The sequence below is a fragment of the Listeria immobilis genome (genome assembly GCF_014322765.1).
Lineage (GTDB): Bacteria > Bacillota > Bacilli > Lactobacillales > Listeriaceae > Listeria > Listeria immobilis.
This window is the reverse complement of sequence record NZ_JAASTZ010000017.1, coordinates 1-55967: the sequence shown is the minus strand read 5'-3', so window position 1 is coordinate 55967 and position 55967 is coordinate 1. Positions and strand designations below refer to the sequence as shown.

Genomic DNA, 55967 nt, shown 5'->3' with positions numbered 1-55967 from the left:
GGGATTTTCCATTCCAGGATAATGTAGAAAGAAAGGAATACGGTAATCATCAGCTGGATCGGCTTTTAGCTCAGTGGAACGATTAACGTATTTTTTTTGCTCTTCAGGAAGTTGATCGGTTTTGATAATATGATGATCTCCATAAAAAACAACAACTGAATCGTCCCAAATGCCACTATCTTTCAATTTCTGAATAAAAGCACCAAGTTGTTTGTCTGCATAATGCACTGCTTCAAAATAATTACCAAGCTCCGTATCTTTTAAATCGCTAGGTAAATCAATTTCCTGCTTGTCTGCCGGAATTTCAAATGGCATATGACTACTTACACTTACTAATTGGGCATAAAATTTTTGGTTGTCTTTATACTGCTTTTCTAAAATAGGAAAGGCTTTATTATAAAGCACTTCATCACTTGGCGAAAAGCCAATAACGTCTTCATCCCCAAAGAATTTTCTATCGTAAAATTTATCAAAACCTACAGCTGGATAAAATTCATCACGATTATAGAAACTAGCATCATTTGTATGGAATGTCTCCGTTGCATAATCATTTTTGCCTAACAAACGAGGCATTGATGGTATTACTCTGTCGCCGTATGTTTGTGTATTAGTGTAATATCCGCTTGGGAATGTGGACGTATAAACAGACCATTCGGCATCTGCTGTATTTGATTTTGAAACTGTTTGGAAAAATTTATTGGAATACATGGTTTCCTTTTCTAAGCTATCTAATGTTGGTGTGATGGATTGACCATTGATTTCGATATTTGTTAAATTACGTTGAAGAGATTCTAGTTGGACAATAATGAGATTTTTATCTTTAGCTACACCGAAATAATCGGGGTTTTCTACTAGTTTAACACCTTTAATATCGCGAACATTTTGTGCTGTAATATCAGCTGCTTTTACATGATCAGAACCAGTAAGAGCAGTACTAATATTAAAAGTAAAAATCCCCATTCGTTTAGCTCGTTTGGAGTCGCTAATGATATTTTGTTGCATCATATAATAAGTAAACCCACTAAGAATCAGTAAAATACTAATAAATGATACGCCATATACACGGCTAGTTATTCGGAATGAAGGGAAGGTATGGCCTTTTTTAATACTTAAATAAAGGATTATTGGAAGTAAGACAATATCAAGAATATACAACCAGTCTGTTCCACTTAAAAGGCTTGTAGCGCTTGTTTTTACTACGCCAACTTCACCAATAAGGGAGAAACTGTGATAAGTTGGGATTTCATTATAAAAACGAGCATATAAAACGCAAACGAGCATTAAAATCCCGACAAATAATGACATTCCTGCATACCAATAAATGTGCGAGCGAATCGGAGCAAATAAATGTATCAGACCAAGAAGTACTACAATGAAAAGTAAGTCTATCCCAAGTGCCAAAAAATTTGGGTCTTTAAAAATTTGAAAATAGGCAAAGGTAAACTTACCAACAATTAATAAAAAATAAAATAAAATCACATGAATTCCTCTTTCTAGCATGCTTTGTGGTAAATACGCACAAATCCATTCTTTCTAATTTTAGCTTATGCAAGCGCACAGTGCAAATCATGAAAGAGTATTTAGATATATTTAGGTATTAGGTTCTATTTTATTACAGAATCTTTATTTTTTGTATCTTTCTTCACAAAACTATTGACCTTTAAAGCGTAAAAGTATACTATGTGGAAAGACTGTAAAAAGGTAGGAGAAATTATGAATTACTTATTTAGAAAAAAACCCTTAAATGATTTACTGCATAATAAAAGTGATAGTAAACATTTAAAGCAAACACTTGGACCATTTGATTTAACATTGCTCGGAGTTGGAGCGATTGTTGGGACAGGTATATTTATTTTACCAGGGACAGTAGCTGCAAAAAGTGCGGGCCCTGCAATTATCTTTTCATTTATCATTGCTGCAATTGTTTGTGCGATTGCTGCGATGTGTTATTCGGAATTTGCATCTAGTGTACCTGTTGCTGGTAGTGCTTATACGTATGGTTATGTAGTTTTTGGTGAATTGATTGGCTGGTTACTGGGGTGGGCGCTAATACTAGAATATGGACTTGCTGTAGCTTCTGTTGCAAGTGGTTGGTCCTCTTATTTAAACGCACTACTTTCAGGGTTCCATCTTTCAATTCCAAAAATAGTTTCAGGACCATTTAATCCAGCAGCAGGAACATTTATTAATTTACCTGCAATTATTATTGTAATGGTTATTGGTTTTTTACTAACATTAGGCATAAAAGAGTCAACCCGAGTTAATACAATTATGGTGGCAATTAAAGTTGGCGTAATTTTATTATTTTTAGTTGTAGGTGTATTTTATGTTAAGCCAGATAATTGGCAGCCATTTATGCCGTTTGGAATGAGCGGTGTAATGAATGGAGCGGCATTAGTGTTTTTTGCCTATTTAGGTTTTGATGCCGTATCGTCAGCTGCCGAGGAAGTGAAAAATCCGCAACGAACGATGCCAATTGGAATTATTGGTTCCTTATTGATTTGTACCATTTTATATATTGCTGTATCTGCGGTTTTAACAGGAATAGTTCCTTATACAGAATTAAATGTAACCGATCCAGTAGCCTATGCTTTACAAGTAATTCATCAAGATTGGGTGGCGGGAATTGTCTCGCTTGGAGCAGTTGTTGGTATGATTACAGTAATTTTGGTGATGAGTTATGGAGCAACAAGATTAATCTTTGCAATGGGACGTGACGGTTTACTCCCCAAAGTATTAGCTGAAATTAATGAAAAACATCAAACTCCAGTTAAAAATACCTGGATATTCGCAGTAATTGTAGCGATTATTAGCGGATTAGTGCCGCTTGATAAATTAGCAGAACTCGTAAATATCGGAACATTGCTTGCTTTTATGATGGTATCAATTGGAATTATCTTCTTACGTAAAAATAAATCAATTCAGCAAAGTGGGTTTAAAGTACCGTTTTATCCTGTATTACCAATTGTATCCTTCTTACTATGTGCATTTTTAATTAGTCGTTTATCCGTGCATACTTGGATTCTTTGTAGTATCTGGTTTGTTATTGGCGTAGTTGTCTATTTTAGTTATGGTAGAAAACATAGTGAATTATCAGGAAAGTAACTTACTTACTTTTCGTAAGTCGTTTTATTGGAAATGGAATGTTTCTTGTGTTGTAATGGAGATATTACAATAAAAGGAGCGTTTTATATGGAGAAAATAAATGAGATGATGCGGCTTGGTGAAGTAGTATTGAATGTAGGTCATTTAGAGGAGATGAAGGGTTTTTATCAGGAAGTTATTGGTTTAAAAGTGCTTGAACAGAATGAACGAGTAGTTCGGCTTGGTGTAAGTGGAACAAATGAGGCACTACTTGTTTTACACAAAATAGATAATGCAGTAGTTCCAGAAGTTCCTCGGATTGGTTTATATCACACAGCATTTCTTTTACCAACTAGAGAAAGCTTGGCAAATGTATTGGCACATTTAATTAAATCAGGCTATCCAATTGATGGGGCTGGAGATCATGCTTTCAGTGAGGCGCTCTATTTACATGATATTGAAGGAAATGGCATTGAAATTTATGCTGATCGAAATAAGCAGGATTGGATGCGTGATGCACAAGGTAATTTGCCAATGGTAACGGAGGAAGTAGATGTCGATGGTTTACTACAGATAGTTTCTGAAAAAAGATTTACTGGGATGCCAGCGGGTACTAAAATTGGTCATGTACATTTACAAGTTGCTAATGTTGATGAGGCGGAAAAATTTTATCGCAGTGCACTTGGAATGAACTTAACAACAGCCATTCCATCAGCTCGTTTTTTTGCGGCAGGGGATTATCATCATCATATTGGAACTAATATGTGGGCTGGTCAAAATATACAAAGTTTGCAAAACCAAGAAGTTGGGCTTGCTTGGTTTACGATAGTAACATCAAATAAAGAAGCCATTACCAAGCAATTAGAAGGGCAAGGGTATCAAGTAAGCCGTTTTGAACATACTATCTCTGTTATAGATTCAAATGGGATTATGATTCATTTTAAATAAAAAAGAACTGTTTAAGCGAAATGTGCGCTTAAACAGTTTTTTGATGCGATAATAAGGGAAAGGTACAGTTAGTTATTATTTTTAATGTCTTCGTTGCATCGTTTTTTTAAGAAGCCAGTTGCTTGACTGGAAAATTGTTTGGAGAGTTAGGAAGATACCAATCCCAAGATTTAAGTAAGAAAGAGCTAGAGCGGCATTGTCTGGAAATGCGCTTTGTACAGCAATAAAAGTTATAAAGAAACCGCTGTTTGCACAAAATGCTATCCAAAACCAAGATAAACCACTAAGTTTACTTACTACAAAAGAAAGACCAGACACAATTGCAGCTAAAGCAAGTCCTGTTATTATCATCGACATAAATTCCATTTTTATCGCCCCTTTGTCATAAATGAATTATTATTAATAATAATGTAACACAAATGAAACATATCGTAAAGAAAGGAGACTTATAGATGATTGAATTTTTTAAAACAACGAATGAAAAAATGGAACAACTTTCCGCTATAGAAGAAGGCTGCTGGATTAAAGTAACAAATCCGTCCGAAGATGAGATTGGGCGTTTAAGTAAAGAAATGGACGTTCCGAAGCCATACATATTAGATGCACTTGATTCAGAAGAGCGCTCTAGAATAGAATTAAAACGAGCCGAACAAGATATAAGACATTCATTAGTAATTGTGGATTGCCCTTATGAATCGGAGGATGAGTTGGGCTATGCGATGTATGAAACACTCCCAATTGGTATTGTTTTAACAACAAATCATCTTGTCACCATTTCCTTACGAGACTTACCAATTTTGCAGGATATCCGTTCAATGAAGTTGGAGCTTTATGATACAACCAACCATAAGCAATTTTTGTTAAAATTATTATATGCTGTATCCTATTATTACCTCAAATATTTAAATCAAATCATTAAACAAACAAATAATTTAGAACTACAGATTAAAAAATCAATGAAAAACGAACAGTTATATGCATTTATGGCCGTTCAAAAAAGTTTGGTTTTTTTTGCAACAGCACTGCAATCCAATAAAGCAATCCTAGATAAAATGGAAGATGTAGAACATTTTATGCAACAAGAGGAGAATCATGATTTACTAAGAGATGTCATTATCGAAAATAAACAAGCAATTGCAATGACAGATACATATACTCAAATTATTAGCGGAATGTCAGACGTGTTTTCCTCGGTGATTTCTAATAATCTAAATATTGTTATGAAATTTTTAACTTCTTTTACGATTATTTTATCGCTACCTACCATTGTGGCAAGCATTTACGGGATGAATATTAAATTGCCTTTTATGAATAATGAACATGCTTTTGCATTGATATTACTATTTACGTTATTTATTATGACGGGAGTAACAGTAATTTTTTGGCGAAGAAAATACTTTTAAACATAGAAAACGGGGGAACAACTATGGAAAAACAAACATATGAAAGACTTGCATATTATACTATCAAAGAAAAAATTCTCAGTGGGAAGCTACATGTCGGACAACATATTTCAGAAGCAGGTATTGCAAAAGAACTATCTATTAGTCGGACACCTGTTAGAAAAGCAATTGCTATTTTGGTTTCAGAAGAGTTGATAGAGTATGAGCTTAATCGTGGTGCGATTGTAATTGAAAGTAGCATGAGCGCTGGTCGATTTATTGAATTACTAGAAATGGGAGAAATTCTTATCATTCAAACAATCGAAAAGTGTAAAAATAAAAACTTGACCTATAAACCGGAAAAAGGCGACGCAATACTAAATGAAATGAGACAAATTGGTAAAGAAGATGATGACGATATGTATTTAACATTACTCAGCAAATGGTTACTCCAATTTGTGTCACAATTAGCAAATATTTATGCAGAAGACATGGTTCGAAAAATGAAACGCGATTTTTTTAATAAAGCGCAAAAAGATATTAAGATGATTCCTGTCCTTTTAGAAAAAGAGACGCTAGAGTGCATTGATCAATTGTCCAATTTTATGGTGGCAAAAGAGCACGAAAAAGCAATAGAAGTAGTGAATAAACTAATGAATTTATATATTATTCGTACTTTTAGATAGATTTTATAAATAAATAGGGGGGCTTTTGATGCGGAAAGTATATGAAATTTTTATTTTAGACTGGCGCCGCTTATTTAAAGCGCCTTTAGCATTGTTATTAGTAATTGCATTGATTATTTTGCCGTCATTATATGCATGGTTTAATATTGAAGCACTGTGGGATCCTTATTCTAATACTTCTGGAATAAAGGTAGCAGTTTCAATTGATGATGAGGGGGCAGAAGTAGATGTCCCAGGTCAAAAGCCAGAACAAATTAATGTCGGAAATCAACTGAAAGAAACACTTGAAAAAAATAATAAATTAGGTTGGACCTTTGTAAGTGAAAAGGAAGCAGAAAAAGGTGTAAAAAGCGGGAAGTACTATGCGGCAATACATATTCCAAAAGATTTTTCTGCTGATATGGTCTCAGTTGTAAGTGATAATGTTAAAAAGCCGACAATTGATTACTCTGTTAATGAAAAAATTAATGCCATCGCACCAAAAATGACAGAAAGTGGAGCGACGACCATTGTAAACCAAATTAGTTCAGAATTTGTTGGAACTGTTAGTAAAGCTGTTTTAGAAGAGTTTAATCAAGCCGGAATTGACCTCGAAAATGAGTTGCCGACAATTCGACATTTAAAAACAAAAGTATTTCAAGTACAAGATGCTTTGCCAGAAATAAAAAAAATGGGAGCAGAAGCAGTCAAAATCGAAGCCAAACTTCCAGAATTAAAAGCCAAAGCGAATCAGGTTGTAGAGTTAAATAAAAAAATTCCAGAACTTAATCAAGCAACTGAAAATGTATTATTAGTCGAGCAACAATTGCCGAAAATCGATCAACTCGGAGCGGATATTTTAGTTCTTCAGCAGAAAATCCCGGAAATAAAACAAATCGCATCCTCCGTAAAAGAGGTAGATGAAAACTTTGGAACAATTAAAAAATCAGTGAACGATGCGGTAGATGAGTCAGGAAAAGCACTTGATGTAATTAACGGAGCAATGGAAGCTATACCTACTGTCCAAAATATTGCTCAAAATAGTAATGGATACGTAAACAAAGTATCCGATTTTGCTAATGAAATCAATCATTCATTTGATACTTTAGCGCCTGCAATAAAGCAAAATCTAACTTTAATGAAGCAAATGGCAGATAATGTTTATCAAATAACGGAAGCAATCGAAAATGGCTCTATTAGTGCAGATCAAGCAATGACAGAATTAAATAAAATGGAACAAGATATAGTTTCATTACAACAAATGATTACCCAACAAACAGCAACATTAGAAAGTTTAAATGAAACTTTGCCGAATAAACCATTTACCGATTTGATTACAAACCTTAAAACCATTAACTCCGATTTAACTACACAAAAAGAAACGATTACAAAAGTTCGCACACAGCTCGAAAATGGCGAACAACCATCTAAGGAACTATTGAACACACTGAATACACAAGCGAAAACTGTTAGCGAGAAATTGCAACAAATTTTAAATAGCTATGATGCAGAAATTGTTCCAAGAGTTAAAACCGGTCTCAATCAAATTCAAGGTAACTTAGCAGATAGTCAAAAATTGCTTCAAAACCTACAAGCGAAAATTCCAGAAATTAGCCAGGTATTACAAGACTCTAAAAAAACACTTCAAACTGGTCAAACTTATTTAAAAGAATTCCAGTCACGCCTACCAGAAATTCAAAAAACGCTAGATGAAACAACGGAAGTGATTGATACTAAACTTAATACAATAATTGCAGGCATTAACGAAGCAGCTACTTTTTATCAAAATGATTATCCAAATGTAAAAGCAAATATTAAAAAAGCGGCTGATTTTATTCGAAATGATTTGCCAGGATTGGAAAAAGAAATCGACCAAGCTTCCAATCTTATTCAAGAAAAAATGCCGGAATTTGAAAAAGCGATTACGATTGCAGCTAATTTATCCCGTGAAGAATTACCAGAATTTGAAACCGCGATTAACAAAGCTGCAAATAAGATAACCGATTTTGATAAAAATTATGATTTGCAAAATATTATTAAAATGCTCCGAAATGATGCGGATCAGGATAGTTCTTTCATAGCCAATCCTGTTAATTTAAAGGAAACTAGTTACTATCCAATTCCTAATTATGGTTCGGCGAGCTCTCCTTTTTATACTGCACTTTGTTTATGGGTTGGAGCTTTGCTACTTATCTCCTTGCTTCGAGTTGATGTAGAAGTACCAGCAGGGATATTTAGTCATTATCATCGTTATTTTGGTCGATTGCTTACTTTCCTATCAATTGGACTTATGCAAGCATTAATCGTTACGTTAGGTAATATTTTCTTACTTGATGTTTCTATTGCTGAACCATTGCTACATGTACTCTTTAGCATGTTCATTAGTGTTGTCTTTATGACGATTGTTTATACGTTAGTGTCGTTATTCAATAATGTCGGAAAAGGAATTGCGATTATTCTCTTAGTTTTACAAATATCGGGAGCAGGCGGGAACTTTCCGATTCAAGTTTCACCACCATTTTTCCAAGCGATTTATCCTTATTTACCATTTACTTATGCGGTAAGTTTAATTCGAGAAAGTGTGGGTGGGCTTTATATGCCAACTGTTTGGATAGATATGGCTGTTCTTAGCGGTTTTGCCATCTTATTCATCGGATTTGGTGTATTGCTGAAAAAACCACTCGATAAAATTATTCCAAAACTATCCAAAAAGGCAAAACAAAGCAAGTTAATTCATTAAAAATAGTTTTATGATATAATTACGAGCAACGAGGGGGCCTACAAATGGTAGCAAACAAATATAAAACACTCGAAAAGATGGTTTATGACCGACTTTTAATAAAAATTAAAAATGGAGAATTGACTCCTAATCAACATTTGGCAGAAGAAAAGCTGGCTGCTGAATTTGGTGTAAGTCGCTCTCCGTTTCGAAAAACGATTGCAACACTTGCTGCTCAAGGAATTGTCACTTATCATGAAAATAGCGGCGCAGTCTTAAATGATGTTTTAATTGACTCTAAACGATATGTACAATTAATGGAAACGATTAGTATTTTAGTAGATGCAGCTATTGTGAAGGTGGCGCATTTTGGCTTGATTATGGATGTGGAAAAGCTCAATGAACGTCTTCAAGAGATGGAACGCTATTCCTATTTAACGGATTTAGAAAATTATTTTGATGCGCATCATCGTTTTATTCTTGGTTTAATTAGTTTTGCTGATAATCCATATCAAATTACTATCGCAAAACAAATTTTCTTTCAAATTATCTCTTTTTCTGATGGAATTCATATTTTTAAATCAGTCGAGATACGTGAATGGACAAATAAAAAAAGCAGTGAAATATACGAACAACTCGCAAAGGAAGATTTAGAAACAGCAAGAAAAACAATCAAAGCCATGTTTGCTGAGTTAATAATTCAAGCATACCGATAAAAAAACTTCCACCTATCTATTATTTAGATAAGTGGAAGTTTTTTTGGTATAAATTAAATCCATTTTGTTTTCCTATAAATTGAAAATTATAGCTGCGATACATTTGATTAAGTCTATCATTTGTTTCAATACAATCCAAACGAACTAACGAAATATGACTCGATATAGCAAGCTTTTCGGACCAATTAATCATTTGCTTACTCAAAGAAATACCGCTAAACTCTCGGGAAACCATGATGCGATGCAGATAAAAAGCAGTTTCATCAGCTAATTCTCCCCATAATTCTGAATCCCAATCGCTAGGTGTTTGGCGAATAATCATGACACCAGCAAGTAAAGCTTCATATGTTTCAAAAAGAGCTACTTCACCAAGTTCAATGCGTTCTTCTATATGATGGACATCATGGCCTTCTAAAATATCATTCCACTGGCTAGAACCCGATTCTTTTAGCCAGCGAGCAGTATTTAACATCAATTCATTTATTTTTAAGCGATCATTTGGCAAAGCAAAGCGGACTAGAAAATCCAGTCCGCCAGCAGAAATGTTATTTTGGTTCATTTTCATCTTTTGGAGCTTCGGGTTCTTTGGTTGTTTCAGGTCCAAAACCTTCTGGATGAGTATCGTCAGCAAATGGATCTTCTTCGGATTTTGCGAATGGATCCACCACTTCTTCTTCCACAATCACGGTTTCGTCTGTGTAAGTTGCTTCGTTTGCTGCATATAAATCATCATAAAATACAGCTACAGAAGTGATAAAATATGGATACACATATAGCGAAATTCCTAAAGAGATTACCCAAGAAGCTAAGATAAGTACGAGACCACCAAATGTAGCTCCGGCAGCAAGTGCATTAATAATTTCAGTAGGATCAGTTGTATTATAAGAGATAGAAGCCATACCACCTGCAATAATAATAACACCAACAATCCCAACCGCAATTGGAATTAAATACCAAAGTAAAAAGGTAAGAGAAAGCCCAAATAGTCTACCTTTATGTCCATTCATCATATGGCGGCTTTCTGTGATTGCATCTAAAGCGGAGATATTTGGATTATCTCGTAAAATAAAGAATGTTTGTGAATAGGAATAAGCTTTAATAATACCTGGTACAATTAAAAGTAAACTCCATAAAAATGTAAAGATACAGATTAGCAAGTAAGCCAAGAAAGTACGCCCAAATTCTTTAAAACCACTAAACATGTAGGCAACATCAGGTAGTTCCTTCCTACTAATTGCTAGGTATACCCAAGAAACCCCAACATATAAAGGTCCTGTAAGTAAAATTAACGCAATCCAACCAATAAATGGAATCCAACCTAATATGCCACTCGCAATAGTTTCAAGCAACCAAGCAAGGACAAATATTCCAATGGCAATTCCCCAGTTGCCACGAAGCGACTCTTTAGCTGTCTGTTTTACTTGTGAAATAGTCATCATAATGAAAACTCCTTTTTAAATTTATTTTAAGTATAATAGCAAAAATACCTATTACTAAAATAGCATACTTCTTAGGAGTAATACAGTATTTTGAAGTGTTTCATTTTTTTTATTAAAATAGGTGTAAGTTGCTTCTTTTTGGGGAAAAGGTTAGATGGTATGATTAATTTGGAGGTGGCGAAATGGCCAAAGAGAACTTAAGAGAACTAGAAGATCGGTTAATTGATTTACGACGAGAATATCAAGAAGTACTTAGTGAAACAAAAGATTTTGAAGACCCACAACTCCAAAATGGACCGATTAATGCTGTAGAAGTAAGATTAAGTGCATTACGTCACGAAATTTCGGAAGTGGAGAAAAAAATTAAAAAAGTAGAAGGTAGTACCAAATAGGGAAATAGCGTCCTTTTGCTAATAAGAATTAGCGAAAGGATATTTCTTTTTATGTGAATTTGGAGGAATGAATATGAAGCCAATTTTTGCAGTAGGGGATGTACACGGAGAAATTACATTATTAGATGAGCTTTTAGAGAACTGGGATGAGCAGCGTGAACGACTCTTGTTTGTTGGAGATTTAATTGACCGCGGTGAAAATCCAGCAGCAGTTCTTCGGCGAGTGAAAGAGCTAGTGGATAATTCAGAAGCGATTGTTTTAAAAGGCAATCATGAACAAATGTTACTGGATTGGTTAGAAAATCCCTCTGAGAAAATGCACTACTATTTGAGTCAAGGTGGTATGGAAACAATTCAATCCCTTATTTCTGATTCGCTTGATAAAAAAACAACACCAGAAGGACTAGCGGAAAGAATTAAACTGGAGTCTTCGGAGCTCATTGAATTTATCCAAAACTTACCTCTTTATTATGAAGAAGGGAAGTATGTTTTTGTCCATGCCGGCGTAGATTTTTCTAAAGAAGATTGGCATGATACAGAACAACGAGATTTTTACTGGATTCGAGAACCATTTTTATTTGGAGAAAATAAGACGGGGCAAGTATTTATTTTTGGACATACCCCAGTACAAAATTTACATAAAGATGGAAGCGCAGATATCTGGGTTTCTAGCGATAAAACAAGGCTTGATATCGATGGTGGGGCTGTTTTTGGCGGCGAACTTCATGGAGTTGTTGTAGAAGAAAAAGTCATCACCAAAAGTTTTACTGTGAAAAAATAAGCGTTCAAAATGCTTCTTTCTTTTGAGAAGCATTTGAACGCTTATTTTTTTAATAATATGGTGCCATGAAAAGATAGACTAAAACTCCGGTTAAACTCACATATAACCAAATTGGCATCGTCCAACGAACAATTTTTTTATGTTTAGTGACTTGCATTGTCCAGCCCCAAACAAGTGCGAATAGCGCGAGTGGAACAACAATAGCAGCTAAGAAACTATGTGTAATTAAGATAAAGAAGTAAATCGGGCGGATAATGCCAGTTCCACCAAAAGTAGATGTTTCGGCGGATAAGTAATGGAACGTTAAGTAAGATACTAAGAAGAGCAATGTGGATGTAAATGCTGCAAGAATAAACCCACGATGCATATTAATATTTTTCTTTTTTATAATCGCCCAAAGTGCAATAATTAAAAATACAAAGGTAAAACTATTAAAGATGGCATTCATTCTTGGGAAAATCGTAATATCAAAATGCACGGCTCCCTGATAGCCAATCGGTGAAAAGAAGAGTAGTAAAATCACCACAACCGCAATAAAAGAAATAATCATTATCGGCCAAAAATAGTTTTTTTCTGATGTCGGTTTTGTAAGTTTTTCTTTATTTTGTTCCATGAAAAAAATAGCCCCCTAAATAAAAAATTGCTGTACACATTCATTATACATGACGAACATATCGGATGCGAAAAATTGAACTTTTTAAGGTATAATGATGGGGAAAGGGTGTTTCTAATGGCAATAATTGCGCGAGAATTAACGAAAACAGAAGAAGCGGAAATCATTCGTTTGAAAGAAGAGGGCGAAATTATGCTCCAAACGGACGGTACTCCAGAAGAGCGTGTTCAGAAAATTGTAGATTACTTGAAAAATACCTCGCCAGATCCTGAGTTAGCAGAAGAGCAAGGTTATATATTAGGTTCTTTATACGGCGAGGCTGCGCGAGAAAAATATGGATGGAAATGGTTATTTGTTTCCGAAAATGATTCGGAAGGTTATGCGATTACATCGAAGGAACATGGCTACACTTTTATGGTACATGATTATTTTATGCAAGTAATCGTGGGAAATAAACCAGATAATAGTAAAATGTTGTTTGAGTTAATGCCGGATATGACAGGGAATAAGAATGATTTTCGGATGATAGGGTGAAAAAGCCAGCCATAGTAGACAGCTTATCATTTATAAAAGTTAAGTGCACCTATTTAAAAATGAGTCACTCCTAAAAACAAACAATGAGGGGACAATTGCTTCCCTTTTTACGTAAAATGGTTCACAAAATGATCGCAAACGGCTCCTAACAAAACGGCAATCAGAAATAAAGCTATTTTAACAGAAAAAGGAAACGCGCCCAAAGCTACTAAAGGCCCACAAATGAAGAAAGCAGGCGAGCTAAAAACCAATAAGTTGCACCTACCAGACCAACTCAGCGAAATGGCCCGTAGAATCCATCAAAATATCGAAGCGAGCCAAAAAACAAGAGAAGCCTCCAATTTGAAAGAATATCTAAAAAAAGAAAAGGCTGTTTTAGAAAAGGAAAAGCATATGACTCGGCCAAAGCTTATTATAGCACCGTGCTTTACCCCTTAGTTCAGGGAGGGATTTTATTAACCGAAGCGACCGAAGCAGCCGTCAAAAAATTCCCAGAACGGTACCAAAGGGAAGTGGACAGTGGGGATCTCAAACAGTCCGAACTGGAAGAACAAATACGCCGAGTCAATGAACTCATCCACCAAGCGAATGACCTAGAGAACCAAGTGAGGCAATCCCCATTATCTGAAACAGATCAGCAAATCCAGCTGCAATTTAATCATGCCTTACTAGAAGCGTATCAAACAAGCAAATAAGAACTAGAAGAAAAGCTTCAAAAATTAATCGCCTTTCACGCAAGTTCGCCCAGTATTTTTTCCGAAATCGCTCATTTGAAACAGGCGATTGATTAAGGCCTAGCCCAAACAAAGACCGCATGGAATCCAACATCGGGTACCTTTATGATTCCAAGCCAAGAAAAACTAGCATGGGCCAATACCATTCGAGCTTTTCAACAGAAAAAAGAAGCACAAGAAGAACCAGATACAACGGGCCGAACTTATACACGAATAGACTTAGGAAACGGGACGTACATATGGGCGTGGTCCAAAGATGGCCGTACGCTGACCCAAGACGATATCCAATTCACCGTAAAACATGATAAATGGGCAGGAAAAGATGGTGGGTTAGGGAAAATGCTAGCCCAAGCAGAAGCAATGAAAGCAGAAGCGAAAAACTTTGACCCAGTGAAAGCAATAAAAGAAATAGCCGACCTCTTTACACCAATAGGAGACGGTGTTAGAGTTATGACTGGAGAAGACCCGATAACCGGAGACAAGCTATCCTGGGGCGAACGAGGACTTTCCTTGTTATTTATCATTCCACTTGCTAAAGTAGGCAAATATGGGGCCAAAGGGTTTAAATTTGTTTACGAAGGCGTAGAAGACGCAAATAAGATTCATAAAAAAGCAGACAAGGTGAAAGAGGCTGAAAAGAGTACGAAGAAAGCCGATGGGGCTATATCTTCTGGGAAAAATATATTTAACTATACAAACAAAGTTAAAGAACACATGGCTAATCCTGAAAGAGCAGTCCCTGCTCAAACCTTGAAAGAAGCAATCAAAGGTGGTACTCCAATGCCTGACCCAAGAGGATCTAGCGCAACCATGTATTATAGCGAAATTTATATTAACAATAAGAAATATAATTTTGAAGTGCTTTATGATAAAGCGACAAATACTATTTATCACTTTAAATATGATAGAAGACCATTAGGTCCATTGCCAGAAGTCCCCAAAAAATAATAGTGGAGGAGAAATATTATGACAAAAAAAGAGCAATTATATTACTTGCTAAATGGCCTGAATCATAGGGAAATAGAGATTAACAATTTTACAAATCAGTTTATGAAAATTTTTGATTTAGAAATAGATTTTGATGAATTGTCGAAAAAAGAATATATAGTTTTAGGAAATGTGTCAGATATGGCAGCTAGATTTTCTGATAATGCAGAGGATTTGAAATTACCTAATGTGTACTATAGCGAAAAGCAAATTAGAGATGAGGTATCTCATGCTTTAAAAGAATTAACGTGAAATATATTAAAAATGCACTTTATTACAAGACTGGTAATCAAATAATAATTGCTAGGATAGTAAGGGCGGACCTACATTTAGAAGAACAAACCATTTAAATTCGGTTTGTTCTTCTATTTAAATGAAGAGACCTTGAAATCTATAATAATCAACATTTACTTAGTAATGAGCATTTTATTAAAAAGAATTAGGTAGTATTAGTGATGACATTTTTGTACAAGGTAGTCGATTCGGAGGAATACTGCATACTTGCCAAAATTATACTTCAATATATTAGTGTTATACAAAAAAATTCCAGCCCTAGTATTCGTTAAATAAAAAAAGTGGAGAGGCTGGGACATAACTAAATCTCAGCAATAAAAGTTGGAAAAAGAGAAAAGCAGAAATCATGGATATAGAGCCATTTCAAAAAATGGAATAGACATGATTTCTGCTTGTTTTTCATTGTAGAGCCCCTTTTGTCCCAGCCTCACTACAATTAAAAATGATTGCTTACTTAATTATTTTGCGAAATAGTCATTTTACTAATAAGTTCATTTTAGTCTAATCCTTAAATTCCTTGAAACGAAAATTAGTTCCTAGTGATTGGTTTGCTGTTGTGTATTCCCTGAATTTATAAATTAATGGGGACCAATTATTAACATCAATATGGGAGTCATCGTACAAGATTTTTTTATCTACAAAAATTCCTTTTATTTCACATTCTATAATTGCGAAATCACTTCTAATCGACATTTCGGTTATGCTTGTTTCTATTTGAATCAGACATTCTTGAATTCTAACAGTTTGAACTTCTTTTCCAGCCATTTTCGTAAATCCGCCTAAACTAAATTTATCTGTACAATATTTATAGCCAGCTTGTTTCTTAAAGTCAGGCAGATTAAAGTTACCTGTTGTTTTTGCGATGCGTTCAATATTTTCCCAAATAGATGCATCGGCGACATTAAATGTTGCTTCACTACCAACTTGTAAATTTAAGTAGCCTTTGTTAGCTAGTCCTAGACCGATGACGATACTTTTTCCCAAAGTCCAAGTGGAGCTAATAACAGTGATATTGTCCTTATTATTTTCAGTATCTTTGGTAGTCATAAGTACGACAGGAAAACCATAATAAAAACTGTTTTTTTTCAATTTTTTAAACATATTCTTCACCTCTCTGTATAGTATAATATGTATATAACTCGATACCCATCGATATAGCAGAAATGAGGAAATTGAAATGAAAGGATTCCCCGATTTACAAGCAACGACTAAAGTTTTAGCAGATTCATCCCGATTAGAAATCCTGACAATATTAATGGACGGAAAATATCATAATGTAAGTGAACTTGCTAAAAAAACAAAAATTAAAAGTCATACTGCTTCCTATCACCTAAAACAATTATGTGAATTGAATTGGGTAGCTTCTTATAAGCAAGGAAGGAATGTCTACTTTCATTTGTGCTCAGAAGACATTGCCGATTTATTAGAAAAATTAATGAATATAAGTCCTGTCAAAGAAATTAATTCTTTTAATGAAACTATCGAATTGGAAAAACTAAAAAAGGGACGTTCTTGTTATCGACATTTAGCAGGTACTGTGGGTGTTGATTTTTTTAATTTTCTAGTTCAAAAGGGATATGTTAAATTAGAAAATAACAATCTTGAGCTAACGGATAAAGGGGGGCAATACTTTGAATCTTTAGGTATGGAAATTAATCTTATAAAAAAACAACAAGGAATATTTATTAAGTCTTGTTTGGATTGGACGGAACAAACATTTCATTTAGGTGGGAATTTGGGAAAGGCGTTTTTTCGTCACTGTGAAGAAAAAGAATATTTTATTTTAAATAAAGAAAATAGAAGTGTTTGTTTGACTAATGCAGGAAAAATATTTTTTGCTGATCTAAAGTTATCATAATCAAGTATGGTAAGTTCCCACTTTTTTATCACTTTAGCTTATTTATATTGTTGACATACATTTGTCAGCTATCAACAGGTATAATTAAAAAGTAACTACAAGTGATGGAGTGGAGGAGAATAATGAATACGATTTATGTTTATGTACTTGATACTTTAGCGGACTGGGAAATAGGCTACATCACCGCAGAGTTGAATTCAGGTCGGTTTTTTAAAAGGGGAGGGCGTAACTTATCTGTTAAGACAGTTAGTTATTCGAAAAAGCCTATCACTACAATGGGCGGAATGAAGGTAGTTCCTGACTGTTTGCTTGATGATATCGTTGTGGATGAAACGAATATGTTGTTATTACCGGGAGCAGACACGTGGAATGATGCTAAACATAGGAACATTCTTAAAATCGCTCGGGAGTTCCTATCTCATGGAGCCAAAGTGGGAGCAATTTGCGGGGCTACTGTTGCTCTTGCTAATTTAGGTATCTTAGATGAGCGTCTGCATACCAGCAATGGAGTCGAATTTCTTGCTATGTTTAGCCCTAATTACAAAGGGCAAGATTTTTATGTGGATCAACTCTCTGTAGTAGATAACAACCTCATTACGGCAAGTTCGGCCGGATCTTTGTTATGGTCAAAACAAATTATTGAGCAATTGGGCGTTTTTCAATCAGATACACTCGAGTTTTGGTATGCTTATTTTAATACCGGAGATCCAAATTATTTCTTTCAACTTATGGCAACATTACCGTCGGATGAATAAGCTGTGTCATATAAATCGCACCAAACATGTTCAATCGGATTGAATAATATTCGTTTAAATGAGGCTGTTATATGGTGATTACTTTTGAATAATGATACTAAAAAAGAGCAGAAATTTGTTCGCTCTTTTTTAGTATCTTATCTATTCTCCGCTTTATTATATGCACCGTGCCAAACAGGTCCGATAAATTCATTTAGTGCAAATCCGCCTTTGATTGCAGCTGTAACGAAGTCTTTCGCTTTAGAAACAGCTTCTTCTACAGATAATCCTTTTGCAAGACCGGCTGTAATAGCGGCTGCGAAAGTACAACCAGCACCGTGATTGTGACTTGGAGAAATTTTTTCTACTTCATATATTGTGAAATCTTTGCCATCATAGAGTAGGTCGATTGCTTTGTCGCTTTCTAGTGCTTTTCCGCCTTTGATAACAACGTATTTAGCACCTAATTCAATGATTTTTTTTGCAGCTGCTTTCATATCATCAAGCGTTGTTAACTTGCCAAGACCAGAAAGTTGACCAGCTTCAAAAAGGTTTGGTGTTGTGATTGTTGCTTTTGGAAGTAATAAATCACGGATAGCTTCTGCGTTTTCCGGTTGGATTAATTCATCTTCGCCTTTACAAACCATAACTGGGTCGATAACAACATTTTTTAAATCGTATTTATCAATGGCTTCACGAGTGGCTTTAATGATATCAATGGAGCCGAGCATGCCTGTTTTCATTGCATCAACAGGTCCACCAGAGAGGATGGTTTTTAATTGTTCACGTACGAGCCCCGCATCAATTGGAGTTACGCCATGTGCCCAATTATTGTCTGGATCCATTGTTACGATAGTTGTAATCGCGCTAAAACCATAAGTACCATATTCTTCAAATGTTTTTAAATCTGCTTGTAAACCAGCGCCACCACTAGAATCAGAGCCTGCAATTGTTAATGTTTTTTTGATTGTCATCGTATTTCCTCCTAAAACTAAACTTTAGTCATTTGTTTCAAGCATTTTATAGATAGCAGCTGCGACACCGTGTTCATCATTAGAAACAGTAACATGATCTGCTAAATTTTTTACTTCATTTTCGGCATTGCCCATTGCGACACTATAGCCAGCCATTTTGAGCATCGAAATGTCATTCATATTATCTCCAATTGCAAAAGTTTCATCAAGTGTTATGCCTAGTTTTTCTACATAATATTGTAAAGAAATGCCTTTTTGGGCTTCACGATTTGTAATTTCAATATTATCGGAAAAAGAAGAAGTAACAGCTAAATCATTATTTTTTTCTAATTTTTTCTTTGCTTTTGCAAGTACATCTTTTTCTGGTGAAAACGAAATAAACTTTAATATGGTTAAATCTTTATTATTTAGAATTCGCTCTACATCAGTAATTTCATGTACATCTTTTGATTCAAAACGTTCGGCTACTTTATCAGTGATGCCTGTCACAGGAGCATCAGGGAAAATGCGCTTGTACATTTCAATCATAAATTTTTTACCGCGTTCTTTATCTGTTGTAATTGGTCCCATATCTGTGAAAAATTCTGTATACATTCCTAGCTCCGTTAATGTATTGTAAGTGTCTCGTGCTAGTTCTTTATCAATCGGATGTTGCAAAATGATTTTACCATGTTCATCACGAATTTCGGCACCATTCATACAAATTGCTGGTGCGTACAAATTGACTTTATTAATAAGGCTCATTGCATCATTATACATACGTCCAGTACAAAGAACGAAATGAATACCTTTTGCGCGTGCGGCTTCGATTGCCTCAACGTTTTCTTGTGCAATTTCGATATCAGAGTTAAGTAGTGTCCCATCCATGTCTGAAGCAATAACTTTAATCATAATATTTCATTCCTCTCCAATTTTACCTACCATACTAGAATAGCATTTTTTAAAGAAAAATGCACAAGCGGTAGTTGTGCGCAGTTTTTTATGTTTAATAGTTACTTTACTATATTTCTTTCCGCCATTTAGTTATAATGAATAAGAATAAAACGTGGATTGGATGTGTCAGAATGAAAACAGAGCTAGAGAAGATGATTGCAGGAGAAATGTATAATCCTAGTGATAGAGAGCTAGTACATGGAAGAAGTCGTGCTCGTAAGTTCTGTCGGGAGATTAATGATACGATGGATGCTGAATCCCGTCAAAGCGTACTTAAGCGTCTATTTGGTGGTACAAAAGAAAATGTTTATGTAGAACCTGATTTTCGAGTGGATTATGGTTCTAATATTTATGTTGGCGAAAATTTTTATGCTAATTTTGATTGTGTTATTTTAGATGTTTGTGAAGTACATATTGGCGATAATTGTATGATGGCGCCAGGGGTTCATATTTATACAGCAACTCATCCACTTGATCCAGTAGAGCGAAACAGTGGGCTTGAGCTTGGTAAGTCTGTAGAAATTGGTGACAATGTATGGCTTGGTGGCCGAGCGATTATTAATCCGGGAGTAAAACTTGGTAATAATGTTGTAGTTGCTTCTGGGTCAGTTGTAACAAAAAGCTTCCCTGATAATGTCGTTTTAGCCGGAAATCCTGCACGTGTAATCAAAACAATTGAGGTAACGGAAAAATGATTATTTCAGATGCAAAGATTTTTGAACAGATGGAAAGTGAGCTTGCAAAAGCAAAGTCGGCAACGACAAAGGCCAGTCAGGATAAGCACTTGCATGGTTTAATGGTGCTTGTTCAGCTTGCAAAAACTGGAGATGAAACAGGAATGGAAATAGAGAAAAGTGCTATTCCAAAAGCTGAATCAACGCAAATCGTTAATATGGATGGAAAGAAAATGGAGTTAGATGATGGAGCAAATGGAGATTCTTTGCTTGATTTTTAGGGGGTCATTATGAAAAAAACAATTATTACTGGAGCTATTTTTGCTGGGTTGGCAGTTTTACTTGGCGCTTTTGGAGCACATGCATTAAAAGATATGCTTGGAAGTTATGCGAGCACGTGGGAAACTGGTGTACAGTATCAAATGTTTCATGCAGTAGGTATTTTAATTGTTGGATTGCTAATGGAAAAACAAGACAGCCGACTTTATACTTGGGCAGCTATTTTATTTTCGGCGGGGATTGTTTTCTTCTCTGGAAGCTTATATGTGTTAAGCATTTCAAAAGTATCAATTTTAGGCGCGATTACACCAATTGGAGGAATTTTGTTTGTTGTAGGTTGGTTCTTGTTAATTTTAGGTGTATCGAGAAGAGTTAGAAGCATTTATTAAGTTAATTTTAAATAAAAAATAATTGTCTTTTTATACTAGTTTCGGTATAAAGACGGTTATTTTTTATTATTGGCAAATTAGTGATAAAATAAAGGAATCATATTTTATAAGGAGACAGCAAATACATGACATATGCACTTGAAATAAAAGACTTACGAAAAATATATTCTACTGGAGTTGAAGCTCTTCGCGGTGTGGATTTAACGGTAGAAGAAGGGGATTTTTATGCACTTCTTGGTCCTAATGGTGCTGGTAAATCAACCACAATTGGTATTATCACCTCACTTGTTAATAAAACATCAGGAAAAGTAACTGTGTTTGGCTATGATTTGGATACGGATATTGTTCGTGCAAAACAGCAAATTGGTCTTGTTCCGCAAGAGTTCAATTTTAATCCGTTCGAAACAGTTCAGCAAATTGTTGTTAACCAAGCAGGCTATTATGGTGTTTCTCGTAAAGAAGCTTTTAAACGAAGCGAAAAATATTTAAAACAATCTAATTTATGGGAAAAACGCCATGAAAGGGCACGAATGCTTTCGGGTGGAATGAAAAGACGTTTGATGATTGCACGTGCTTTGATGCATGAACCGCGATTACTTATTTTAGATGAACCAACTGCAGGAGTCGATATTGAGCTTAGACGAGATATGTGGACTTTTTTAAGGGAGCTAAATGAAAGTGGAACAACAATCATTTTGACTACTCATTACCTGGAAGAAGCAGAGATGCTTTGCCGAAACATCGGAATTATTCAATCAGGAGAGCTTATTGAAAATACGAGTATGAAATCATTGCTTTCAAAATTGCAGTTTGAAACTTTTATTTTTGATTTGGAGCCATATGATCAAGCATTTGAAATTACGGGTTATCAACATGTTTTTGAGGATAAACAGACACTTTCTGTGGAAGTGGAACGTAACCAAGGTGTGAATCATATCTTTGAACAATTAAGTGAAAAAGGAATAAAAGTTCTTTCAATGCGTAATAAATCGAATCGTTTGGAAGAATTATTTTTGAAAATTACGGATGAAAAACATCAAGTGGGGGAAAAACATGTTTAATCTATATTTTACAGCTTTAAAAAGTTTAGCAGCAAAAGAAACTAATCGTTATATGCGGATTTGGGTTCAGACACTCGTTCCACCAGTCATTACAACATCACTTTACTTTATTATTTTTGGGAAAATGATTGGGAGTCGAATTGGCGATATGGGCGGATTTTCTTATATGGAATACATCGTTCCAGGACTGATTATGATGTCGGTAATTACTAGTTCCTATGCCAATGTGTCATCTTCGTTCTTCTCACAAAAATTCCAAAAAAATATTGAGGAAATTTTAGTGGCGCCAGTACCAACTCATATTATTATATGGGGATTTTTGATTGGTGGAATTGGTAGAAGTATTTTAGTAGGTGCACTTGTTACTATTATTTCATTATTTTTTGTACCACTTCATGTATTTTCTTGGTCAATCGGAATAATTACCTTTTTAATGACAGCAATTGTATTTTCGCTGGCAGGTCTTCTTAATGGGATTTTTGCTAAATCTTATGATGATGTTTCCATTGTTCCAACATTTGTTTTACAGCCATTAACATATCTTGGTGGAGTGTTTTATGCTATTTCTATGCTTCCGCCAATTTGGCAAGCTATTTCCAAAGTAAATCCGATTGTATATATGATTTCAGGATTCCGCTATGGTTTTCTTGGTGTAACTGACGTGCCAATAATGGTTTCCATGTTAATCCTCGTTTTATTTATTGTGATTCTATATTCGATTTGCTGGTATTTAATTAATAAGGGAAGAGGATTAAGAAGTTAATTAGATTGTAGCGAAGTAAATTCTGTCTCATTTTAGTTAAAATCGTCATCTAATTTTAATAGAAAAAAAGGGTTGGAGCTGGTAAAGACGGGTATTATATAGACATAAGCAATGACAATACCATTACTTTTTCTCCCTTTTTTGTATGGATTGTCTTTACTTACCTTAAACTCCCTTTTATACTTTTAGTGGTTGTTTTGCAGCTGCTAGAGGTATTTTTTTGTTAAATATTTCTAAAAAGAGGGAGTTCTTGTGTGCCACATGTTAAATGTTAAGTGAATATAGCGCTAGTTAGTGAATAAAATAGAAATGTGTCTATTTTATGAAACTTTTTGCTATATCCTTGTATAATGCTGTGGCTATGTATATTCTTAGGAGAACGATAAAATATAGGTACATAGGAGGAAACATGGGATTTTTAGAAGCTTATAAGTCATTTTGGAAGAATTATGTCAATTTTAGTGGTCGTGCACCAGCTTCGGCATATTGGTATGTAGTGATTTGGAACATAATTGTTGTTGGGGCGCTTTATGTTGTTGCAATTATTTTCGGTTTATCAGCAATGATGGAAGGTTACATGGCTGGCATGGGAATGGTTGGAGGCGGCGGTGCACTCTTTATTTTAATTGTGCTTTGGTTGTATTCGCTTGCGATTGTAATTCCGACAATTAGCCTTATTGTAAGACGATTGCATGATTCTGGGAAAAGTGGATTTTTGGCTTTTCTTGGCTTAATTCCTTTTTTTGGAGGAATTATTATTTTAATCTTTATGTGTTTTGGAAGTGATGGGCCAAACCAATATGGAGATGGCTACAGTAAATTTGATATTTAAAAATAAAACGAGCTAGGAGTTAGATCCTGGCTCGTTTTATTTTTTTAGAATCGCTTTTAATGGATTCCTTCACTTACAAGAAACCAATTTACTTGGCTGGTGTTAATAAAATAAGTTAAGTCATATTTGGTTAGCTCAATACATTTTTCGTTAAAAAGGTTTTTTAAGTCTGTTTTAGATAATTCGTGGATGCTGATGTTGTTGATTTTTGCGTCGTCATCAAGTCGAATTGATTCTCCGTTTGCGGTATAAATTTCGATATACATCGTACCATCCTCTCTGAATTATATTGATTTATAATTTTCTTTAAAAATCCTTAATTGATTAATTGCGGTAACAAGTTGTTGGCTGGAAATATGTTCATCCGTGCCTAATTTTGATGCCGTTTTTTAAAATTTCGACATTAGATGAAATTTCTGAATCAGCAACTTGTTTTTTTCAGTGTTATTGATTTTCTGTTTGTTTTTATCATAACAATATATGCTAGTTGTGTAAAGGTAGCCAAAGTGAGTCAAAAGTAGCAGAGTGAAAGGGTATTTTCTGAGTTTTAAAAAATAGTAATCGAATACTAAGTGATTTTCCATTGATATATCAGCTAGCTGTTTTTTATTATAAAATTGGAGATCCTCTCAAGAAGTTGACAACGAACCAATATTCTTTCTAATTTTTGTCCAAATACTCACTAAATGCTCATAATAAAGCGGGTTAAAAGTGTTATACTTACATTAAGAAAAAATAGGATAATTATTTTATATTAGATAAAGAAAAAATAGATGTTAAAAGGGAATATTTCTTTTTGTTTTGGGAAAAGCAAAGCATTAGATGAATGAATTTTATTAGCTAAAAAAGGAAAGACTCTAAATCGAAAAGGATTTGTTAAGATGGAGACAAACACGAACGCCCCAACAGGCTTATCTAATGAAGAAGTTTCAGAACGGGTAAGAAATGGTCAGGTTAATCACGCGCTTAAACCATTGACACGTAGTATACCTGGAATTATCCGCGACAATACATTTACCCTTTTTAACATTATTAATATCGTCATTGCAAGTTTTATTATTTTTGTAGGAAGTTATAAAAATTTGCTATTTCTTGGAGTGGCGCTTTGTAATACTGCGATGGGGATTTTTCAAGAAATTCGAGCAAAACGAAATATCGATAAACTTACCATTTTAACTCAGGCGAAAGTAAAAGTTATGCGTAATGGTGAATTATGTGAACTAGAGCAGGGCGAAATTGTGTTAGGTGATATCATCGTGTTAAATCGTGAAGATCAAATTTGCGCGGATGGTGTTATCTTTCAAACAGATGGTATAGAAGTAGATGAATCTCAATTAACAGGAGAATCAGAACCTGTTTTAAAACAAGCGAAAGACAAGGTAATGTCTGGGAGCTACATTGTTAGTGGACAGGCTTATGTCGAAGTTTCAGCTGTTGGCGAACAAAGTTTTGTTTCCAAGCTTTCTATGGAAGTAAAACAAGAAAAACGGCCGGATAGCGAACTCATTCGTTCCATTAAGAAAATAATCAAAGTGTTAACCTTTATTATCATCCCACTAGGTTTAGCTTTATTTTTTTCGAAATATTTACAAGGTCTGCCGCTTAAAGAATCCGTACTTGGAACATCAGCTGCAATGATTGGGATGATACCTGAAGGCTTAGTATTACTAACAAGTATTGCGCTCGCAGTTGGTGTGATTAATTTAGCAAAACAAAAAGTACTTGTAAAATCCATGCCATGTATCGAAACGTTAGCTCGTGTGGACGTACTCTGTTTGGATAAAACCGGAACGATTACAGATGGGAAATTAGATGTAACGGATATTGTCCTAAAAAACCCACATGTTACTGCAACTCAAATAAGTGCGAGCATTGGTGCAATCGTAGGCTCATTAGCAGATAATAATGCAACTAGTATCGCGTTAAAGAAACACTTTTTGGAAAATCCAGAATGGAAAGTTACCACACGCTTTCCTTTTTCTTCTGCTAGAAAATGGAGTGGGTGCAGTTTTATCGACAAAGGTACGTTTTTAATAGGAGCGCCGGAATTTATTTTTGCAGATCTATCCAAAGAAGATAAACAAGAGTTAGATGACTATGCAAATCAGGGGTTTCGAGTTTTAGCAGTTGCGCATTCGCCAATACAACTTGAAAAGGCGGTACTACCTGAAAAAAGAGAACTGCTTGCGTATATTTTAATTGCTGATAATATCCGTGCGGAAGCTCCAAGTACATTCGCGTTTTTTGCCAATGAAGGCGTATCAATTAAAGTTATTTCAGGTGATAATCCTGTTACAGTTTCTAATGTTGCTGTTCGTGCTGGAATTGCAAATGGAGATAAATACATTGATATGAACACTGTTGGTGAAGCAGTAGATATGGTATCTTTGGTTGAAAAATACACAGTGTTTGGACGTGTGACTCCACATCAAAAAAGAGCATTAATCCAAGCATATCAAAAGCAGGGACATACCGTTGCAATGACTGGCGATGGGGTTAATGATGTTCTCGCTTTAAAAGAAGCGGATTGTAGTATTGCAATGGCTGAAGGTAGCGATGCAGCACGAAGCGTTTCCGACTTTGTTTTATTATCGAATAATTTTGATTCAATGATTGATGTGCTTCGTGAAGGACGCCGAGTTGTTAATAATATTGAGCGTGTAGCTGCACTTTATTTAATTAAAACAATGTATTCTACTGTATTAGCACTGGCTTTCATTTTTATACCTGGAGCCTATCCATTCCAACCAATTCAACTTAGCCCAATTTCATCTTTAACTGTAGGAATTCCATCATTCTTTTTAGCATTAAAACCAAATTATGAGCAGATTAAGGGGCAGTTTTTGCATAAAGTTTTACAAACCTCCGTACCAGCTGCAACTTGTGTTATTGCTTATATTATATTGATATTAATATTTGGGAATATGTTAGGTTTAACATTTGCCCAAACTTCTACAATGAATGTTATGCTAACAGGAGCAACATGTTTTGTAGCCCTGATTAATGTAGGACATCCATTTGGACCAAAAACAAAATTACTTGTAGGAACGATGATGGCGGCATTTATTTGTTTATTCTTATTTGCTGGAAATATTTTTTCTTTAGTTTCCATATTTGATTGGCAAATGATGTTGATTTATGTACCATTACTAGTTTCTTGCGGTCCGCTATATTGGTTTATTAGACATATCATTATGCGTTTCACCTGGGCAGGTGCGCATGACTAAAATAATTACTGGCGTGTTTGAGAGAGTGTGATGCTTAAACATGCCAGTTATTTTTTTGCAAATGGGTTGACATCTATTCTACTTTGTATTACTATGTAGTTGTACCTAGTAATACAAAGTAGAGGAGCGAATTCGAATGAAAGGACTAACAGAGCTACTTAAAGGGAGTCTAGAAGGAATGATATTAGAACGTATTTCCAGAGGCGAAACATATGGATACGAAATCACCAAGTATTTTAATGATTTAGGTTTTGATGAGATAGTAGAGGGAACTGTATATACAATTCTCCTACGTATTGAAAAAAAAGGATTGGTAGAAGTAGAAAAGAAAAAATCAGAACTAGGACCAGCAAGAAAATTTTATACATTAAGTGAAACTGGAAAAGAAGAATTAGCGATTTTTTGGAAACGTTGGGAATTTATTCAAGCGAAAATGATGAAAGTTAAAGGAGGAGAAGCATAATGTTTAACTGGTATAAAAAATATCGTGCAGAAAAACGAGATTATAAATTGTATAAAAAAAGGATTGATGATTTACCAGAAGATTATCGTCAGGCAATGAAAGCAATTGAAACTTATTTATGGAGCTTTGCTAAAGGAGCAGGAATGTTCTATATTTTAAAAAATGTATTAGAAATGTTCGAAAATGCAGCTGCTGATAAACTAGAATTAAAAGAGGTCGTGGGTGATGATTTAGCCGAATTCGCTGATAATTTACTATTGGAATTTCCAGAAGAAACTTGGCTAGATAAAGAACGTAAAAAACTCCGTAAATCAATGAAATAGGAAGAAGGTGTAAGGTTATGGCAATTATTGATATTCGAGAAGTGAAAAAAAGTTTCAAAAAGCAAGCCGTTTTAAAGCAAGTCACGGTTCAAGTAGAAGCTGGAAAGATTTATGCTCTACTTGGTGCAAATGGAGCAGGTAAGAGTACGCTACTGAGGATCATAACAGGGCTACTTGCTAGCGACGGCGGGGAAGTAACTATCAAAAACTTATCAGTCCAAAAGAACACAAAAGCAGTACAGCGCTTGTTTAGCTATAATGCGCAACAGGCGAGTGTAGATGAAGTTTTAACAGGATATGAAAATTTACTATTAATTGGAAAACTTCGCCATGTGAAACAGCCAAAAGAAGTTGCGCTATCGTTACTGGAACAATTTGGCTTATCTGATAGCAAAGATAAATCTGTTTCAGCATACTCAGGTGGAATGAAGCGCCGTCTTGATTTAGCAATGAGTTTAGTTGGCGACGCAGAAATTCTTTTCTTAGATGAACCAACTACAGGACTTGATCCAAGTAGCCGCTTTGATTTATGGGGAGTAATTGAGAATCTTAAAAATAATGGAAAAACAATTTTTTTAACGACGCAATATTTAGAAGAAGCAGATAAATTAGCAGATACAATTGGCTTTTTAAAAGATGGAGAGATTATTGCGACAGGAACTCCGAAAGAAATGAAACGTTTAGCTGGCGAGAATAGTCTACAACTCACATTTGATCCAAAAGATATTGCAAAAGCTAAAGAAGTATTAGCTGATTTTAAACCAAAAGAAATAAGTGATGTGCTTTTGTCAGTAGAGCTAGTGGAAGAAATAAAGACAACCTTAGATATTTTAAAAAGGCTATCGATGAATCAGCTTGAGCCAATTGACTTTGAGACTATTCGTCCTACGCTTGATGATGTATTTATTGCGTTAACGAAAGGGTGAGATAAAATGATGATAAAAGAATATTTTAGTGATATTTTTGCACTAGCTGGTCGGATAATAAAACATAATATCCGAAGCTTAGATACAATGATTACAGTAGTTGCAATGCCAATTATGTTAATGCTTGGAATGGTCTATATTTTTGGAGGGGCAATTAAAATTGAAGGTTTATCTGAGCAAGATTATATCAATTATATAGTTCCGGGAATTTTATTGATGACCATTGCAACAGGGTCAGCGTATACAGCACTTCGAATTAATATAGATAAAACTGCTGGAATGTTTGAACGCTTTAAATCAATGCCAATCGCAAAATCTGCGGTAATTGGTGGTCATGTAGTTGCATCTGTTATTTTTATGTTAATCTCGTGTGTAGCAGTTTTGATTGTTGCATGGTTGGTTGGCTTTAGAACGGATGCTAGTTTTGGAGAATGGAGCTTAATTGTATTGTTGCTTGTATTATTTGCCTTTATGCTTACATGGTTATCTGTTCCGTTTGGTTTAATGGCAAGTAGCATTGAAGGAGCGGGTGCATTTTCATATATTATCTTGATGCTACTATTTGTTAGTTCCGCTTTCGTTCCAGTAGAAGGAATGGCTAAGATTGTCCGAATATTCGCTGAAAATCAACCGATGACGCCTATTATTCAATCATTGCGCGACTTATTTGCATCAGCGCCACTTTCAAATGATATTTGGTTAGCGCTTGGCTGGATGTTTGGCATCTTGATTGTATCTTATATTGGCGGGATGTTTGTTTATAAGAAAATTTAAAAAAGGCTCGTAATCAGTTGATTACGAGCCTTTTTTCTATTTTCGTTTTTTAACAACCTCAATAAATTCATCTAATGTTTCTCTAGTTTTTATTTGCTCATTACAAACATCGCTATCATAACAAATATAGTTGCCATTTGTGGTGTAAATTCCGTCACTAGAGGATTTTGTTTTCGCCATAAAAAGCGCTACTTTTGAATGAGAGTGGCAAATGGAGCATACCCCTTTTTGAATATCAGCAGAAATAGTTCCAGATACTCCGACAAGGTTCCCATCTTCATAAGTAATAATATATTTTCGTTGTTGGGCAATATCATTCCAACCGTAAAAACTGTAATCGCGTAAATCAAGTTTTGACCAAGCTGGGATTTTTAATTTCTTTGTTTTTGCAAAAACTTTTTTTAATTTTGCATCACTTGGAGGTGCAAAAGGAATAACAAAAGCTTTTAATTCTTCAAGAAATGGTTCTGCCTCTTTTGTAGTTGTAATCATATGCAGCTTTGCAAATAATTCCTGATGTGCATCAAGCTCAGCCTTTGGAAATAATTGGTTAATTTTTTCCTCTGTTAAAGACTTTAAAGCTTTTAGTGTGGAAGTATCATTTGCAGAACGGTAGGCACGAGAAATATTGTTTAATTGATTTTTTATAAAATTATATTGGTATGGTTGGATAAACTCTTTCATTATAATTCTCCTTTAATAGTTTAATGTTGGTTAAACTAGCTTCGGGATTGAAGAGTCTATTTTTTACTCTTACTTTCTAGGCAATCCAAAAGCCATTGTTAGAAAGTACAGAGCAGTGCAATTTTGTTTGCATCTCTTTGATCACCACCTTACATTCATTATAAGCACTTCCGAATTTCTCGTCAATGCTCGGTTATGAATATTTTTCACAAAACAGGGTAAACGAAAACTATTGGACAAAAGCGATAACATGAGGGAGGAAATACAAAATGAAAAAGGTAAAAGCAAGTGAAACACTCGTACAAACACTAAAAAATTGGGGAATCGATCATGTTTATGGTTTGCCGGGAGATTCGATTGATACAGTGGTCGATGCTTTAAGAGAGGTGCAAGATGAAATAGAGTTTATTCATGTCCGCCACGAAGAAGTTGCAACACTAGCTGCTGCCGCCTATTCTAAATTAACTGGAAAAATTGGTATGGCATTATCAATTGGTGGACCAGGAGCGATACATTTATTAAATGGCATGTATGATGCAAAAATGGATCATGTTCCGATGCTCGTTTTAGCAGGTCAAGTAACTACGGATGTTTTAAATACTGGATTTTTCCAAGAAGTAAATTTACCAGCAATTTTTGAAGATGTTGCAGTTTATAATAAGCAAATTGATAATGCCGAAACGCTTGCAGATGTTGTTGATGAAGCGATTCGCACTGCGTATAAAGAAAAAGGTGTTGCAGTTCTCACTATCCCAAACGATATTCCAGCTCAAACAATAAAAGCGAGCTTAGAAGCAAAGCCGGTTTCATTTGAACAAGAAAATCCTCAATTAGACGAAGCAAATATACAAAAGGCAGTTACATTAATTGACCAAGCAGAAAAGCCGGTTATTCTAGCTGGATTAGGAACAAAACATGCCGGAGATGCACTTCTAGCCTTTGCAGAAAAAGCCAAAATCCCGATTATCAACTCTCTGCCAGCGAAAACTATTATTCCAGATGATCATCCTAATGCCTTAGGAAACCTTGGTAAAATCGGAACTAAACCCGCGTATGAAGCGATGCAAGAAACAGACTTACTGTTAATGTTTGGGAATGATTATCCATACAGTCATTATTTACCAAAAAAGGCAGACAGTATTCAAATCGATATTAATCCAGCGGTAATAAGCAAACGCTATCCTGCTACAGTAGGGCTAGTTGGTGATGCCGCTGAAATTATTTCTAATTTAACAGCTAAAATAGCACCTGTAAACGAACGCAAATTTCTACAAGCATGCCAAGAAAACATGCAAGAATGGTGGAAATGGTTGGAGGAAGATACTAGTAAAACCACCGACCCAATTGCACCTGAAGTAGTGATGGCAAACATTCAAAAAATAGCTGATAAAGATGCGATTTTTTCGATAGATGTGGGAACTGCCACTGTTTGGAGTACTCGTTATCTGCATTTAACGCCTGAAAATGACTTTATTGTTTCAGCATGGTTAGGCACAATGGGATGCGGTTTACCAGGCGCAATTGCTGCCAAAAAAGCTTTCCCTAACCGTCAAGCTATAGCCATTGTTGGAGATGGTGGCTTTTCAATGGTAATGCAAGATTTTGTTACCGCAGTTGGACAAAAAATGCCCATGATTATTGTTGTCTTAAATAATAAAGAGCTTTCTTTTATTAAATATGAACAACAATCCGCCGGCGAACTAAATTATGCGATTGATTTGCCTGATATAAATTATGCTAAATTTGCTGAAAGTTGCGGAGGTATTGGCTTTCGTGTAGAAAAAATGGCGGACTTAACAGAAGCTTTTGAAAGTGCGAAACTTGCGACAAAACCAGTAATTATAGATGTTTCCGTCGATAGTTCAGCTGCACCTTTACCAGGGAAAATCATTATGGATGAAGCACTCGGTTACACTAAATTTGAAATTGAATCTGTTCTAGAAGATCACCGTTTTGCAAAAATGCCACCTTTAAAAACTATTTTACGTAGATTTTTATAATAAATAAGGTTATTATCATAAAGCAAAAATAACGTAGTATCACATAAAAAAACAGTTTGAAAGCATTTGGCGCTTTCAAACTGTTTTTTACATTTTTTTCTTAAGAAATAATACAATTGCAAGTAGTACTAGGAATGCTCCAATAACTATCGGCCAAATAGAAAATGCATCACCTGTTGTTGGTAAAAGTGCTGTGCTCGAATTATTCTCTAGCGCTCGTGCAGTATCAAAATGGAAATAAGCAATTCCAAGTGAGAAAATAACGATAATACTTGAAAGCAATTTTTTAGAAAAAACCATTCTGCTCGCTCCTTTTTAGATCATAACTATATTATTAGTCATTTGATATTTTTTGTCAATGTATAGACCAATTTTAATAAAACGGCTATATATAATGCTTGACCTAGTATACATATTATTGTAAAATGAATTTGTTTCCTTGAAAAGTATTGAAGGAGGATAGTACAACTGAATAGAAGCGCCAGAACTGATTGGGACGAAAATGCTTGAAGGTGAAATTCCTGAAAAGTAACGAATCAGTTGACGAGGAGGAGATTAATCGAAATTTCGGCGGGAGTCTCCCGGCTGTGCATGCAGTCGTTAAGTCTTACTTACAAATCATTTGGGTGACCAAGTGGACAGAGTAGTAATGAAACATGTGCAAGAAACCTCCAAGGAAACCAAAAAATTAGAGGGCTTGAAATTGGATAAGTCTGCCCTCAAGTTAATTATTGGAGGAATTTATTATGTGTGGAATCGTTGGATATATTGGAACAAACAATGCGAAAGGTATTTTATTAGAAGGACTTGAAAAATTAGAATATCGTGGTTATGACTCCGCTGGTATTGCTTTACAAAACAAAGATTTAGTAACAGTTGTAAAAGAAAAAGGACGGATTGCTGATCTTGCAAACCTTGTACCAAGCGACGCATTTGGAACAACTGGAATCGGTCATACACGCTGGGCAACTCACGGAAAACCAAACCACGAAAACGCTCACCCGCATCAAAGCGAATCTGGCCGTTTTACAATCGTTCATAATGGAGTTATCGAAAACTATACACTATTAAAAGATGAATATTTAAAAGAGCATTCATTTATTAGTGATACAGATACAGAAGTAATTGTGCAGTTAATCGAATTATTTGCAAAAGAACTTCCAACAAAAGAAGCATTCAAAAAAGCATTATCTTTACTTCATGGATCTTATGCAATTTGTTTAATTGACCAAACCGATACAGAAACACTATACGCAGCAAAAAACAAAAGCCCTTTATTAATCGGAAAAGGTGAAAACTTCAACGTCATCGCAAGTGATGCAATGGCAGTTCTTAAAGAAACCGATGAATTTGTTGAAATTATGGATAAAGAAATCGTTATTGTTACAAAAGATGGCTTCACTTTAGAAACACTAGAAGGTGAAGAAATTATCCGTGCAAGCTATACAGCAGAACTAGACGCATCTGACATTGAAAAAGGGACTTACCCGCACTATATGTTAAAAGAAATTGACGAACAACCTGCTGTAACACGAAAAATCATTCAAGCATACCAGAATGAAGCCGGTGAAATTAACGTCAACCAAACAATTATCGAGGAAATCTTATCCTCTGATCGTATTCATATTGTCGCTTGTGGAACAAGTTATCATGCTGGTTTAGTTGGAAAAAACTTAATCGAAAAAATGGCGAAAATCCCAGTAGAAGTTCATGTTTCTAGTGAATTTGGCTATAATTTACCATTAATGTCGAAAAAACCACTATTTATTTTTATTACGCAAAGTGGAGAAACTGCAGATAGTCGTCAATGTCTTGTAAAAGTAAAAGAACTTGGTTATCGTACATTAACACTGACGAACGTACCAGGTTCCACACTTGATCGTGAAGCAGATCATTCGATGTATTTATATGCTGGACCAGAAATTGCCGTTGCTTCAACAAAAGCATATACAGCACAGATTTCTGTCTTAGCAGTACTTGCTGTTTCTCTTGGGCGCGAACTTGGAGACGCGGAAGCACTTAAGATTAATTTAGCTGCTGAACTGGGCATTGTTGCAACTGCAATGGAAGCAATGGTCTCTAGTAAAGAAGTTATTGAACATATTGCCGGTGAATATTTAGCAACTTCTCGTAATGCTTTCTTCTTAGGTAGAAATATTGATTACTTTGTAGCAATGGAAGCTGCTCTAAAGTTAAAAGAAATTTCTTATATTCAAGCAGAAGGTTTTGCAAGTGGAGAATTAAAACATGGAACTATTGCACTGATCGAAGACGGTACACCAGTTTTAGCACTTATTACACAAGAATCTATTAACTGGAATATACGCGGAAATGTCAATGAAGTTTTAGCGCGTGGAGCAAAAGCTTGTGTGTTTGCAATGGAAAACGTGGCACAACCAGAAGATCGATTCGTTATTCCACAAGTGCATCCACTGCTAACGCCATTGGCAAGTGTTATTCCGTGTCAATTGCTAGCTTATTATGCAGCACTTCACCGTGATTGTGATGTGGATAAACCAAGAAACTTAGCAAAAAGTGTCACTGTAGAATAAATGGCATAAGACCTTCTCCTGCTTGGAGGAGGTTTTTTTGCGGAAATCAATAAATTTGCACCCACCCCTTGTTTTGCTATAAACTAAATAAGAATGGGGGAAGTAAGCTAATGGAAGTATCACATGTAACGCTCGAACCGAGTAAAGATAGTCGCCCAGCTGTTTTAACAATTGGTAAATTTGATGGAGTGCATATCGGTCATCAAACTATTTTAAATACCGCCTTATCGATAAAAAAAGAGCATGAAATCTTAACTGCTATTAGTTTTAGCCCGCATCCACTATGGGCTTTAAAACAAATCGAAGTATACCGAGAAATGCTAACCCCGCGAATGGAAAAAGAGCGCTGGTTAAACCATTTTGGCGTAGATCATCTTATCGAAACCGCTTTTACACCAAAATATGCAGAAACAACGCCAGAACAATTTGTAGCAGAGCATTTGACTCAATTAAATTTGACGCATATTATTGTTGGTTCGGAATTTAATTTTGGAAAAGGGCGTGCTTCAGATGTGGAATTGCTCCGTGAACTTTGCGAGCCTTATCATATAAGCGTTACATCCGTCCCAGTTATTGAAACAAATCAAACAAAAATAAGCTCAACTAATATTCGTGACTTTATTAGGCGTGGTCGTTTTAAAGAAGCAGAAGAACTTCTTGGGCATCCTTGGTATATTACTGGAACAATCAAAAACGGTGAAATGAATGATTTAGATGATTATGTTCTCCCAACAGGCGGTACTTATCAAACGGATACAACTAAAATAGATTTAACAAATAATCGGATAATTAAAGCAGACTTACCAGATGGTTTGCACAAACTACATATTACCAACCAACTTTCCTAGTGTTAGGGAAGTTTTTTCTTTACAAATTTTAATTTTAGTAATATACTAATTTAGTAAATTACTAAAATTTAAAAGGAGAAATCTAATGAAGATTCCAACTACCTTAAAACATAAACCAGTAATTGTTGTTGAAAATTACGAAGAAGTGGATGGCAAGAATGCTTATAACTCAGATGCTAAAGGACTTTCTCTTGGACTCGCCCAGTGGAATGATCGCGGAAAAGTAGATATTTCTGCTAAAGTTTGGCGTCATACTGGTGATAAATGGTCCAGACAATCTGAAGAATTACCATTATATCGCGTGTTAGACTTAGCTATTTTAATTGCTAGAACAAAAGTACATTTTAAAGACGCCTATCGTTTGCCTGGCTTTTATGATAAAGAAAATCCAACTCTTGATCGAATTGGGTTGCAAGGAGACGCAATGACAATTTCTGTTTGTGAAGATAATGAATATATTGAAGAAGATATTGCACTTTTTGAACAAGTGTTAAAAAATAATGACGAGCTTCTTAGTGAGCGGCTTCGTACACTTAGCAAACTTTTACAAGAAGCCGGCTATTAAGGAGGTGGCAAATATGAATAAAGAAAATCGAAAAGAACTGATTCGCGCATACAAAGAAAAAGCTCCTGATGCAGGTGTTTATCGTTTTATTTGCCGAGAAAGTGGCAAATATTTGATTGATAATACAATGGATCTAAAAGGAATAGCGAATAAGCTAGCGTTTGGTGTGAAAATCGGTGCCGGTAATATGCTACCACCTGAAATGGCAAAAGAAGCAAAACAATTCGGGATAGCATCAATTGATTTTGAAATACTAGAAAAAGTAGATATTAAGCCAGAAATGACAAAAGAAGATATAAAAGAAGAAAATGATGTGTTACTAAGTTTATGGTTGGAACGAAAGGATTTTTAAAGTGGCGAAAGGCTGTGGATTAACATAGTCTTTTTTTGTGGGTGAAAAGTATAGGCCATTTTTTTAAACACTTAAAACTTTAATTAAAAAACTGTAAGCAAATGTGAACGCATTTTGCTTACAGTCTTTTTCTTTAGGAATTTGTCTTAAAAAAGATAAACTTTATACATATAACATTAAATAGTAGCTAATGACTTTTTTCTGTTTTTATAACGATTCTCTCAAAGTTAAGTCAATTGGAACTATTTCAGTGACACTTCTTTTTTGATCAGGATTTGCAATAATGGAAAGTAAAGTATCAACAGTTATTTGAGCGATTTTTGGTATATTTTGCTTCACACTACTTAGTTTAGGGACGGTGTATTTACATTGTGGTGTGTCATCAAAGCCAATGATTTTAATGTCGCTTGGAATATTTTTACCAATTGTTGGTAAAAATTCTAATAACTCGAGAGCAATATTATCATTGATTGCAAAAATGCCATCAACACAAGCTGCATTTTTTATAAAAGTATGCATGTTTTCTTGATAATCCTCTTTTTGTAAATCAACCGTGAATTTAGAAAGTTCTTCGTTATAAACGATATTATTTTTCTTTAATGCATCTTGAAAACCTTTCAAACGCTCTTTGGCAGAAGAAGACTGTCTATTATGCATGAATATTGCTGGGTTCTTTACGCCAGCCTGAATTAAAGCCTCTGTTGCTTCAAAAGCTCCTTGATAATGATTGGAAGAGATGAAAATAGTGTTTTTGTCCTTAGGTTGGCGGTCAATACAAACAAAGGGAATTCCATTTTCCGCATTGGCATATTTAAATCCAAATTCATCTGCACCAGAAATTACAATTAGTCCATCCACCATTTTGCTTTCTAGCATGTTTAAGTAGGCCATTTCCTTATCAAAATTACGCCCAGTATTACAAATAATAGTAGAGTAACCTTCCTCAAAAAGAATTGCTTCAATTTGTTGAACAACACTTGAGAAAAAATAATTGCTAATATCAGGAACTAAAATGCCAACAGAAAAAGATTTATTCATCCGCAAACTTTTAGCGCTAAAATTCATTTGATAATTAGTTTCTTTTATAACTTTTAAGACTTTCTTTCGTGTTTCTTCTGAAAATCGCCCGTTGTTGTTGATTACCCTCGATACGGTTGCTACCGATACACCGCTTAATTTTGCGATATCTTTTATGGAAGTTTTTTTCATCGTGTCCTCCTTTTATGAGTAAACGTTTTTCTTCATTACCCTATTTTCGCACAGAAATTTAAGTTTATCAAATAGAATAAAAAATAAAGCGTTGACATAATTAAATTATGGTGATATATTTAATTCGAAATGGTAAAACGATTACTCAAAACAAACCATCTTTTTTATTTGATTCATGAGTAATCGTTATCTCAAAGGAGTGAACTAATAATGAACGATAAGTTAATATGTCCTTCAATGATGTGTGCAGATTTTGCTAGCCTAAAGCAGGAAGTAGAAGCATTAGATCAAGCGGGAAGCGATATTTTCCACATTGATATTATGGATGGACAATTTGTACCGAATTTTGGAATGGGATTACAAGATTTTGAAGAGATCAGAAAACAGACGAAGAAATTAGTGGATGTTCATTTAATGATTAGGAATCCTGGAAATTATGTCGAGACATTTGCAGATATGGGAGCGGATATTATTTATATTCATCCAGAAGCAGACACCCACCCAGCAAGAACATTAGATAAAATAAGACAAAAAGGAAAAAAAGCTGGAATTGCGATTAATCCTGGGACTTCAATTGCAACTGTAAAAGAATTATTGCCACTTATTGATTATGTCATGGTGATGACCGTAAACCCAGGTTTTGCAGGCCAAGCTTACCTTGATTATGTCGATCAGAAAATTAGTGAATTATTAACTGTAAAACAGAATTATTCTTTTGAAATCATGGTAGATGGGGCAATTGCTCCAAATAAAATAGCTAAACTTTCTAAAATGGGTGTAAAAGGTTTTGTTCTTGGTACATCTTCGTTATTTGGAAAGTCTGCCAGTTATCAAGAAATTATCCAGGAATTAAAAAGTGACAAATTGGAGGAATTACAATGAAAATTGCAATCGGAAATGATCATGTTGGTATCGAACTAAAACCAGTTATAATAGAGTATTTACAAGAACTAGGTCATGAAGTGAAAGATTTTGGTGCGTATTCAAATAAAAGAACGGATTATCCAGAATATGGCAAAAAAGTTGCAGAAGATGTTGCGGCTGGAAATTCAGACTTAGGAATACTTATTTGTGGATCAGGTGTAGGAATTTCTATCGCCGCAAATAAAGTCAAAGGAATTCGTGCAGTGGTTTGTAGCGAACCGTATTCTGCTAAATTATCTCGCGAGCACAACAATACAAATATTTTAGCATTTGGCTCTAGAGTAGTTGGCGCTGAGCTAGCAAAAATGATCGTTCAAAATTGGTTAGAAGCAGAATTTGAAGGTGGACGTCATGCAAAACGAGTGGAAATGATTGCCGATATAGAAGCTGAGGAGGAATGAGTTACAATGACGGAAGGTGTAACAAGACTCATTCGTGCATTGAAGCATGAAATTGAATCGATGACTGGGCGTAACTTGAAAAGTACAATCTTTAAATCAGAAGGTAGCGTTATTATGGGCAGTATTTACTATTTGTAAGTTAAGGTAAAGTTCGAAACGTAACGAATATTAAAACAAACGGAAATGATTGGAGTTTTGACCAAAACAGAATAAAAAGCTTATTTATAAAAATTACGTTTGGGAAATTAGATGTATAATCTGATTTTTCAAGCGTTTATATTTTTTGAGATGCGTTAATTCAGTCAAGTTTTCTATAAGAGTCACAAATTATTCACAAGTAAGCCAGAAATTTTGAAGAAAGGGTAATTTTCTGACGTTCGCTGTAGTATTATTTAACCTGTCAATCAAGAATTTTGCAGGAGGTTACCACGCAAAATGAAAAAAATAACAAAAAAACTATTCCTTAGAGAGTTTGCTTTTGTATAGCAATAATCTGACGGGAACTATACCAGCTGAATTAGGCGAGTTACCACACTTGAATACACTGAGATTAGAATTACAATCAACTTACAGGAACTGTCCCGGATGGATTAGGAAATATCGATTTAATCCAATTGCAGTCTAATCAACTCGTGGGGCAATTACCACTTAGCCTATACGAGAATAGAACAGGAACGAATGAAGTCAATGTTTCTGGCAATCAGGTAACAATTAACAGCATGGATAATGTTCCTAGCGTTTACTCTCCGTATACCTTTATTTATCCGACACCATACAATCCTTATAGTGGGCATAGAAGCAGGTAATTTTTTTTTCCTAATTTGGATAATAGTACAATTTTTACTCCATTTCAAAAAGGGAGTAAAACATATATTGATTTAAAAGCAGCTTACATGTTTGAATCAGAACTTTTTGCTGGACATCACGTAACGATTACAGACGAAAATGCTGAGAAAGTCATTTACGATGGAGAACTTACAGAAGAGGTGCGCATTCCGCTTACAGATTGGAAGGCTGGCACATATAGTCTTGGCTTTGTGCTTGATGAAGCATTTAACAATCCGTAAAATAAAGCATACGTAACTATTCAGGTTTTACCAACTCAAGCTGAAGATGTGACGATTCAATATGTCGATGAAGATGGGGCCACTATTCATGATTCGAAACAAATTAGTGGAGACGTGGGAGACGATTATGACGCTAGAAGACCAGCATATCAGTTAACCATCCCTAACTATGTACTGGATCAATCGAAGTTTCCTACTAACACAATCGGAACTCTAACGGATGAACCACAGACTGTGACCTACGTATATGACAAAATAGACGGGGCACTGGTAACCGTGGAATATTTGGATGAAAATGGAGCAGAGGTAGCAAAACCAGATACATTAACTGGAAAAATAGACTCTCCTTATGAACCAACAGCTAAAGATATTTCTGGTTGGATTGTGGATGAAACCAAACTTCCGACGAACGCAAGTGGAAGTTTTACAGCAGACAGCCAAACAGTCACTTATACGTATAAAACCAATCAAACAAAAGTAACTGCACACGATTCTACCATCTATGTAGGAGATAATTGGAATGCGAAAGACAATTTTGACACTGCCTATGATCAAGATGGAAAGGAAGTACCTTTTGACGAGGTTACTGTAGAAGGTACAGTAGATACGACTAAACCAGGTGTTTATTCTGTGAAATATATGTATGATGGAGCAGAAACGGAAATTAACGTGACGGTGAAAGCGAAAGATGTGCCGGTTGACCCAACAAATCCGCTTGACCCAACCAAACCCGCTCCATCTTTCATTCCAAATCAACCGAACCAAATAAAAGAAACCGTTGTCCAAAGTGAGCAGTCAACTAGTGCTTCCCAGTGGAAACTTCCAACAACAGGCGACAATACATTAGATAGTATTCTTTATAGTGTAGTCGGTTTCACAGCCATTTTCCTAGCGATTAGTTTACTGAGAAGAAGAAAAACTCATTCATAATCTAACGAGTCCTTATCAATCTGATAAGGGCTTTTTTTATTTGCTAAAAAACCCTCTTCCACTAATTCTGTTAACAAATTAGAAATATTCGGTTGTGTTGTGCGACAATATCTCGCTAACACGGATTGATTGATAAATTCCGGCAAAATAACCGTTTCATTATTCTCGCTTTCTATCCCCATATCAGCGGCTAGGTTCTGAAATGCCATCAAAATACGTTCTTTCGGTGTTTTAGCAATCATTGCAAGTAATGCATAGTGCCTTGCGAAAACGTCCGCCATACTTGCTAATAAAAAATCATTAACGTCAGGTTTCATCGCTAATACATTTAGTAAAAATTCTACTTCAATTTTATAAAGAACAAGCCTATTACTCATAACAGAAATACTATGTTGTTTTTTCGGATAGCTCGAAAAAGTATCAATTCCTAAAATATTACTCGGCAACACAAAAATCGAGATGTAATTTGTTTTTCTAAGTGGATCTTCGAGTTCTACCGCAGCAAAACCTTCCACGACAAAGAAAATATGTTTTGATTTCTCTTCTTTTAAAATAATCTTTTCATTCCTAGTATAGGTTTTCTTTGAGACATATTTATAGTAATCAGGAAACTCTTTTAAATAGTTAAGAACGGTATCTAGTTTGGTTGACATACTCAAACTCCTTTTCTATCGGATTTTCTTTATTATACGCTATTTTCTTTGAAATTTAGTGGTGAAAGATTTGTGACTACGACTAAACGCTTGTAAAGACTAGCTTTTAAACATTAAAAACAGGAAATCAGCTGTAAAATCACTTTTTGAATATATTATATGTATAAATGACCGGATTTTCTTTTGATATATTACATGCATAGCCAGTGTGACCTGGGTGATACAGTGACACGGATGAAAGGAGGAAATTATGAAATTTGATGACAGTAAACCTATTTATAAGCAAATAGTTCACTTTATTCATAGAGAAATAATCACAGAAGTTTTTAAAGGTGGCGACAAATTATTGTCTGTAAGAGAGTTGGCCTTAAAACTCGAAGTAAACCCGACAACAGTACAACGAGCCTACGCTGAATTAGAAGAGCAAGGAATTATCTACACGATTCGTGGCACTGGTAAATATTTGACAGAAGACAAGAGGAGAATTGAGAAATTGGAAAACGAGACAGCAAGACAACTAACAGAAAACTTTATTACTGAAATGCTGAAACTGGGTCTAAATAAAGAAAAAATAATTGCTTGGGTGATGAACACAAAGGAGGTAGAAAAATAATGTTAGTTGGAAATAATGTTTCAAAATCCTACGCAAATCAATTAATATTACAGGATGCGAATTTTACAGCAAAACCTGGCGAAATGATTGTGCTTACAGGTGAAAATGGCAGCGGGAAAACAACTTTGCTGAATATCTTGGCAAATTTAAAGAAATCCGATACAGGCACTATCGAGTTAGATGGCCAAATATATAGCAGCAACGACATCCGTCAGCATATAGCTTACCTAAGTAACGAACTGTTTGCGCAAAAAAATATCGCCATTGAAGCTTATATGAAACAATATGCTTTTCTTTTTGAAGATATTCAATTAGAAAAATGGGAAAAGTTACTTGCTACTTGGCAAATTGATAAACAACTGAAGTTAGCAGAATTATCTACTGGTATGCTAATGAAAGTGAAAATTGGTAGTGTTCTAGCAAGGAAGGTGAAGCTCTACCTTTATGATGAACCTTTTGCCAACATAGATATTCTAGCTCGTTCAGAAGTAATGAAAGCAATTATTAGTGGAACTGATCCAGATGGAATAACTATTATTTCATCACATCATTTAGAAGGAACCGAGCAACTTTACAATCAGCTATGGCTTATTAAAAAAGGGTCGCTTAAAACAATTGATACAGAAAGCTACCGCGAAGAAACTGGCAACTCATTAATTGATTTTTATAAGGAGGAAATGAACAAATGAAAAAAATGATTACTTTTTATCTCAAACAAATCAGTCCAATTCTTGTTATCGGGCTTGCAATAATTTTAGGACTTAACTTAGTTGGAGTGACAATGAACCTATTGGAAGGTTCGGATTTACTTTTTAGAGCTATCCGAGGAACCACGGTAATGAGCTTGCTACTAGTTCTTATAACAACATGGAAAATTACTAAACTAGACACTTCAAAAGAAAACTTAACACTTGTATCTCTTTCACGACACTCAGAAACAACTAAATTCTTTGGAAAACTATTTGCTGCCTATTTAGCAGCAGTTGTAATAATTCTAGTTCAAAGTGCGTTTATATGGTATTACGGACTGGAAACTGGACGTATTGCAGCAGGGGACGGACTAGCCTTTGTATCAGGAATAGGCATGATGTTTTTGTTTATCTCTATGTTTGTTTGTTATTTTGTCATTCCAGTAAGTTGGTTGAAGGACCATGTAAAGACAAGCTATGTACAAAAAGCAGGCGTGATTTTTCTTCTGTTTGGCATCTTAATCTTCAATTTATTAGCAGAGTACTACTTGCATATTTATAATAGCGCCGGAGTTATTTCGATTTTGCCGAACAGTCATTTTGAGATTTCGTTACTATCAATTGTTTGGAATGGAGCTTTATGTGCGATTATTGCAGGAAGTTATCTTTATTATAAAACGAAAAAAGTCGACACAATTTAAACACAGGGAGAGAACTAAATGTTAGAAATTAAAGGTCTACAAAAATCCTATAAATTAGGAAAGAAAAATGAAGTTCCTGTCTTGAAAAATATTAATGCTACAATTCAAGACGGAGAATTCGCTGCCATTATCGGCAAAAGTGGAAGCGGAAAATCTACGTTGCTAAATGTTATTAGCGGGCTAGATACGGATTACGACGGATCAGTTCTATATAATGGGGAAGATTTACAAACAATTGATTTGGATAAATATCATTTTAATCATATTGGCTTTATTTTCCAAAGCTTCCATTTAGTCGGACATATGTCTGTTTTAGAAAATGTAAAAGTTCCGTTATATTTAAATCCAGAGTTATCGGAAAGCGAACGAAATAAACGGGCAATGGATTTACTTCAACAGGTTGGTTTAGAAGATTTCGGAAAGCAAAAACCATCACAACTTTCTGGTGGACAAAAACAGCGAGTCGCAATTGCAAGAGCATTAGCCAATAACCCAGATATGATCATTGCTGACGAACCAACCGGCGCACTTGATAGTGTTACATCCGATGAGATTATTAAATTGTTAAAAGATTTAACAAAACAAGGCACAACCGTCATTGTAGTTACACATGATTTAAACATTGCTGATAAAACCGACGCGGTCCTTCGACTTGCGGACGGGGAAGTAATTTCATTTGAAAGAAAGCAAGAAATAACGCAAAAATTCACTCTGAAAAAAGGAAAAAAGTTGCGGTTAAATGGCTGGGCGATTGCTAAAATTTCTTTTCGAAGTTTCTTTAATCGGAAATTTCGAAACTTGCTTGTTGCACTTGGAACATCCATTGGAATTATCGCCATCTTATTAGCTTTTGGTCTTGGGAATGGTGTTAACCAAAGTTTGTCTCAAATTTTCGGAACAACTTTCTCCCCAAATCAAATAACCACCTACTATATGGAAGATGGTGGATCAAAGTCACCCGAACCAACAACACCATTAACCGAAAGTGAAGTTAAAAAAATTAAGCAGCTTTATCAGGATGAAGATATTTCGGAAGTTTATGAGCGTACAACAATTCAAGGAATAAAATTTGAATACAATGGAAAAGATTTGCAAGGTGCATCAAATGAAATGCAAGAAGCGAATTTTAAACCAGCACGTTATGAAGATTTAACAGTAGAAGATGAATATTTACTGAGCGGGGAAATGGTTCAAAGTGCCGAATCGGGAGTAGTCATTCCGTCAAGTGTTGCCAAAAAAGCGCTTGGGAAATCAGATACAGCTGAGTTAACCAAAAAAGAAGCTGATAAACTAATCGGTAAAAAAATAACATTACTATTTGCCGGTAGAAATAGCGAAACGACCAATACTGTAAAAACAGAAACAGTTATTACTGGTATTACAAATCCGTCTAAAGAAGGGTTTGCAAGTGGATTTAATGTTTCTACAAAAACGATGAATGATTTTATAAAAAATACAGGAATTGAAAAACCGATTCTTTCTGTAGATGCTTTTACAAAAACAACAAAACAAGCCGAAGAAGTAGTAGAAAAATACGAGAATGATAAGACATGGGCAAACTATTCGATTACTAATGCGAATGCTTTTGTAGATACTTTTAGTCAATTTACTGACATCATCGTGTATTTAATTGCTTTTGTTGCAGGTCTTTCCTTAGCAGTAGCTGGAGTAATGATTGCAATTGTGCTTTATATCGGTGTTGTAGAACGGACAAGAGAAATTGGTGTATTTCGAGCGATTGGTTATCGTAAGCGCCATATCCGCGGACTATTTATGATGGAAGCAAGTTATATCATTATTTTAGCCAACGTGTTATCAAGTGCAGTAGCAATTACTATCGCAAAACTTGTGAGTCCGATTTTAGAAACAAGGATTGGCTTTGAAGAAATGATTCATATTTCTATTTGGAATTTCCTAGTAACACTTGCAATAACCATTACTATCGGCTTTATTTTCTCCATCTATCCGAGTACAAAAGCCGCAAAACTCGATGCAGCAGAAGCATTACGATCAGAATAAAACGAAAAGAGGAATTTAAAAAATGAAAAAACCAGTAAAAATCAGTCTTATAATTGTAGGAATTGCCGTAGTTATCTTTGCCGGAGTGATGCTTTCATATCGCTTCTTAAAATCAATGGATGTTACTCCAAACACGGAAATAAATGAATCAGCAACAGGAGATCACGTATTACTAGCTACACAAGGAAGCGATTTTAAAGATAGTGTTATCGACCAAATTGAGCAAGATATGGCGAATAAAAATGTGCATATTTCGATTATGGATACAACCAAATTAGATAAAGTAAATGCCGATGATTATGATAAAGTAGTCCTATTTACAACCGTTCAATCTGATGATATTCCTGAAAATGTCACTACATTTATGAACGATAACAAAGATAAAAGTATCCATATCGCAGTTACCGCTGATTCTGGACGTTGGGATAAACAACCAAAAGATATCGATGCAATTTCAGAAGCTTCGAAAAGCGAGAATAAACAAGACTTTGTGGACGATTTGACAAAGGCGATTTTACAGTAACTAAAATGAAAAAAGTGTTATATGACAAGAGGTTTTTGTCATAGGACACTTTTTTTAATTTAGGAAAAACGGCATTTATAATTTGCGTTAAAATTTAATCGGAGGAAGATTTAAGTGGCTTTCCAGATTATAAGATAAATAAAAGAGGTAAAACTCGAAATATGGTATACTTAACCCTAAATAAACCGCATAAAAAGGTGGGCGATGAAGCAATGAAAAAAAGCAAGGCGGTTCAATTTCTGTTGTTTTTTTCAGCTATAGCACTTATTCTAAGCATGATTGGCGTTGCGTCCATTTGGTTGGGGCAGAAAAACCTCCAAGCAAACGAAACTAAAAAAGAACCAACCCAAAATGAGTCAAAAGCGAGTGAAAAACAAACTACTTTTAAAATTACAGCACTTGGGGATTCGCTTACTTATGGGGTAGGGGATGTAGAAGGTGGCGGATATGTCCGAGTAGTAGACGACTTTTACAAAAAAACTACTAAAAATGTGGAAAATGTAAATTTAGCAATTAGTGGTGCAAAATCAGCGCAATTATTAAAACAGTTAGATCAAAAAGAAGTACAAAACCAAATAAAGTCAGCGGATGTTATTTTAATGACAATCGGTGGAAATGATTTATTTCGTGGTGGGGAAGCTTTAGATGATTTTGCAAGTGATGCTATTAAACAAGCAGAAACTAGTTATCAAAAAAATCTACAACAAATCTACCAAACGATTCGTAAATTAAACCTAACTGCCCCAGTTTTTCATATTGGTCTTTATAATCCATTTATGACACTGGAAAATGCAACAGAAATGTCAAGTGTAGTAGCGAATTGGAATATGGAGAGCCAAAACTTAACGCAAAAAGAGCCGGATATTATTTATATTCCGACGTTTGATTTATTCCAACAAAATGGAGCAGCCTATTTAGCCACAGATAAATTTCATCCGAATCATGCCGGGTATCAATTGATTGGCAAACGTGTAACCGAGGTAATTCAAACGGGAGGAGAAAAAAGCGATGGCAGCACCAGCACTTCAAGTAACTGATTTATACAAAAAAATTCGTAAGCGGGAAATAATAAAAGGAATTTCTTTTGAGGTTATGCCAGGAGAAGTATTTGGATTTCTTGGACCGAATGGAGCGGGGAAAACGACAACCATCCGGATGATCGTTGGCCTAATTAAGCCAACGTCAGGAAAGGTTCTAATTAATGGGGCAGATATTCAAAAAGATTTCACAGAAGCGATGCGCAGTCTTGGATCTATTGTTGAAAATCCGGAATTCTATGGTTTTTTAACTGGTCAAGAGAATCTCGCTTATTTTGCTCGGATGGATCCATCAATAAAAAGAGAACGAATGCAAGAAGTAACTGCATTAGTAGGTTTAGAAAAACGAATAAATGATCGTGTGTCTACCTATTCGCTTGGTATGCGTCAACGGCTTGGGATTGCTCAGGCCTTACTTTCTAATCCTAAATTATTAATTCTGGATGAACCAACAAATGGACTTGATCCATCAGGTATTCACGAAATGCGTGACTTTATCCGTGCACTTGCTGAAAATGAAGGGATTAGTGTACTCGTTTCGTCACATTTACTCAGTGAAATTGAATTATTATGTGATCGGGTAGCAATTATGACAGATGGAACTATTATTAAAACAGATCAAGTAGCGCATTTACTTAGTTCCCGCGAACAACTTCGCTGGCGGGTAACTCCTTTTGAAAGCGCAAAAAATATTCTTAAAAAATATACTAAATTCGAAATTGATGGGGAATATTTGATTACACCTGTTAATGAAAAGAGTGCGGAATGGAACGAGCAGCTTGTATCACAAGGTATTCAAGTACACGAAATTGATAAACGTAAACCATCTTTGGAAGACCTATTCCTAGAATTAACAGGAGGTCAGTCGATTGATTAATTTAGTTTATAACGAACAACTAAAACTATGGCGCAAAAAGCGTTTAATGGTCATCTTAGCATTAGTTGCAATCATCGTAGCTATTTTTACATATGCGCAGTTTAGACAGTATCAAGAAGATGAAAAACAAGCGGGGACAAGTGATTGGCATGTACAGACGCAACAAGAGATTGTCGATCTTGAAAACAGGCTTGGTACAGGACGACTTCCAGAAGAATATCAAAAATATTTCCAAGTGTTAGTCGGACAACTTCAATATTATTTAGATAATGATATTAATCCAAATGCACCAGGCGCACCAACATTTTTAAAAACATTTGTCGAAAATGGGATTAGCCTACTATTTCCGCTGTTTATTATGGTTATAGCAGCAGATTTAATTTCTGCTGAAACGAGCGCAGGGACGATGAAATTCTTACTTACGAGACCAGTAAAAAGATGGCGAATATTAACAAGTAAGTATATCTCTATGCTTCTATCCATCTCTGCTATTATGATTTTATCGGCAGTTATTGCTTACTTAATTTCAGGAATTGTTTTCGGTTATGGTGGCTGGAATGCTCCTGTCCTCACTGGATTTGGTATAAAAGATGGTGCAATAAGTACAACAGATGTATATCAGCTTCCTGTTTGGCAACTTTTATTAATGGAATTTGGACTAGCCTGGTTTGTTAGTGTCGTTGTCGGAGTGTTAACCATGTTTGTTTCGGTTCTCGTTCGCTCAACCGCAGCCGTAATGGGGATTATGCTTGCTTCTCTAATTACCGGAACTATCCTAACCAATCTCGTCAGCTCCTGGCCAAGTGCGAAATATTTATTTATGGTTAATCTACAACTTACCAACTATTTAAACGGATCCAGTCCACCAGTGGAAGGAATGACGTTGAATTTTTCGATGCTCGTCTTAACAGTTTGGATGTTAGTCGCATTCGTCTTATCTTACTTTATTTTCACTAAAAGAGATGTTTATTAAAGAGCGCAGATTTGCGCTCTTTTTTACGTGCAATAAAAGTTACTTACTTTTTGTGAGCATATCACTTTCTTTTTCATTAGTTTAGTTATAAACTGTAGTTAGTAATCAAAAAGGAGGTATAAACCAATGATTCAAGGAATACATCACATATCTGCATTAACCAAATCATTTACTCTAAATCACCATTTTTATTCAGATATATTAGGGCTTAGGCTCGTCAAAAATACAGTCAATCAAGCAAATATTAAGATGCGACATTTGTTTTATGGAGATTATGCAGGTACTCCAGGAACTTTGCTCACATTTTTTGAAGTTCCAAAAATTGGTTCAAGTTATTACGAACGGTCCTATTTTGGTAATATCACGTTAGGAATACCTAAAGACACAACCAACTACTGGGAAAAAAGGCTAACCGATTTTGCTATACCTTTTGAAAAAACAGAGAAGGCTTTAAGCTTATACGATCCCGACCGAATGGGTATCATCCTAATGGAAATTGCTGAAACCACATCGCACCCAACTATTCATACCGAAATACCAGAAGCGAAACAAGTCGTTCGGATACTAGGGGCTGATTATCATGTGCCGGATCCAGCTAAATCAAGCCATTTTTTCATGACTTATTTTGGATTAGAAAGCCAGAATGGGGTATTAGTAGATAGAAACCAAATGAGCTTTACACGATTCGGTCAAACTTTCTCAGAGAAAAAATCACGAACTGGACGAGGAACGATTGACCATATTGCTTATACAGTCGCAACAAAAGCTGATGTTGACGAACTGCACAAAATCGCACTTCAAAACCAACTGACGATAGAAGAATTTGTAGACCGGGAATACTTTAAAAGTTTATATATCAGAGAACCAGGTGGGCTGCGTATTGAATTTGCCAGCGCCGAACCAGGTTTTACACTGGATGAACCACTAGGAAAACTCGGAGAAAAACTTGCTTTACCAAGCTTTTTAGAGGAAAAAAGAACGGAAATTGAAACTTATTTTGGAGGGGGAAAATAATGATGAAAGAGTTAAAAGGAATCCACCATGTAACAGCGATGACAAGTAGTGCCGAAAAAAATTATGCGTTTTTCACAGAAGTTTTAGGGATGCGTTTAGTGAAAAAGACTGTAAACCAAGATGACATTCATACGTATCACTTGTTTTTTGCAGATGATAAAGGGTCTGCTGGAACAGATATGACATTTTTTGATTTTCCTAATTTACCAAAAGGACGACATGGTACAGATAGTATTTCGCGTGTTTCTTTCCGTGTACCAACAGATGCCGCATTAGAATATTGGCTTAATCGTTTTAACCAGTTAGAAGTTCCGCATGGTGATATTAAAACGCTATTTGGTAAAAAATATCTAACATTCCAGGATTTTGATGATCAACAGCTACAACTTATTTCAGATGAAAATGATGAAGGTGTAGCCCCAGGAATCCCTTGGAAAAATGGACCTGTTCCAGAAAAATATGCTATTTACGGTTTAGGACCAGTATTTTTAACAGTAGGCTCATTAGCTAATATGGAGGCAATCTTATCATCAATATTTGGTTTTAGAAAAGTAGCAGAAGAAAATAGTTTGCATTTATATGAAGTTGGTGAAGGTGGAAATGGCGCACAAGTTATCGTTGAAGAAAGAACCGATATTCCAGCAGCGATGCAAGGATATGGCGGCGTTCACCATGTAGCCTTCCGTGTAGAAGATAATGATGAATTGCAAAAATGGATTGAACGAATGAATACAATTGAAATACCAAATTCTGGCTATGTAAATCGTTTTTATTTTGAATCGCTATATGTTCCAGTATCAGAGAGAATCTTATTTGAGTTTGCAACAGATGGTCCAGGATTTGCAAACGATGAACCTTATGAAACGCTAGGAGAAAAACTTGCTTTACCACCATTTTTAGAACCAAAAAGAGCAGAAATCGAAAAAATGGTTCGTCCCATTGATACAAAAAGGAGTTGAATATTCATGGAGCATCTTTTTATTCCAGGTAAGAAGAACGACCTTGCACCACTATTATTACTTCATGGTACAGGTGGAGATGAGAAATCACTTATCGAAGTAGCTGAATTTATCAACAGTGATGCGCCAATTCTTTCTTTAAGGGGTGATATTAAAGAGGGCGGTGCAAATCGATTTTTTAAACGATTCCATGATGGCAGTTTGGATTTAAATGATTTAGAGATCAAAACAAAAGAGCTAATTGACACAACACGGGAATTAGCGCAGAAATATGAGCTGGATTTTGAAAAAATTATTGCAGTTGGTTATTCTAATGGAGCCAATATTGCAGCTAATGCCCTACTTCAAGCAGAAGATAGTTTTCACCAAGCAATTTTGTTTCATGCAATGCCAGCAGGAAATAACCAACCAGATTTTTCAATTAACCATCGAAGTGTCTTTTTATCAGCAGGTTTAAATGACCCACTAATTACCGCGGAAGCTTCCAAAGAACTTGTGGAAATTTTAGAAAAACGTGGAGCAAAAGTAGAAACAGTTTGGACAGCTGCAGGGCATGCATTAACAATGGAAGAATTAGAAGAGGCAAAAAAATGGTATCAAAACAACCAAAAGTGAGGTAGACAGATGGCTATTTTTAAAAGTGCTGATTTAACACAAAAAGAGAATTATAAATTTTTGACAGGAAGTATTATTCCGCGACCAATTGCTTTTGTAACAACACTTGCTGAAGATGGGGTGACGGTGAACGCTGCCCCATTCAGTTTTTTTAATATAGTTTCAAGTGATCCAGCAATTATTTCTATTGCCGTTCAGCGTGTAAACGGAGAGCAGAAAGATACTGCAAGAAATGCTGCTTTTACTAAAGAGCTAAATATTCATATTGTGAATGAAGAAATGGTAGAAGAAGTAAATAAAACTGCTGCTAGACTAGCTCCTGACGTTAGTGAAGTGACACTTACTAATTTAAATTTAGCGCTGGTGCCAGAGATGAAAACACCTAAAATTGTAGAAGCAACGATCGTATTAACGACTAAGTTAGAGGCGTTAATTCCAATTGCTGATGATGAAGGACAAGTGGTGGCTGACTTAATACTTGCACGTGTAGAGTCATATGAAGTAGACGATACAGTTTTTGATAAAGAGAATGGATACATTTTACCAGAAGCACTGGCACCAGTTGGACGAATGGCTGGAAATGATTATACAAAACTAGGTGAAATTTTTCAGTTGGAACGGCCAATTTAGTAATAAGTAGTTGCGAAACAATAGCCATCATGTTAAACTAAGAGCAACTTAAATCGAACGGAGGGTTGTCCATCATGCATTACATTAGACTACGTTTCCCAAAAAATCTATGCAACTAATTTAATAGTGCGGGAATATCTATGCTTATTTAGTATGGATAACGGGATTGGTCTTGCGTGCATGAATGGCACCCAAAATAAATATGGGTAGAATAAGGGGGAGTTTTCCCTTTTTTAACAGCGAGCTAGTATCTTTTTGATGCTATTTTTGTGTTTTATTTTACTCAGAAACCCTGACCGCGCTGAATCTATTTCAGGAGGTCCTTTTTTATGGAGAAAAAAGTATTAATCGTTGGTGTGAGCCAAAAACAAAAAGATTTTGATTATTCAATGGAAGAATTAGCCAACTTAGCGGCTGCAAATAATATGAAAGTTGTGGGAGAACTGCGACAAAATATGGATCGTGAAAACCGAGCAACCTATGTTGGTAAAGGAAAAGTAGATGAAGTTAAAGGGCTAGCAGAAATGCAAGAAGCTCAGTTAATTATTTTTAATGATGAATTATCGCCGTCACAAATACGAAACTTAGAAGAAACGCTTGAACTGGATGTGATGGACAGAACGGGTTTGATTTTAGCCATCTTTGCGAATCGAGCAAAAACAAAAGAAGCCCAACTTCAAGTAGAAATTGCAAAACTTCAATATGAACTACCACGAATTTTTGGGCAAGGCGAAGATATGGATCAACAAAGCGGAAAAGGCGGGCTTAGCAATCGGGGATCTGGAGAAAAGAAAATTGAAACAGACCGCAGAACGATTAAAGATCAAATTCGCCATTTACAAAAAGAGTTAGCTGTGCTTGTGGATGACCGCGAAGTACGTCGTCGTAAACGGAAGAAAAATGAAATTCCGGTCGTATCACTTGTTGGCTATACTAATGCTGGGAAGTCAACTACGATGAACGGTTTGGTACGAGCTTATAGTGAAACAACAAATAAACAAGTTTTTGAGCAGGACATGCTTTTTGCGACACTTGAAACGAGCGTCCGCGAAATCGTGTTACCAGACAACAAACAATTTTTACTAACAGATACAGTTGGATTTGTTAGTAAGTTACCACATCAACTTGTCAAAGCGTTTCGTTCCACGCTAGAAGAAGCTCGTGATGCAGATTTACTCATTCATGTAGTTGATTATTCTGACCCGCATTACAAAACGATGATGAAAACAACCGAAGAAACATTGAAAGCTGTTGGTGTAGAAGATGTTCCAGTTATTTATGCTTATAACAAAGCAGACCTTTTAGAGGACGAAATCTATCCAAAACAAACCGACAATACAATAGTTTTTTCCGCACGAGAACAACCAAGTCTAGCATTTTTAACTGAAATCATTAAAAAAGAACTATTCGCTAGCTATAAAAAATGTGAATATCTGATTCCATTTGAAGCAGGGCAAATTGTTGCTTATTTAAATGATCATGCCAAAGTTTTGGAGACTGAGTATCTGGAAAATGGAACAAAAATCTTAGCAGAAGTGAGCCCGGCAGACTTACAAAAATTAAAAAAATATCAGATAGAAGTGTAATTAAATAAAGCGAGTTCTTATTAGATTTGCTATAATGAACCATACAGCAAATTTAGTTAGGAGCATTCTATCTATGAAAAAAATAGGTTGGGGTATACTTGGCGCAGTGGCTGCTTTTACAGGGTATGCGTATTGGTCGACAAAACATTTAACATGCACTAGTTATGAAATAGTGTCTGATAAAATACCAGCAGAATGGGATGGAGCAAGCTTTGTTCAACTTTCAGATCTGCACAGTGCAAGTTTTGGTTTATATAATAATCCTTTGTTAAGTATGGTGAATGAACTAGCTCCAGATGCCGTATTTTTAACAGGCGATATACTGGACGGGGATGAATCTCCTGTTGTCGCAATGGCTTTAGTGCGAAAACTAGCAAAAATTTTTCCGACATTTTATGTGAGCGGAAATCATGAAGGTAGAAGCGCTTTTTATGAAGATTTTAAGGCGGATATGGAAGCCCATCAAGTCACAGTACTTGAGAATGAACGCTACTTTCTAAAGAAAAATGACGCTGCTATTATGATTGCAGGCGTAAAGGATCCACGTTTTTCGAAAGAGGATTGGTTAGCAGCCGATTTACCAAAAAGCGAATGGGAAAAAGAAGCATTAACGGCATCACTTGACGAAGCAACGTATCATTTATCGCCTGATTACTTTACGATTTTACTTGCGCATCGGCCGGAGTTTTGGCCCTTATATCAAGCCTATCCGGTTGATGTCGTATTATCTGGTCATGCTCATGGAGGTCAATTTAGATTTCCGCTTACAGAAGGATTATTCGCTCCTGGTCAAGGCTTTTTACCAAAATGGACAGCAGGTATTCATCGTGCTGGCCAAAAAGCGCTAATTGTTAGCCGTGGACTTGGAAATGCTACTATAATCCCACGACTTTTCAACGACCCAGAAGTGATACAGATTACACTTAAAGCAAAAAAGGAGTCTTAAAAACGTGATTTATTTAGATAATGAAGACGTGCTTGATCAAGCATATAATTTTGCAATGGAAGAATATGCTTTGCGTTTTTTAGATGAAAATGAAACGTATTTTATGTTTTATCGCATGAAACCAACGATTATTGTTGGTAAAAATCAAAACACGTTAGAAGAAATCAATCAGACATTTGTGGAGCAGCATCATGTTGATGTACTGCGAAGGCTTTCTGGTGGTGGAGCGGTATATAATGATGAGGGAAATATCAGCTTTAGTATGATTACCAAAGATGATGGAGATAGCTTTCAAAATTTCGCTAAATTCACAGAACCAGTTATTCAGGCCCTTCAAAAGTTAGGTGTTAATGCCGAGCTAAGTGGTCGTAATGATATCGAGGTAGATGGAAAGAAAATAAGTGGCAATGCCCAGTTTGTCACAAAAGGTCGACTTTATAGCCATGGAACGCTACTTTTTGATGTTGATCTAGATAGGCTTGAAGCAGCATTGCAAGTTGACCCAGAAAAGTATCTATCGAAAGGTGTGAAATCTGTCCGAAGCCGTGTGACAACGATACGTGAACATTTAGCAGAAGATATGGATATTCACTCTTTTAAACAAATTTTATTAGAATCAATTTTTGGTACAACAAATATTCCCTGGTATCATTTTACAAAAGCGGATATGGCCGGTATCGAAAAATTACGTGTGGAACGTTACCTCAACTGGGATTGGACCTATGGAAAGTCACCTAAAGCTAGCATAAAACGCAAAAAAAGATTTCCAGCAGGCACAATTGAATTTCAATTGGAGTTAAATAAAGGTCGAATAAAAGAAGCGACAATTTATGGTGATTTTTTTGGTACAGAAGATGTTGCTGAATTAGCTAATCAAATGAGTGGAATTCGTTTCGAACGACAAACGGTTAGTAATATTTTTGAATCAGTCGATATGAAAAAATACTTTGGAAATATTAAAAAAGAAGCAATTATTGATATGTTATTTGAATAAGAAAAAACTCTGAGAAGCTTCACTCAGAGTTTTTTTGTTATAAAAAGAAAACGATTTCATTTTTATATTGACAGGTATTAAATATATATAGTATTATTTAAATATGAT

General features: G+C 35.4%; 64 protein-coding genes (1 of these 64 running past the window's edge). 51 read left to right on the top strand and 13 right to left on the bottom strand.

Going from position 1 to position 55967, the window contains the following annotated elements:
- Positions 1 to 1479, bottom strand: partial view of an LTA synthase family protein gene (locus tag HCJ50_RS12645; protein WP_185344872.1) — the 5' portion only. The gene continues 342 nt to the left of window position 1, outside the view; the window shows 1479 of its 1821 coding nt (coding positions 1–1479); its start codon is at positions 1477 to 1479; its stop codon lies beyond the left edge, outside the window.
- A gap of 234 nt (positions 1480 to 1713) precedes the next feature.
- Here HCJ50_RS12645 and HCJ50_RS12640 point away from each other — a divergent pair, with 234 nt between their 5' ends.
- Positions 1714 to 3105, top strand: coding sequence for an amino acid permease (locus HCJ50_RS12640; RefSeq protein ID WP_185344874.1), 1392 nt, complete (start codon positions 1714 to 1716; stop codon positions 3103 to 3105).
- Between the two features lie 87 nt (positions 3106 to 3192).
- Complete coding sequence (locus HCJ50_RS12635; protein ID WP_185344876.1) at positions 3193 to 4032, top strand: VOC family protein; 840 nt, start codon at positions 3193 to 3195, stop codon at positions 4030 to 4032.
- Between the two features lie 81 nt (positions 4033 to 4113).
- On the opposite strand, the gene HCJ50_RS12630 is transcribed toward HCJ50_RS12635, so the two are convergent.
- Entirely contained in the window at positions 4114 to 4398 is a 285-nt protein-coding gene (locus tag HCJ50_RS12630) for a hypothetical protein (protein ID WP_185344878.1), read from the bottom strand.
- An 86-nt stretch (positions 4399 to 4484) separates the two neighbouring features.
- Here HCJ50_RS12630 and HCJ50_RS12625 point away from each other — a divergent pair, with 86 nt between their 5' ends.
- From HCJ50_RS12625 to HCJ50_RS12610, 4 genes are read left to right on the top strand one after another with little or no spacing between them, the layout of a single operon-like run.
- The gene (locus tag HCJ50_RS12625; RefSeq protein ID WP_185344880.1) at positions 4485 to 5435 is read left to right on the top strand and encodes a magnesium transporter CorA family protein; all 951 of its coding nucleotides are present in this window, start codon (positions 4485 to 4487) and stop codon (positions 5433 to 5435) included.
- Positions 5436 to 5458: 23 nt separating this feature from the next.
- Positions 5459 to 6100, top strand: a complete 642-nt coding sequence (locus tag HCJ50_RS12620) for a GntR family transcriptional regulator (protein ID WP_185344882.1) — start codon at positions 5459 to 5461, stop codon at positions 6098 to 6100.
- A 28-nt stretch (positions 6101 to 6128) separates the two neighbouring features.
- Positions 6129 to 8819: a YhgE/Pip domain-containing protein gene (locus tag HCJ50_RS12615; RefSeq protein ID WP_185344884.1), complete on the top strand. Its 2691-nt coding sequence runs from the start codon at positions 6129 to 6131 to the stop codon at positions 8817 to 8819.
- Positions 8820 to 8863: 44 nt separating this feature from the next.
- Positions 8864 to 9514, top strand: coding sequence for a GntR family transcriptional regulator (locus tag HCJ50_RS12610; RefSeq protein WP_185344886.1), 651 nt, complete (start codon positions 8864 to 8866; stop codon positions 9512 to 9514).
- 19 nt (positions 9515 to 9533) lie between these two features.
- On the opposite strand, the gene HCJ50_RS12605 is transcribed toward HCJ50_RS12610, so the two are convergent.
- Positions 9534 to 10073, bottom strand: a complete 540-nt coding sequence (locus HCJ50_RS12605; protein WP_185345018.1) for a GNAT family N-acetyltransferase — start codon at positions 10071 to 10073, stop codon at positions 9534 to 9536.
- The gene (locus tag HCJ50_RS12600; RefSeq protein WP_185345016.1) at positions 10060 to 10950 is read right to left on the bottom strand and encodes a DUF975 family protein; all 891 of its coding nucleotides are present in this window, start codon (positions 10948 to 10950) and stop codon (positions 10060 to 10062) included. The genes HCJ50_RS12605 and HCJ50_RS12600 overlap by 14 nt, the downstream gene beginning before the upstream one ends.
- 185 nt (positions 10951 to 11135) lie before the next feature.
- Here HCJ50_RS12600 and HCJ50_RS12595 point away from each other — a divergent pair, with 185 nt between their 5' ends.
- Both HCJ50_RS12595 and HCJ50_RS12590 read left to right on the top strand, forming a co-directional pair.
- Entirely contained in the window at positions 11136 to 11345 is a 210-nt protein-coding gene (locus HCJ50_RS12595) for an Lmo0654 family protein (protein WP_185344888.1), read from the top strand.
- 73 nt (positions 11346 to 11418) lie between these two features.
- Positions 11419 to 12126, top strand: a complete 708-nt coding sequence (locus tag HCJ50_RS12590) for a metallophosphoesterase (RefSeq protein WP_185344890.1) — start codon at positions 11419 to 11421, stop codon at positions 12124 to 12126.
- Between the two features lie 49 nt (positions 12127 to 12175).
- Here the strand turns inward: HCJ50_RS12590 and HCJ50_RS12585 are convergent, their stop codons facing one another.
- Positions 12176 to 12739: a DUF420 domain-containing protein gene (locus HCJ50_RS12585; protein WP_185344892.1), complete on the bottom strand. Its 564-nt coding sequence runs from the start codon at positions 12737 to 12739 to the stop codon at positions 12176 to 12178.
- A 117-nt stretch (positions 12740 to 12856) separates the two neighbouring features.
- Here HCJ50_RS12585 and HCJ50_RS12580 point away from each other — a divergent pair, with 117 nt between their 5' ends.
- From HCJ50_RS12580 to HCJ50_RS12560, 5 genes are all read left to right on the top strand, one after another.
- Complete coding sequence (locus HCJ50_RS12580) at positions 12857 to 13273, top strand: hypothetical protein (RefSeq protein WP_185344894.1); 417 nt, start codon at positions 12857 to 12859, stop codon at positions 13271 to 13273.
- Positions 13274 to 13495: 222 nt separating this feature from the next.
- Positions 13496 to 13711, top strand: a complete 216-nt coding sequence (locus HCJ50_RS12575) for a hypothetical protein (protein ID WP_185344896.1) — start codon at positions 13496 to 13498, stop codon at positions 13709 to 13711.
- Positions 13696 to 13968 (top strand): hypothetical protein, encoded by a 273-nt coding sequence (locus HCJ50_RS12570; protein ID WP_311769581.1) that lies wholly within the window; start codon positions 13696 to 13698, stop codon positions 13966 to 13968. The genes HCJ50_RS12575 and HCJ50_RS12570 overlap by 16 nt, the downstream gene beginning before the upstream one ends.
- Before the next feature lie 144 nt (positions 13969 to 14112).
- On the top strand, positions 14113 to 14955 hold the full coding sequence (locus HCJ50_RS12565) for a pre-toxin TG domain-containing protein (RefSeq protein ID WP_185344898.1): 843 nt from the start codon (positions 14113 to 14115) through the stop codon (positions 14953 to 14955).
- A gap of 18 nt (positions 14956 to 14973) precedes the next feature.
- Positions 14974 to 15246 carry a hypothetical protein gene (locus HCJ50_RS12560; RefSeq protein WP_185344900.1) on the top strand — a complete coding sequence of 91 codons (273 nt, stop codon included), beginning with the start codon at positions 14974 to 14976 and terminating at the stop codon, positions 15244 to 15246.
- A 543-nt stretch (positions 15247 to 15789) separates the two neighbouring features.
- On the opposite strand, the gene HCJ50_RS12555 is transcribed toward HCJ50_RS12560, so the two are convergent.
- On the bottom strand, positions 15790 to 16389 hold the full coding sequence (locus HCJ50_RS12555; RefSeq protein WP_185344902.1) for a flavin reductase: 600 nt from the start codon (positions 16387 to 16389) through the stop codon (positions 15790 to 15792).
- Between the two features lie 76 nt (positions 16390 to 16465).
- On the opposite strand from HCJ50_RS12555, the gene HCJ50_RS12550 reads away from it, so the two are divergent.
- Together HCJ50_RS12550 and HCJ50_RS12545 are read left to right on the top strand one after the other, a co-directional pair.
- A complete protein-coding gene (locus HCJ50_RS12550; protein ID WP_185344904.1) occupies positions 16466 to 17146 on the top strand; it encodes an ArsR/SmtB family transcription factor in 681 nt (226 codons plus the stop codon).
- 122 nt (positions 17147 to 17268) lie between these two features.
- On the top strand, positions 17269 to 17901 hold the full coding sequence (locus HCJ50_RS12545) for a type 1 glutamine amidotransferase family protein (protein ID WP_185344906.1): 633 nt from the start codon (positions 17269 to 17271) through the stop codon (positions 17899 to 17901).
- 137 nt (positions 17902 to 18038) lie between these two features.
- Here HCJ50_RS12545 and pdxK read toward each other — a convergent pair whose 3' ends face one another.
- The gene (gene pdxK, locus HCJ50_RS12540; protein WP_185344908.1) at positions 18039 to 18854 is read right to left on the bottom strand and encodes a pyridoxine/pyridoxal/pyridoxamine kinase; all 816 of its coding nucleotides are present in this window, start codon (positions 18852 to 18854) and stop codon (positions 18039 to 18041) included.
- A gap of 24 nt (positions 18855 to 18878) precedes the next feature.
- Complete coding sequence (locus HCJ50_RS12535) at positions 18879 to 19745, bottom strand: Cof-type HAD-IIB family hydrolase (RefSeq protein ID WP_185344910.1); 867 nt, start codon at positions 19743 to 19745, stop codon at positions 18879 to 18881.
- A 173-nt stretch (positions 19746 to 19918) separates the two neighbouring features.
- Between HCJ50_RS12535 and HCJ50_RS12530 the strand changes: the two genes are divergently transcribed.
- The 6 genes from HCJ50_RS12530 (at position 19919) to HCJ50_RS12505 (ending at position 23785) form a co-directional block, all read left to right on the top strand.
- Positions 19919 to 20482 carry a maltose acetyltransferase domain-containing protein gene (locus HCJ50_RS12530; RefSeq protein WP_185344912.1) on the top strand — a complete coding sequence of 188 codons (564 nt, stop codon included), beginning with the start codon at positions 19919 to 19921 and terminating at the stop codon, positions 20480 to 20482.
- A complete protein-coding gene (locus HCJ50_RS12525; protein WP_185344914.1) occupies positions 20479 to 20742 on the top strand; it encodes a YwdI family protein in 264 nt (87 codons plus the stop codon). Before HCJ50_RS12530 ends, HCJ50_RS12525 begins: the two co-directional genes overlap by 4 nt.
- Positions 20743 to 20751: 9 nt before the next feature.
- Positions 20752 to 21129, top strand: a complete 378-nt coding sequence (locus HCJ50_RS12520) for a DUF423 domain-containing protein (RefSeq protein WP_185344916.1) — start codon at positions 20752 to 20754, stop codon at positions 21127 to 21129.
- A 125-nt stretch (positions 21130 to 21254) separates the two neighbouring features.
- Complete coding sequence (locus tag HCJ50_RS12515) at positions 21255 to 22190, top strand: ABC transporter ATP-binding protein (protein WP_185344918.1); 936 nt, start codon at positions 21255 to 21257, stop codon at positions 22188 to 22190.
- Complete coding sequence (locus HCJ50_RS12510; protein ID WP_185344920.1) at positions 22183 to 22953, top strand: ABC transporter permease; 771 nt, start codon at positions 22183 to 22185, stop codon at positions 22951 to 22953. Before HCJ50_RS12515 ends, HCJ50_RS12510 begins: the two co-directional genes overlap by 8 nt.
- 409 nt (positions 22954 to 23362) lie before the next feature.
- On the top strand, positions 23363 to 23785 hold the full coding sequence (locus HCJ50_RS12505; protein ID WP_185344922.1) for a DUF805 domain-containing protein: 423 nt from the start codon (positions 23363 to 23365) through the stop codon (positions 23783 to 23785).
- A gap of 56 nt (positions 23786 to 23841) precedes the next feature.
- Here the strand turns inward: HCJ50_RS12505 and HCJ50_RS12500 are convergent, their stop codons facing one another.
- On the bottom strand, positions 23842 to 24051 hold the full coding sequence (locus tag HCJ50_RS12500; RefSeq protein WP_014092119.1) for a lmo0673 family protein: 210 nt from the start codon (positions 24049 to 24051) through the stop codon (positions 23842 to 23844).
- Positions 24052 to 24666: 615 nt separating this feature from the next.
- On the opposite strand from HCJ50_RS12500, the gene HCJ50_RS12495 reads away from it, so the two are divergent.
- From HCJ50_RS12495 to HCJ50_RS12475, 5 genes are all read left to right on the top strand, one after another.
- Positions 24667 to 27012, top strand: a complete 2346-nt coding sequence (locus tag HCJ50_RS12495; RefSeq protein WP_185344924.1) for a cation-translocating P-type ATPase — start codon at positions 24667 to 24669, stop codon at positions 27010 to 27012.
- A 136-nt stretch (positions 27013 to 27148) separates the two neighbouring features.
- Positions 27149 to 27475 (top strand): PadR family transcriptional regulator, encoded by a 327-nt coding sequence (locus tag HCJ50_RS12490; RefSeq protein ID WP_185344926.1) that lies wholly within the window; start codon positions 27149 to 27151, stop codon positions 27473 to 27475.
- Positions 27475 to 27798: a DUF1048 domain-containing protein gene (locus HCJ50_RS12485; protein WP_185344928.1), complete on the top strand. Its 324-nt coding sequence runs from the start codon at positions 27475 to 27477 to the stop codon at positions 27796 to 27798. Before HCJ50_RS12490 ends, HCJ50_RS12485 begins: the two co-directional genes overlap by 1 nt.
- 17 nt (positions 27799 to 27815) lie before the next feature.
- On the top strand, positions 27816 to 28724 hold the full coding sequence (locus HCJ50_RS12480) for an ABC transporter ATP-binding protein (protein WP_185344930.1): 909 nt from the start codon (positions 27816 to 27818) through the stop codon (positions 28722 to 28724).
- 6 nt (positions 28725 to 28730) lie between these two features.
- Positions 28731 to 29498 (top strand): ABC transporter permease, encoded by a 768-nt coding sequence (locus tag HCJ50_RS12475; protein ID WP_185344932.1) that lies wholly within the window; start codon positions 28731 to 28733, stop codon positions 29496 to 29498.
- Between the two features lie 36 nt (positions 29499 to 29534).
- On the opposite strand, the gene HCJ50_RS12470 is transcribed toward HCJ50_RS12475, so the two are convergent.
- A complete protein-coding gene (locus HCJ50_RS12470; RefSeq protein WP_185344934.1) occupies positions 29535 to 30182 on the bottom strand; it encodes a FusB/FusC family EF-G-binding protein in 648 nt (215 codons plus the stop codon).
- Positions 30183 to 30451: 269 nt separating this feature from the next.
- Between HCJ50_RS12470 and HCJ50_RS12465 the strand changes: the two genes are divergently transcribed.
- Positions 30452 to 32182 (top strand): pyruvate oxidase, encoded by a 1731-nt coding sequence (locus tag HCJ50_RS12465; RefSeq protein WP_185344936.1) that lies wholly within the window; start codon positions 30452 to 30454, stop codon positions 32180 to 32182.
- Positions 32183 to 32269: 87 nt separating this feature from the next.
- Here HCJ50_RS12465 and HCJ50_RS12460 read toward each other — a convergent pair whose 3' ends face one another.
- On the bottom strand, positions 32270 to 32482 hold the full coding sequence (locus HCJ50_RS12460) for an LPXTG cell wall anchor domain-containing protein (protein WP_185344938.1): 213 nt from the start codon (positions 32480 to 32482) through the stop codon (positions 32270 to 32272).
- A gap of 446 nt (positions 32483 to 32928) precedes the next feature.
- Here HCJ50_RS12460 and glmS point away from each other — a divergent pair, with 446 nt between their 5' ends.
- The 4 genes from glmS to HCJ50_RS12440 all read left to right on the top strand — a co-directional run bounded on the left by glmS (position 32929) and on the right by HCJ50_RS12440 (position 36499).
- A complete protein-coding gene (gene glmS, locus HCJ50_RS12455) occupies positions 32929 to 34734 on the top strand; it encodes a glutamine--fructose-6-phosphate transaminase (isomerizing) (RefSeq protein ID WP_185344940.1) in 1806 nt (601 codons plus the stop codon).
- Between the two features lie 110 nt (positions 34735 to 34844).
- Positions 34845 to 35582 carry an FAD synthetase family protein gene (locus tag HCJ50_RS12450; protein ID WP_185344942.1) on the top strand — a complete coding sequence of 246 codons (738 nt, stop codon included), beginning with the start codon at positions 34845 to 34847 and terminating at the stop codon, positions 35580 to 35582.
- Positions 35583 to 35667: 85 nt separating this feature from the next.
- Entirely contained in the window at positions 35668 to 36147 is a 480-nt protein-coding gene (locus tag HCJ50_RS12445) for a DUF6530 family protein (RefSeq protein ID WP_185344944.1), read from the top strand.
- Between the two features lie 13 nt (positions 36148 to 36160).
- Positions 36161 to 36499 carry a GIY-YIG nuclease family protein gene (locus tag HCJ50_RS12440; protein WP_185344946.1) on the top strand — a complete coding sequence of 113 codons (339 nt, stop codon included), beginning with the start codon at positions 36161 to 36163 and terminating at the stop codon, positions 36497 to 36499.
- Between the two features lie 207 nt (positions 36500 to 36706).
- Here HCJ50_RS12440 and HCJ50_RS12435 read toward each other — a convergent pair whose 3' ends face one another.
- The gene (locus tag HCJ50_RS12435; RefSeq protein WP_185344948.1) at positions 36707 to 37708 is read right to left on the bottom strand and encodes a LacI family DNA-binding transcriptional regulator; all 1002 of its coding nucleotides are present in this window, start codon (positions 37706 to 37708) and stop codon (positions 36707 to 36709) included.
- A 210-nt stretch (positions 37709 to 37918) separates the two neighbouring features.
- Between HCJ50_RS12435 and rpe the strand changes: the two genes are divergently transcribed.
- The 5 genes from rpe to HCJ50_RS15850 all read left to right on the top strand — a co-directional run bounded on the left by rpe (position 37919) and on the right by HCJ50_RS15850 (position 41030).
- On the top strand, positions 37919 to 38590 hold the full coding sequence (rpe, locus tag HCJ50_RS12430) for a ribulose-phosphate 3-epimerase (protein ID WP_185344950.1): 672 nt from the start codon (positions 37919 to 37921) through the stop codon (positions 38588 to 38590).
- Complete coding sequence (gene rpiB, locus HCJ50_RS12425; protein WP_185344952.1) at positions 38587 to 39033, top strand: ribose 5-phosphate isomerase B; 447 nt, start codon at positions 38587 to 38589, stop codon at positions 39031 to 39033. The genes rpe and rpiB overlap by 4 nt, the downstream gene beginning before the upstream one ends.
- Before the next feature lie 6 nt (positions 39034 to 39039).
- A complete protein-coding gene (locus HCJ50_RS15865; protein ID WP_260443028.1) occupies positions 39040 to 39171 on the top strand; it encodes a hypothetical protein in 132 nt (43 codons plus the stop codon).
- A gap of 755 nt (positions 39172 to 39926) precedes the next feature.
- Positions 39927 to 40100: a hypothetical protein gene (locus HCJ50_RS15860; RefSeq protein WP_260443029.1), complete on the top strand. Its 174-nt coding sequence runs from the start codon at positions 39927 to 39929 to the stop codon at positions 40098 to 40100.
- Between the two features lie 48 nt (positions 40101 to 40148).
- Positions 40149 to 41030, top strand: coding sequence for a MucBP domain-containing protein (locus HCJ50_RS15850; protein ID WP_311769582.1), 882 nt, complete (start codon positions 40149 to 40151; stop codon positions 41028 to 41030).
- On the opposite strand, the gene HCJ50_RS12415 is transcribed toward HCJ50_RS15850, so the two are convergent.
- Positions 41021 to 41683 (bottom strand): Crp/Fnr family transcriptional regulator, encoded by a 663-nt coding sequence (locus HCJ50_RS12415; RefSeq protein ID WP_185344954.1) that lies wholly within the window; start codon positions 41681 to 41683, stop codon positions 41021 to 41023. The genes HCJ50_RS15850 and HCJ50_RS12415 overlap by 10 nt on opposite strands.
- A 250-nt stretch (positions 41684 to 41933) precedes the next feature.
- Between HCJ50_RS12415 and HCJ50_RS12410 the strand changes: the two genes are divergently transcribed.
- The 15 genes from HCJ50_RS12410 (at position 41934) to HCJ50_RS12340 (ending at position 55859) form a co-directional block, all read left to right on the top strand.
- On the top strand, positions 41934 to 42296 hold the full coding sequence (locus HCJ50_RS12410; protein WP_185344956.1) for a GntR family transcriptional regulator: 363 nt from the start codon (positions 41934 to 41936) through the stop codon (positions 42294 to 42296).
- Entirely contained in the window at positions 42296 to 42985 is a 690-nt protein-coding gene (locus tag HCJ50_RS12405) for an ATP-binding cassette domain-containing protein (RefSeq protein ID WP_185344958.1), read from the top strand. Before HCJ50_RS12410 ends, HCJ50_RS12405 begins: the two co-directional genes overlap by 1 nt.
- Positions 42982 to 43686 carry an ABC transporter permease gene (locus HCJ50_RS12400; protein ID WP_185344960.1) on the top strand — a complete coding sequence of 235 codons (705 nt, stop codon included), beginning with the start codon at positions 42982 to 42984 and terminating at the stop codon, positions 43684 to 43686. Before HCJ50_RS12405 ends, HCJ50_RS12400 begins: the two co-directional genes overlap by 4 nt.
- A gap of 18 nt (positions 43687 to 43704) precedes the next feature.
- Positions 43705 to 45705: an ABC transporter ATP-binding protein/permease gene (locus HCJ50_RS12395; protein WP_185344962.1), complete on the top strand. Its 2001-nt coding sequence runs from the start codon at positions 43705 to 43707 to the stop codon at positions 45703 to 45705.
- 22 nt (positions 45706 to 45727) lie between these two features.
- Complete coding sequence (locus tag HCJ50_RS12390) at positions 45728 to 46228, top strand: hypothetical protein (protein ID WP_185344964.1); 501 nt, start codon at positions 45728 to 45730, stop codon at positions 46226 to 46228.
- Between the two features lie 212 nt (positions 46229 to 46440).
- Positions 46441 to 47265 carry an SGNH/GDSL hydrolase family protein gene (locus HCJ50_RS12385; protein WP_185344966.1) on the top strand — a complete coding sequence of 275 codons (825 nt, stop codon included), beginning with the start codon at positions 46441 to 46443 and terminating at the stop codon, positions 47263 to 47265.
- Positions 47237 to 48142, top strand: coding sequence for an ABC transporter ATP-binding protein (locus HCJ50_RS12380; protein WP_185344968.1), 906 nt, complete (start codon positions 47237 to 47239; stop codon positions 48140 to 48142). Before HCJ50_RS12385 ends, HCJ50_RS12380 begins: the two co-directional genes overlap by 29 nt.
- Positions 48135 to 49115 carry an ABC transporter permease gene (locus HCJ50_RS12375; RefSeq protein ID WP_185344970.1) on the top strand — a complete coding sequence of 327 codons (981 nt, stop codon included), beginning with the start codon at positions 48135 to 48137 and terminating at the stop codon, positions 49113 to 49115. Before HCJ50_RS12380 ends, HCJ50_RS12375 begins: the two co-directional genes overlap by 8 nt.
- A 126-nt stretch (positions 49116 to 49241) precedes the next feature.
- Positions 49242 to 50129: a VOC family protein gene (locus HCJ50_RS12370; protein ID WP_185344972.1), complete on the top strand. Its 888-nt coding sequence runs from the start codon at positions 49242 to 49244 to the stop codon at positions 50127 to 50129.
- Positions 50129 to 51088, top strand: a complete 960-nt coding sequence (locus HCJ50_RS12365) for a ring-cleaving dioxygenase (RefSeq protein ID WP_185395739.1) — start codon at positions 50129 to 50131, stop codon at positions 51086 to 51088. The genes HCJ50_RS12370 and HCJ50_RS12365 overlap by 1 nt, the downstream gene beginning before the upstream one ends.
- A gap of 6 nt (positions 51089 to 51094) precedes the next feature.
- Positions 51095 to 51703 (top strand): alpha/beta hydrolase, encoded by a 609-nt coding sequence (locus tag HCJ50_RS12360; RefSeq protein ID WP_038406887.1) that lies wholly within the window; start codon positions 51095 to 51097, stop codon positions 51701 to 51703.
- 9 nt (positions 51704 to 51712) lie between these two features.
- A complete protein-coding gene (locus tag HCJ50_RS12355; RefSeq protein WP_185344976.1) occupies positions 51713 to 52333 on the top strand; it encodes a flavin reductase family protein in 621 nt (206 codons plus the stop codon).
- Between the two features lie 329 nt (positions 52334 to 52662).
- Complete coding sequence (gene hflX, locus HCJ50_RS12350) at positions 52663 to 53919, top strand: GTPase HflX (protein ID WP_185344978.1); 1257 nt, start codon at positions 52663 to 52665, stop codon at positions 53917 to 53919.
- A 73-nt stretch (positions 53920 to 53992) separates the two neighbouring features.
- Positions 53993 to 54865, top strand: coding sequence for a metallophosphoesterase (locus HCJ50_RS12345; protein WP_185344980.1), 873 nt, complete (start codon positions 53993 to 53995; stop codon positions 54863 to 54865).
- Between the two features lie 4 nt (positions 54866 to 54869).
- Positions 54870 to 55859, top strand: coding sequence for a lipoate--protein ligase (locus HCJ50_RS12340; protein WP_185395740.1), 990 nt, complete (start codon positions 54870 to 54872; stop codon positions 55857 to 55859).
- Positions 55860 to 55967 lie beyond the last annotated feature (108 nt).

Bases quoted from the DNA above. Each gene is read 5' to 3' on its own strand.
- HCJ50_RS12620 (WP_185344882.1), top strand. From the start codon at position 5,459: ATGGAAAAACAAACATATGAAAGACTTGCATATTATACTATCAAAGAA.
- HCJ50_RS12530 (WP_185344912.1), top strand. From the start codon at position 19,919: ATGAAAACAGAGCTAGAGAAGATGATTGCAGGAGAAATGTATAATCCT.
- HCJ50_RS12550 (WP_185344904.1), top strand. From the start codon at position 16,466: ATGAAAGGATTCCCCGATTTACAAGCAACGACTAAAGTTTTAGCAGAT.
- HCJ50_RS12400 (WP_185344960.1), top strand. From the start codon at position 42,982: ATGAAAAAAATGATTACTTTTTATCTCAAACAAATCAGTCCAATTCTT.
- HCJ50_RS12590 (WP_185344890.1), top strand. From the start codon at position 11,419: ATGAAGCCAATTTTTGCAGTAGGGGATGTACACGGAGAAATTACATTA.
- HCJ50_RS12510 (WP_185344920.1), top strand. From the start codon at position 22,183: ATGTTTAATCTATATTTTACAGCTTTAAAAAGTTTAGCAGCAAAAGAA.
- HCJ50_RS12575 (WP_185344896.1), top strand. From the start codon at position 13,496: ATGAAGAAAGCAGGCGAGCTAAAAACCAATAAGTTGCACCTACCAGAC.
- HCJ50_RS12555 (WP_185344902.1), bottom strand. From the start codon at position 16,389: ATGTTTAAAAAATTGAAAAAAAACAGTTTTTATTATGGTTTTCCTGTC.
- HCJ50_RS12605 (WP_185345018.1), bottom strand. From the start codon at position 10,073: ATGAACCAAAATAACATTTCTGCTGGCGGACTGGATTTTCTAGTCCGC.
- HCJ50_RS12440 (WP_185344946.1), top strand. From the start codon at position 36,161: ATGAATAAAGAAAATCGAAAAGAACTGATTCGCGCATACAAAGAAAAA.
- HCJ50_RS12635 (WP_185344876.1), top strand. From the start codon at position 3,193: ATGGAGAAAATAAATGAGATGATGCGGCTTGGTGAAGTAGTATTGAAT.
- HCJ50_RS12625 (WP_185344880.1), top strand. From the start codon at position 4,485: ATGATTGAATTTTTTAAAACAACGAATGAAAAAATGGAACAACTTTCC.
- HCJ50_RS12465 (WP_185344936.1), top strand. From the start codon at position 30,452: ATGAAAAAGGTAAAAGCAAGTGAAACACTCGTACAAACACTAAAAAAT.
- HCJ50_RS12405 (WP_185344958.1), top strand. From the start codon at position 42,296: ATGTTAGTTGGAAATAATGTTTCAAAATCCTACGCAAATCAATTAATA.
- HCJ50_RS12615 (WP_185344884.1), top strand. From the start codon at position 6,129: ATGCGGAAAGTATATGAAATTTTTATTTTAGACTGGCGCCGCTTATTT.
- glmS (WP_185344940.1), top strand. From the start codon at position 32,929: ATGTGTGGAATCGTTGGATATATTGGAACAAACAATGCGAAAGGTATT.
- HCJ50_RS12560 (WP_185344900.1), top strand. From the start codon at position 14,974: ATGACAAAAAAAGAGCAATTATATTACTTGCTAAATGGCCTGAATCAT.
- HCJ50_RS12415 (WP_185344954.1), bottom strand. From the start codon at position 41,683: ATGTCAACCAAACTAGATACCGTTCTTAACTATTTAAAAGAGTTTCCT.
- HCJ50_RS12640 (WP_185344874.1), top strand. From the start codon at position 1,714: ATGAATTACTTATTTAGAAAAAAACCCTTAAATGATTTACTGCATAAT.
- HCJ50_RS12585 (WP_185344892.1), bottom strand. From the start codon at position 12,739: ATGGAACAAAATAAAGAAAAACTTACAAAACCGACATCAGAAAAAAAC.
- HCJ50_RS12505 (WP_185344922.1), top strand. From the start codon at position 23,363: ATGGGATTTTTAGAAGCTTATAAGTCATTTTGGAAGAATTATGTCAAT.
- HCJ50_RS12435 (WP_185344948.1), bottom strand. From the start codon at position 37,708: ATGAAAAAAACTTCCATAAAAGATATCGCAAAATTAAGCGGTGTATCG.
- HCJ50_RS12495 (WP_185344924.1), top strand. From the start codon at position 24,667: ATGGAGACAAACACGAACGCCCCAACAGGCTTATCTAATGAAGAAGTT.
- HCJ50_RS12390 (WP_185344964.1), top strand. From the start codon at position 45,728: ATGAAAAAACCAGTAAAAATCAGTCTTATAATTGTAGGAATTGCCGTA.
- HCJ50_RS12360 (WP_038406887.1), top strand. From the start codon at position 51,095: ATGGAGCATCTTTTTATTCCAGGTAAGAAGAACGACCTTGCACCACTA.
- HCJ50_RS12480 (WP_185344930.1), top strand. From the start codon at position 27,816: ATGGCAATTATTGATATTCGAGAAGTGAAAAAAAGTTTCAAAAAGCAA.
- HCJ50_RS12485 (WP_185344928.1), top strand. From the start codon at position 27,475: ATGTTTAACTGGTATAAAAAATATCGTGCAGAAAAACGAGATTATAAA.
- HCJ50_RS12595 (WP_185344888.1), top strand. From the start codon at position 11,136: ATGGCCAAAGAGAACTTAAGAGAACTAGAAGATCGGTTAATTGATTTA.
- HCJ50_RS15865 (WP_260443028.1), top strand. From the start codon at position 39,040: ATGACGGAAGGTGTAACAAGACTCATTCGTGCATTGAAGCATGAAATT.
- HCJ50_RS12445 (WP_185344944.1), top strand. From the start codon at position 35,668: ATGAAGATTCCAACTACCTTAAAACATAAACCAGTAATTGTTGTTGAA.
- HCJ50_RS12345 (WP_185344980.1), top strand. From the start codon at position 53,993: ATGAAAAAAATAGGTTGGGGTATACTTGGCGCAGTGGCTGCTTTTACA.
- HCJ50_RS12520 (WP_185344916.1), top strand. From the start codon at position 20,752: ATGAAAAAAACAATTATTACTGGAGCTATTTTTGCTGGGTTGGCAGTT.
- HCJ50_RS12460 (WP_185344938.1), bottom strand. From the start codon at position 32,482: ATGGTTTTTTCTAAAAAATTGCTTTCAAGTATTATCGTTATTTTCTCA.
- pdxK (WP_185344908.1), bottom strand. From the start codon at position 18,854: ATGACAATCAAAAAAACATTAACAATTGCAGGCTCTGATTCTAGTGGT.
- HCJ50_RS12525 (WP_185344914.1), top strand. From the start codon at position 20,479: ATGATTATTTCAGATGCAAAGATTTTTGAACAGATGGAAAGTGAGCTT.
- rpe (WP_185344950.1), top strand. From the start codon at position 37,919: ATGAACGATAAGTTAATATGTCCTTCAATGATGTGTGCAGATTTTGCT.
- HCJ50_RS12600 (WP_185345016.1), bottom strand. From the start codon at position 10,950: ATGACTATTTCACAAGTAAAACAGACAGCTAAAGAGTCGCTTCGTGGC.
- HCJ50_RS12380 (WP_185344968.1), top strand. From the start codon at position 47,237: ATGGCAGCACCAGCACTTCAAGTAACTGATTTATACAAAAAAATTCGT.
- HCJ50_RS12385 (WP_185344966.1), top strand. From the start codon at position 46,441: ATGAAAAAAAGCAAGGCGGTTCAATTTCTGTTGTTTTTTTCAGCTATA.
- hflX (WP_185344978.1), top strand. From the start codon at position 52,663: ATGGAGAAAAAAGTATTAATCGTTGGTGTGAGCCAAAAACAAAAAGAT.
- HCJ50_RS12365 (WP_185395739.1), top strand. From the start codon at position 50,129: ATGATGAAAGAGTTAAAAGGAATCCACCATGTAACAGCGATGACAAGT.
- HCJ50_RS12370 (WP_185344972.1), top strand. From the start codon at position 49,242: ATGATTCAAGGAATACATCACATATCTGCATTAACCAAATCATTTACT.
- HCJ50_RS12565 (WP_185344898.1), top strand. From the start codon at position 14,113: ATGATTCCAAGCCAAGAAAAACTAGCATGGGCCAATACCATTCGAGCT.
- HCJ50_RS12630 (WP_185344878.1), bottom strand. From the start codon at position 4,398: ATGGAATTTATGTCGATGATAATAACAGGACTTGCTTTAGCTGCAATT.
- HCJ50_RS12610 (WP_185344886.1), top strand. From the start codon at position 8,864: ATGGTAGCAAACAAATATAAAACACTCGAAAAGATGGTTTATGACCGA.
- HCJ50_RS12490 (WP_185344926.1), top strand. From the start codon at position 27,149: ATGAAAGGACTAACAGAGCTACTTAAAGGGAGTCTAGAAGGAATGATA.
- HCJ50_RS12470 (WP_185344934.1), bottom strand. From the start codon at position 30,182: ATGAAAGAGTTTATCCAACCATACCAATATAATTTTATAAAAAATCAA.
- HCJ50_RS12580 (WP_185344894.1), top strand. From the start codon at position 12,857: ATGGCAATAATTGCGCGAGAATTAACGAAAACAGAAGAAGCGGAAATC.
- HCJ50_RS12410 (WP_185344956.1), top strand. From the start codon at position 41,934: ATGAAATTTGATGACAGTAAACCTATTTATAAGCAAATAGTTCACTTT.
- HCJ50_RS12545 (WP_185344906.1), top strand. From the start codon at position 17,269: ATGAATACGATTTATGTTTATGTACTTGATACTTTAGCGGACTGGGAA.
- HCJ50_RS12355 (WP_185344976.1), top strand. From the start codon at position 51,713: ATGGCTATTTTTAAAAGTGCTGATTTAACACAAAAAGAGAATTATAAA.
- HCJ50_RS12450 (WP_185344942.1), top strand. From the start codon at position 34,845: ATGGAAGTATCACATGTAACGCTCGAACCGAGTAAAGATAGTCGCCCA.
- HCJ50_RS12535 (WP_185344910.1), bottom strand. From the start codon at position 19,745: ATGATTAAAGTTATTGCTTCAGACATGGATGGGACACTACTTAACTCT.
- HCJ50_RS12500 (WP_014092119.1), bottom strand. From the start codon at position 24,051: ATGTATATCGAAATTTATACCGCAAACGGAGAATCAATTCGACTTGAT.
- HCJ50_RS12475 (WP_185344932.1), top strand. From the start codon at position 28,731: ATGATGATAAAAGAATATTTTAGTGATATTTTTGCACTAGCTGGTCGG.
- HCJ50_RS12395 (WP_185344962.1), top strand. From the start codon at position 43,705: ATGTTAGAAATTAAAGGTCTACAAAAATCCTATAAATTAGGAAAGAAA.
- rpiB (WP_185344952.1), top strand. From the start codon at position 38,587: ATGAAAATTGCAATCGGAAATGATCATGTTGGTATCGAACTAAAACCA.
- HCJ50_RS12515 (WP_185344918.1), top strand. From the start codon at position 21,255: ATGACATATGCACTTGAAATAAAAGACTTACGAAAAATATATTCTACT.
- HCJ50_RS15860 (WP_260443029.1), top strand. From the start codon at position 39,927: ATGTTTGAATCAGAACTTTTTGCTGGACATCACGTAACGATTACAGAC.